Source organism: Kitasatospora sp. NPDC058046 (genome assembly GCF_042885595.1).
Lineage (GTDB): Bacteria > Actinomycetota > Actinomycetes > Streptomycetales > Streptomycetaceae > Kitasatospora.
Genome location: NZ_JBHVRS010000011.1, coordinates 113,881 through 171,551 on the forward strand (window position 1 = coordinate 113,881; position 57,671 = coordinate 171,551).

At 75.8% G+C, this 57,671-nt stretch carries 29 protein-coding genes, 3 pseudogenes and 1 riboswitch (2 of these 33 only partly in view); of the genes and pseudogenes, 12 read left to right on the forward strand and 20 right to left on the reverse strand.

Features of this window, described 5'->3' with window-relative positions; translation table 11 throughout:
- A protein-coding gene (locus ACFVU7_RS22895) for a polysaccharide deacetylase family protein (protein WP_388046777.1) crosses the window boundary here: on the forward strand, positions 1 to 151 show its 3' end. It extends 521 nt beyond the left edge of the window; only the last 151 of its 672 coding nucleotides appear in the window; its start codon lies beyond the left edge, outside the window; the stop codon is at positions 149 to 151.
- A 21-nt stretch (positions 152 to 172) separates the two neighbouring features.
- Here ACFVU7_RS22895 and ACFVU7_RS22900 read toward each other — a convergent pair whose 3' ends face one another.
- From ACFVU7_RS22900 to ACFVU7_RS22910, 3 genes are read right to left on the reverse strand one after another with little or no spacing between them, the layout of a single operon-like run.
- Positions 173 to 1,309, reverse strand: a complete 1,137-nt coding sequence (locus ACFVU7_RS22900) for a bifunctional 2-methylcitrate synthase/citrate synthase (protein ID WP_388046779.1) — start codon at positions 1,307 to 1,309, stop codon at positions 173 to 175.
- A gap of 19 nt (positions 1,310 to 1,328) precedes the next feature.
- Positions 1,329 to 2,234, reverse strand: coding sequence for a methylisocitrate lyase (gene prpB, locus ACFVU7_RS22905; RefSeq protein ID WP_388046781.1), 906 nt, complete (start codon positions 2,232 to 2,234; stop codon positions 1,329 to 1,331).
- A complete protein-coding gene (locus ACFVU7_RS22910; RefSeq protein ID WP_388046783.1) occupies positions 2,234 to 3,739 on the reverse strand; it encodes an MmgE/PrpD family protein in 1,506 nt (501 codons plus the stop codon). The genes prpB and ACFVU7_RS22910 overlap by 1 nt, the downstream gene beginning before the upstream one ends.
- A 296-nt stretch (positions 3,740 to 4,035) precedes the next feature.
- Between ACFVU7_RS22910 and ACFVU7_RS22915 the strand changes: the two are divergent.
- Positions 4,036 to 4,683 (forward strand): annotated as a pseudogene (locus ACFVU7_RS22915) (adenosylcobinamide amidohydrolase); the annotation flags it as partial.
- Positions 4,684 to 4,941: 258 nt separating this feature from the next.
- Here ACFVU7_RS22915 and ACFVU7_RS22920 read toward each other — a convergent pair.
- From ACFVU7_RS22920 to aceA, 3 genes are all read right to left on the reverse strand, one after another.
- Positions 4,942 to 5,808: a 3-hydroxybutyryl-CoA dehydrogenase gene (locus tag ACFVU7_RS22920; RefSeq protein ID WP_388046785.1), complete on the reverse strand. Its 867-nt coding sequence runs from the start codon at positions 5,806 to 5,808 to the stop codon at positions 4,942 to 4,944.
- 27 nt (positions 5,809 to 5,835) lie between these two features.
- Positions 5,836 to 7,446 (reverse strand): malate synthase A, encoded by a 1,611-nt coding sequence (gene aceB / locus ACFVU7_RS22925; RefSeq protein ID WP_388046786.1) that lies wholly within the window; start codon positions 7,444 to 7,446, stop codon positions 5,836 to 5,838.
- 167 nt (positions 7,447 to 7,613) lie between these two features.
- Positions 7,614 to 8,906 carry an isocitrate lyase gene (aceA, locus tag ACFVU7_RS22930; RefSeq protein ID WP_074003451.1) on the reverse strand — a complete coding sequence of 431 codons (1,293 nt, stop codon included), beginning with the start codon at positions 8,904 to 8,906 and terminating at the stop codon, positions 7,614 to 7,616.
- A gap of 347 nt (positions 8,907 to 9,253) precedes the next feature.
- Here aceA and ACFVU7_RS22935 point away from each other — a divergent pair, with 347 nt between their 5' ends.
- The gene (locus tag ACFVU7_RS22935) at positions 9,254 to 10,696 is read left to right on the forward strand and encodes a short-chain fatty acyl-CoA regulator family protein (protein WP_388046788.1); all 1,443 of its coding nucleotides are present in this window, start codon (positions 9,254 to 9,256) and stop codon (positions 10,694 to 10,696) included.
- Here the strand turns inward: ACFVU7_RS22935 and ACFVU7_RS22940 are convergent.
- The 11 genes from ACFVU7_RS22940 to ACFVU7_RS22990 form a co-directional block, all read right to left on the reverse strand.
- Positions 10,686 to 11,936: a cytochrome P450 gene (locus ACFVU7_RS22940; protein WP_388046789.1), complete on the reverse strand. Its 1,251-nt coding sequence runs from the start codon at positions 11,934 to 11,936 to the stop codon at positions 10,686 to 10,688. The genes ACFVU7_RS22935 and ACFVU7_RS22940 overlap by 11 nt on opposite strands.
- Positions 11,937 to 11,986: 50 nt before the next feature.
- A complete protein-coding gene (locus tag ACFVU7_RS22945; protein WP_388046791.1) occupies positions 11,987 to 13,354 on the reverse strand; it encodes an NAD(P)/FAD-dependent oxidoreductase in 1,368 nt (455 codons plus the stop codon).
- The gene (locus ACFVU7_RS22950; RefSeq protein ID WP_388046793.1) at positions 13,344 to 13,607 is read right to left on the reverse strand and encodes a ferredoxin; all 264 of its coding nucleotides are present in this window, start codon (positions 13,605 to 13,607) and stop codon (positions 13,344 to 13,346) included. Before ACFVU7_RS22950 ends, ACFVU7_RS22945 begins: the two co-directional genes overlap by 11 nt.
- Before the next feature lie 182 nt (positions 13,608 to 13,789).
- Positions 13,790 to 14,533, reverse strand: coding sequence for a ferredoxin (locus ACFVU7_RS22955; protein ID WP_388046795.1), 744 nt, complete (start codon positions 14,531 to 14,533; stop codon positions 13,790 to 13,792).
- Complete coding sequence (locus ACFVU7_RS22960) at positions 14,530 to 15,348, reverse strand: ABC transporter ATP-binding protein (protein ID WP_388046796.1); 819 nt, start codon at positions 15,346 to 15,348, stop codon at positions 14,530 to 14,532. Before ACFVU7_RS22960 ends, ACFVU7_RS22955 begins: the two co-directional genes overlap by 4 nt.
- Entirely contained in the window at positions 15,345 to 16,424 is a 1,080-nt protein-coding gene (locus ACFVU7_RS22965; RefSeq protein ID WP_388046798.1) for a FecCD family ABC transporter permease, read from the reverse strand. Before ACFVU7_RS22965 ends, ACFVU7_RS22960 begins: the two co-directional genes overlap by 4 nt.
- Complete coding sequence (locus ACFVU7_RS22970; protein ID WP_388046800.1) at positions 16,421 to 17,290, reverse strand: ABC transporter substrate-binding protein; 870 nt, start codon at positions 17,288 to 17,290, stop codon at positions 16,421 to 16,423. Before ACFVU7_RS22970 ends, ACFVU7_RS22965 begins: the two co-directional genes overlap by 4 nt.
- A gap of 256 nt (positions 17,291 to 17,546) precedes the next feature.
- Positions 17,547 to 17,753, reverse strand: a riboswitch (cobalamin riboswitch).
- Positions 17,754 to 17,865: 112 nt separating this feature from the next.
- Positions 17,866 to 18,744, reverse strand: a complete 879-nt coding sequence (locus ACFVU7_RS22975; RefSeq protein WP_388046802.1) for a shikimate dehydrogenase family protein — start codon at positions 18,742 to 18,744, stop codon at positions 17,866 to 17,868.
- A gap of 1 nt (position 18,745) precedes the next feature.
- Positions 18,746 to 19,810: a 3-dehydroquinate synthase gene (locus tag ACFVU7_RS22980; RefSeq protein ID WP_259316404.1), complete on the reverse strand. Its 1,065-nt coding sequence runs from the start codon at positions 19,808 to 19,810 to the stop codon at positions 18,746 to 18,748.
- A gap of 74 nt (positions 19,811 to 19,884) precedes the next feature.
- A complete protein-coding gene (locus ACFVU7_RS22985; RefSeq protein WP_388046804.1) occupies positions 19,885 to 20,835 on the reverse strand; it encodes an ROK family protein in 951 nt (316 codons plus the stop codon).
- Between the two features lie 116 nt (positions 20,836 to 20,951).
- Positions 20,952 to 21,392, reverse strand: a complete 441-nt coding sequence (locus ACFVU7_RS22990; RefSeq protein WP_074003444.1) for a type II 3-dehydroquinate dehydratase — start codon at positions 21,390 to 21,392, stop codon at positions 20,952 to 20,954.
- 162 nt (positions 21,393 to 21,554) lie between these two features.
- Between ACFVU7_RS22990 and ACFVU7_RS22995 the strand changes: the two genes are divergently transcribed.
- The 8 genes and pseudogenes from ACFVU7_RS22995 to ACFVU7_RS23030 all read left to right on the forward strand — a co-directional run bounded on the left by ACFVU7_RS22995 (position 21,555) and on the right by ACFVU7_RS23030 (position 50,006).
- Entirely contained in the window at positions 21,555 to 22,721 is a 1,167-nt protein-coding gene (locus ACFVU7_RS22995; RefSeq protein ID WP_117486384.1) for a DegT/DnrJ/EryC1/StrS family aminotransferase, read from the forward strand.
- Between the two features lie 8 nt (positions 22,722 to 22,729).
- The gene (locus ACFVU7_RS23000; protein WP_107418813.1) at positions 22,730 to 23,836 is read left to right on the forward strand and encodes a Gfo/Idh/MocA family protein; all 1,107 of its coding nucleotides are present in this window, start codon (positions 22,730 to 22,732) and stop codon (positions 23,834 to 23,836) included.
- A gap of 162 nt (positions 23,837 to 23,998) precedes the next feature.
- Entirely contained in the window at positions 23,999 to 24,715 is a 717-nt protein-coding gene (locus ACFVU7_RS23005; protein WP_079272307.1) for an HAD-IA family hydrolase, read from the forward strand.
- Between the two features lie 431 nt (positions 24,716 to 25,146).
- On the forward strand, positions 25,147 to 38,862 hold the full coding sequence (locus ACFVU7_RS23010) for an SDR family NAD(P)-dependent oxidoreductase (protein ID WP_388046806.1): 13,716 nt from the start codon (positions 25,147 to 25,149) through the stop codon (positions 38,860 to 38,862).
- A 35-nt stretch (positions 38,863 to 38,897) separates the two neighbouring features.
- A pseudogene (locus ACFVU7_RS23015) lies at positions 38,898 to 44,216 on the forward strand (type I polyketide synthase); the annotation flags it as partial.
- A gap of 269 nt (positions 44,217 to 44,485) precedes the next feature.
- A pseudogene (locus tag ACFVU7_RS23020) lies at positions 44,486 to 47,590 on the forward strand (type I polyketide synthase); the annotation flags it as partial.
- Positions 47,591 to 47,595: 5 nt separating this feature from the next.
- Positions 47,596 to 48,384 (forward strand): arylamine N-acetyltransferase, encoded by a 789-nt coding sequence (locus tag ACFVU7_RS23025; RefSeq protein WP_388046808.1) that lies wholly within the window; start codon positions 47,596 to 47,598, stop codon positions 48,382 to 48,384.
- Entirely contained in the window at positions 48,381 to 50,006 is a 1,626-nt protein-coding gene (locus ACFVU7_RS23030) for a bifunctional 3-(3-hydroxy-phenyl)propionate/3-hydroxycinnamic acid hydroxylase (protein WP_388046810.1), read from the forward strand. Before ACFVU7_RS23025 ends, ACFVU7_RS23030 begins: the two co-directional genes overlap by 4 nt.
- Positions 50,007 to 50,128: 122 nt before the next feature.
- Here the strand turns inward: ACFVU7_RS23030 and ACFVU7_RS23035 are convergent, their stop codons facing one another.
- The 3 genes from ACFVU7_RS23035 to ACFVU7_RS23045 all read right to left on the reverse strand — a co-directional run bounded on the left by ACFVU7_RS23035 (position 50,129) and on the right by ACFVU7_RS23045 (position 55,225).
- Entirely contained in the window at positions 50,129 to 51,370 is a 1,242-nt protein-coding gene (locus ACFVU7_RS23035; RefSeq protein ID WP_388046812.1) for a 3-deoxy-7-phosphoheptulonate synthase, read from the reverse strand.
- Positions 51,367 to 54,225, reverse strand: a complete 2,859-nt coding sequence (locus ACFVU7_RS23040) for an AAA family ATPase (RefSeq protein ID WP_388046814.1) — start codon at positions 54,223 to 54,225, stop codon at positions 51,367 to 51,369. Before ACFVU7_RS23040 ends, ACFVU7_RS23035 begins: the two co-directional genes overlap by 4 nt.
- Before the next feature lie 526 nt (positions 54,226 to 54,751).
- Positions 54,752 to 55,225: a hypothetical protein gene (locus tag ACFVU7_RS23045; protein WP_388046816.1), complete on the reverse strand. Its 474-nt coding sequence runs from the start codon at positions 55,223 to 55,225 to the stop codon at positions 54,752 to 54,754.
- Positions 55,226 to 55,237: 12 nt separating this feature from the next.
- On the opposite strand from ACFVU7_RS23045, the gene ACFVU7_RS23050 reads away from it, so the two are divergent.
- Positions 55,238 to 57,671, forward strand: partial view of a BTAD domain-containing putative transcriptional regulator gene (locus tag ACFVU7_RS23050; protein ID WP_388046818.1) — the 5' portion only. The gene runs 287 nt beyond the window's last position; the window shows 2,434 of its 2,721 coding nt (coding positions 1–2,434); its start codon is at positions 55,238 to 55,240; the stop codon falls past the right edge of the window.

Sequence of the window (57,671 nt, forward strand, 5' to 3'; positions counted from 1 at the left end):
CCTCGGTCGGCTCACGAAGGAGATGCGCCCGGGAGCGATCGTGCTCACCCATGACGGCGGGGGCGACCGTTCGCAGACGGTGGCCGCTCTCACGCGCTTCCTCCCCTCACTGATCGACTCCGGCTACCGCTTCACCACCCCGCGGGCCTGACCGGACGGCGGTGCCGGTCTCCTACGCGGAGGCCGGCACCGGCCGCTGTTCCGGGCCGTCGTAGGAGGCGAGCGGGCGGATCAGGGCGTTGTGGGCGAGCTGTTCGGTGATGTGGGCGGTCCAGCCGGTGACCCGGCTCATCACGAAGAGCGGGGTGAAGACCGGGGTGTCGAAGCCCATCAGGTGGTAGGCGAGGCCCGCGGGGTAGTCGAGGTTGGGGTGGATGCCCTTGCGGTCCAGCACCGCCTCGCGCAGCGCCGCGTGCAGGGCGGCCAGCCGGGTCGTCCCGGGGTCGGCCGCCAGGGCCACCAGGTCGTCGAGGGCGGCCTGCATGATCGGGACGCGGGAGTCGCCGTGCTGGTAGACCCGATGGCCGAAGCCCATGATCTTCCGCCGGGAGGCGAGGGCGTCGTCGAGCCAGTCGGCGGCGCGGGCCGGGTCGCCGATCTCCTCCAGCATGTGCATCACGGCCTCGTTGGCGCCGCCGTGCAGCGGGCCCTTGAGCGCGCCGATCGCGGCGGTGACGGCGCTGTAGAGGTCGGAGAGGGTGGAGGTGACGATGCGGGCGGTGAAGGTGGAGGCGTTGAAGCTGTGCTCGGCGTACAGCACCAGCGAGACCTCGAAGCAGCGGACCACCTCGGGGGCGGGCACGGCGCCGAAGCACATGTGGAAGAAGTTCTCCGCGTACCCGAGGTCCGGGTCCGGGGCGATCGGGGCGAGGCCCCGGCGACGGCGCTGGTCGGCGGCGACGACGGTGGGCAGTTTCGCCAGCAGGGTCAGGGACTTGGCGAGGTTGGACGCCGGGCGGCCGTCGTCCTCGGTCGGGTCCTCGGCGCCGAAGAAGCTGACGGCGGTGCGCAGCACGTCCATCGGGTGGCAGGTCTCGGGCAGTTTCGCGAGCAGCTCGGCGGTGGTGCGGTCGAGCGGGCGCAGGGCGCGTTCGCGGGCCCGGAACTCGCGCAGCTGGGCGCCGTCGGGCAGTTCGCCGTGCCAGAGCAGGTAGGCGACCTCCTCGAAGGAGCGGTGGGCGGCGAGGTCCTGGACGGGGTAGCCGCGGTAGGTGAGGGAGTTGGTCTCCGGGATGACGGTGGAGATCCCGGTGGTGTCGACGACGACACCGGCGAGGCCGCGGTGGATCCCGGGTGCGGTGGTGGGCATGGCTGGTCTCCGGTGCGGGTCAGGTGCCGGGCGGGAGGGTGAAGTCGAAGACGGCCGAGTCGAAGGCCGCGTAGTCGGCGTAGCCGAGGAGTTCGTACAGCCGGGAGCGGGTCTGCATGCGCGGCAGGAGGGACTGCTGGGTGCCCTCGGTGGCGATGGTGCGCAGCCCGTCCTCGATCGCGCCCATGGCGAGCCGCAGCAGGGTGACCGGGTAGAGGGCGATGTTGTAGCCGAGGCTCTCCAGGGCGCGGGTGTCCAGCAGCGGGGTCCTGCCGAACTCGGTGAGGTTCGCGAGCAGCGGCACGTCCACGGCCTTGCGGAACGCCTCGTACTCGGCCTCGTCGGCGAGGGCCTCGGGGAAGATCGCGTCGGCTCCGGCGTCGACGTAGGCCTTGGCCCGGTCGATCGCGGCGCCGAGTCCTTCGACGGAGCGGGCGTCGGTGCGGGCCATCAGCAGGAAGTCGGGGTCGCGGCGGGCGTCGACGGCGGCGCGCAGCCGGCGGACCATCTCCTCGCGGGGCGTGATGGTCTTGCCGTCGAGGTGGCCGCAGCGCTTGGGGTTGACCTGGTCCTCCAGGTGCAGCCCGGCCAGGCCCGCGTCCTCCAGGAGCTGGACGGTGCGGGCGGCGTTCATCGGTTCGCCGAAGCCGGTGTCGGCATCGATCAGCACCGGGAGGTCGGTGACCCGGGTGGTCTGCTGGGCGCGGGCGGCGACCTCGGTGGAGGTGGTCAGGCCGATGTCCGGCAGGCCGAGGTCGGCGGCGAGGACGGCGCCGGAGAGGTAGACGGCGTCGAAGCCGAGGTCCTGGATGAGGCGGGCGGAGAGCGGGTTGATCGCGCCGGGGACGCGCAGCAGCCGTCCGGAGGCGAGCTGTTCGCGCAGCGCCCGGCGGCGTTCGGCGGCGGTGGTGCGGGTGTGCAGCATCAGAACAGGCCCTTCGGCAGGGTGCGGTCGAACTCGCGGACGGCCTCGAAGTCGACGGCCGGGAACAGTTCGTCGAGGCCGGCGGTCGTCAGCTCGGCGAGACCGGCCGCGGCCGACAGGAAGCGGTCCTGGTCGGTGGGGGTGACGACGCCCTCGGTGAGGGTGCGGAACTTCCGCTGGTACGCGGGGCGGTCGAAGGGGCGGGCGCCGGCCGGGTGGGCGTCGGCGACGGCCAGCTCGTCCTCGACGACGGAACCGTCGTCCAGGGTGATCACGATCCGGCCGCCGAAGGCCCGGTGCTGCGGGTCGGGGTCGTGGTAGCGGCGGGTCCACTCCGGGTCCTCGACCGTGCTGACCTTCCGCCACAGGGCGACGGTCTCCGGGCGGTTGGCGCGCTCGGGGGCGTAGGAGCGCTCGTGGTGCCAGCCGCCGTCCTCCAGGGCCACGGCGAGGATGTACGGGATCGAGTGGTCGAGGGTCTCCCGGCTGGCGCCGGGGTCGTACTTCTGCGGGTCGTTGGCGCCGGAGCCGATGACGTGGTGGGTGTGGTGGCTGGTGTGCAGCACCACCGAGCGCACCCGCTCCAGCGGCCCGGTCTTCTCGCGCAGCCGCCGGGCCAGGTCGATGACCGCCTGGGCCTGGTACTCGGCGGAGTGCTCCTTGGTGTAGGTGTCCAGGATCGCCCGGCGCGGTTCGCCGGGCTCGGGCAGCGGCACGGTGTAGTCGGCGTCCGGGCCGTCGAGCATCCAGGCGAGGAAGCCGTCCTCGCCCTCGTAGACCGGGGAGGGCGAGGTCTCGCCGCGCATCGCCCGGTCCACCGCCTCGATCGCGGCCTTGCCGGCGAAGGCCGGGGCGAAGGCCTTCCAGCTGGAGATCTCGCCCTTGCGGGACTGCCGGGTCGCCGTCGTGGTGTGCACGGCCTGCTGCACCGCCTGGTACACCGTCTCCGTCGGCAGCCGCAGCAGCGCGCCGAGCCCGCAGGCGGTGGCCGCGCTCAGGTGCGCGACGTGGTCGATCCGGTGGGCGTGCAGACAGATGCCCTTGACCAGGGCGACGTGGACCTCGTAGGCGGCGACGATGCCGCGCAGCAGGTCGGCGCCGGTGCGCCCGGTGTGCTGGGCGACGGCCAGCAGCGGCGGGATGTTGTCCCCGGGGTGGGAGTAGTCGGCGGCGAGGTAGGTGTCGTGGAAGTCCAGCTCGCGCACGGCGGTGCCGTTGGCCCAGGCCGCCCACTCGGGGGAGACCCTGGCCAGGCTGCCGAACACCCGGGCGCCGGGCGCCCCGTGGTGCGCGAGCGCCTGGGACCGGGCCACCGCCACCGGCCGGCGCAGCAGCGACGCGACCGCCACCGAGGCGTTGTCGACGACCCGGTTGACGGCCATGCCCACGGCGGCCGGGTCCAGTTCCTCGGTGGCGGTCGCGACGGCGGCCAGTTTCCAGGCCAACTGCTCCTCTCGCGGCAGCCGGTCGGCGCTGGGATGGACGCGGACGTGGTGCTCGATCACGGGACTCCTCGGGAGTGTCGGGACCGCCCTGACGGGCTCGTACGCTCCAGGCTGCCGCGCCGGCGGGCGGGGATCCAGCAGGCCAATCCGCGGAATCCGGACAGCTCCGGGCTGCGAATCCGCGAATCCTGCGAATCCGCGGATCGTACGAACCTGCGGAGCCCGCGAACCCGCAGAGCCCGCGAATCCTGTGGACCGGTCTCGCGGGCTAGGATCCACAGGGCCTCCTCCGCCGGTGATCACCGCACCACGCCGCCGGACCGGGCCGGCCCCGACCGCCCCCTGCCTCTGAGGTGATCACAGCGAACAGCCTGGTGTCCGAGCTGCGGCGACCCGCCGTCCTCCGGTCCGCGCGGTCGGAGGACGGCTCGTGTCGTCACCTGCTGGTGTGGAAGGCCGGCCCGGGCTGGCGGATGGTCAGCAGCGCCGTGCTGGGCGGCGGGATCGGCGAGCGCGGCTGGGTGGTGAACGCCCAGGTCCGGCCCGGCTACAGCCGGATGGACCCGGAGCGGCACCTGGCGGAGCTGGCGGAGGCCGAGGGCCTGCGCGGGCCGGGTGTCGGGCTGATGACCGCCGCGGAGGTCGACGACTGCACCTGGGGTGAGGACGGCGGCGCCGTCGCCCTGGTGACGACCGGCATCGGCGTCCCGACCTGGGCCGCGGCAGCCGCGGCACCGCCCGGTCCGTACGTCCCGGGGACGATCAACATCCTCGCGGTCGTGCCCGCGCCGGTGGCCGACGCGGGGCTGGTGAACCTGCTGGCGACGGCCACCGAGGCGAAGGTGCAGGCCCTCCTGGACGCCGGCTACTCGTGCTCGGGCACCCCGTCCGACGCCGTCTGCGTGGCCGTCCGCACCCCGGTCGACGGCGAGGCGGCCGACCCCTTCGGCGGCCCGCGGTCGGTCTGGGGCTCCCGGCTGGCCCGCGCCGTCCACCGAGCCGTCCTCGACGGGGCGGAACGCGACCGGGCCCGGCGGCGGGAGGGGCCGGGTGTGCCGCACCAGGGGCCCCGACCGGACTGCCACCGGGCGGACGTCCTTTCAGCCGGAGCGTCCGGACCGGCTGGAGTGCCCCGAGCAACTGGAGCGCCCGGACCGGCTGGAGCGCCCGGAGCGCTCGGACGCGTCACCGTCTGAAACCACGCCGCCCCGCCGGTTCCCGGCCCTCCGCGACGGGAGCCGGGCACCGGCGGGGCGCGCTCGTCACGCCGAGGCGTGCGCGTGGAACCCCCGTCCGCTCTTGCGGCCGAGCAGTCCGGCCTCCACCATGCGGGAGAGCAGCGGCGGGGGCGCGTACAGCGGCTCCTTGTACTCCTCGTACATCGACCGGGCGATCGCCTCGACGGTGTCCAGCCCGATCAGGTCGGCGAGTTGGAGCGGCCCCATGGGGTGGGCGCAGCCGTGGACCATCCCGGCGTCGATGTCCTCGGGGCTGGCGTGGCCGGCCTCGGCCATCCGGATCGCGGCGAGCAGGTACGGCACCAGCAGGGCGTTGACGACGAAGCCGGCCCGGTCGCGGGAGTGGACGACGTGCTTGCCGAGGACGTTCCGGGCGAAGCCCTCCACCCGGTCGAGGACGGTCGGGGCGGTGTGCAGCGAGGCCACCAGCTCGACCAGCGGCATCACCGGGGCCGGGTTGAAGAAATGCAGGCCCAGGACGTGGGAGGCCCGGCCGGTGGCGATGCCGAGGCGGGTGACCGGGATGGCCGAGGTGTTGGTGGCCAGGACGGCGTCCTCGGCGACGAGCACCTTGTCCAGGGTGGTGAGCACCTCGGTCTTGACCCGTTCGTCCTCGACGACGGCCTCGACCACCAACTGGCGGTCGGCGAGCGCCTCCAGGTCGTCGGCGAACAGCAGGTGGGCCCAGGCGTCGGTGCGCTGCTCCTCGCTGATCCGGCCGCGGTCGGCGGCGCGGTGCAGCGAGCGGTCGATCCGGGCCCGGGCGGTCCGCAGGGCGTCCCGGCCGGCCTCGCAGACGACGGTGTCGAGCCCGGCGCGGGCGAAGACCTCGGCGATGCCGGCGCCCATCTGTCCGGCGCCGACGACCGCGACGCGGCGGATGTCGTTCATGGTGCACTGCCTCCGTGGTGGGGCGGCTCAGGCCGCGGTGCGGATCCGCACGAGGTGGCGGGCGTAGGCCTCGGTGGTGAGGAAGGCGGGCAGGTCGGCGCCGAGGGCGGTGTCCTCCAGGATCCGCACCGCGTCGTCCACCAGCGTCGGGTCGGCGCCCTCGGCGAGCAGCGTGGCGCGCTCCCGGTCGATCAGGCGCCGCACCATGTCCGGGGTGACGAGCGAGCCGCCGGTCAGCCGGGTGCAGTGGTGCTGCCACTGCCAGATCTGGCAGCGGGCGATCTCGGCGGTGGCGACGTCCTCCATCAGCCCGAAGACGGCGACGGCTCCGGAACCGCCGAGCCAGGCGGTGAGGTAGCGCAGGGCGACGGCGATGTTGGAGCGCAGCCCCTGGTCGGTCGGCAGGCCGGCGGACAGCCTGTGCACGCCGAGCAGGTCGGCGGCGGTGACCTCGACGTCCTCGCGGGTGCGGTCGAGCTGGTTCGGCCGGTCGCCGAGGACGTCGTCGAAGGCGGTGCGGCAGGTGGCGACCAGGCCGGGGTGGGCGACCCAGGAGCCGTCGAAGCCGTCTCCGGCCTCCCGCTCCTTGTCGGCGCGCACCTTGGTGAGGGCCACCGCGTTGGCCTCCGGGGCGCGCTGGGGGATGGCGGCGGCCATCCCGCCGATGGCGTGGGCGCCGCGCCGGTGGCAGGTGCGCACCAGCAGGTCGGTGTAGGCGCGCAGGAAGGGCTGGGTCATGGTGAGGGTGGCGCGGTCCGGCAGGACGTAGCGCGGGCCGTGCTGGGCGAAGTTCTTGATCAGGCTGAACAGGTAGTCCCAGCGCCCGGCGTTGAGCCCGGCGGCGTGCTCGCGCAGCTCGTAGAGGATCTCGTCCATCTCGAAGGCCGCGGTGATGGTCTCGATCAGCACGGTGGCCCGGATCGTGCCGTGCGGGATGCCCAACTCGGCCTGGGCGAAGGCGAAGACCTCGTTCCAGAGCCGGGCTTCGCGGTGGTCCTCCAGCTTGGGCAGGTAGAAGTACGGGCCGCTGCCGCGCTCGATCTGCCGTTTGCCGCAGTGGAAGAGGTAGAGGCCGAAGTCGACCAGGGCGCCGACGGCGGGGCGGCCGTCGACCAGCAGGTGCTGCTCGTCGAGGTGCCAGCCGCGCGGGCGGACGACGATGGTGGCGGGGGAGTCGCCGATGCGGTAGCGCTTGCCCTCCGGGGTGGTGTCGTCGATCCGGCGTTCGACCGCGTCGAGCAGGTTGAGCTGCCCGGAGACCAGGTTGTGCCAGGTGGGGGTGGTGGCGTCCTCGAAGTCGGCGAGCCACACCCTGGCACCGGAGTTGAGCGCGTTGACGGTCATCCGGCGCTCGGGCGGGCCGGTGATCTCCACCCGGCGGTCGGCCAGGCCCGGCCCGGCGCCGGCCACGCGCCAGGTCGGGTCCTCGCGGACGGCGCGGGTCCCGGGGAGGAAGTCGAGGCTGCCGCCGTCCGCCAACTCGGCGCGGCGCCGGTCGCGTTCGGCGAGCAGCGCGGTGCGACGGGCGGCGAACCGGTCGTGCAGACGGGCGAGGAAGGCGAGCGCCTCGGGGGTGAGGATCTCGTCGAAGCGGTCCTCGTGTTCTCCGAGGACCTCGATGCGGCTGGGCTGGCTCATCCGGTGCTCCAGGGGCGGGTGGAAGGCGCCCGGGGCCTCGTCCCTCAACGAGGCCCCGGGCGGCGGGGTGGGCGGCGGCCGCTCCCCAAAGCGGCCGCCGGGGTGGCTCGGTGGTGCTGTCCTTCCGGCTCGGCGGCCCGCTTCGGGCCCGGCGGCCTCCTTCGGGCTCAGTGGAACTGCTCGGCCTCGGTGGAGCCGGTCAGGGCGAGCGTCTCGGCGTTCGGGTTGAGCGCGGTGGAGACCAGGTCGAAGTACCCGGTGCCGACCTCGCGCTGGTGCTTCACGGCGGTGTAGCCGTCCGGCACGGCCGCGAACTCGGCCTCCTGGAGGTCGACGTAGGCCGTCATCCCGTGCTCGGCGTAGCCGCGGGCGAGCTGGAACATCGAGTGGTTGAGCGCGTGGAAGCCGGCCAGCGTGATGAACTGGAAGCGGTAGCCCATCGCCCCCAACTCCCGCTGGAACTTGGCGATCTGGTCGTCGTCCAGCGCGGCCTTCCAGTTGAAGGAGGGCGAGCAGTTGTAGGCGAGCATCGTGTCCGGGTGCTCGGCCTTGACCGCCTCGGCGAACTCCCGGGCCTGCTCCAGGTCCGGGGTGCCGGTCTCCACCCAGAGCAGGTCCGCGTACGGGGCGAAGGCCAGGCCGCGCGAGATCACCGGGGCCATGCCGGGCTCGACCCGGTAGAAGCCCTCGGCCGTCCGCTCGCCGGTGCAGAACCGGGCGTCGCGCTCGTCCACGTCGCTGGTCAGCAGGTTGGCGGCGAGCGCGTCGGTGCGGGCGACGATCAGGGTCGGCACGTCGGCGATGTCGGCCGCGAGGCGGGCGGCGTTCAGGGTGCGGATGTGCTGGGCGGTGGGGACGAGCACCTTGCCGCCGAGGTGGCCGCACTTCTTCTCGGAGGCCAGCTGGTCCTCGTAGTGGATGCCCGCCGCGCCGGCCGCGATCATGCCCTTGGTGAGCTCGAAGGCGTTCAGCGGGCCGCCGAAGCCGGCCTCCGCGTCGGCGACGATCGGCACCAGCCAGTCCGGGCCGCCGTTGCCCTCCGCCGCGTCGATCCCGTCCGCCCGCAGCAGCGCGTTGTTGATCCGACGCACCACCTGGGGAACGGAGTTGGCGGGGTAGAGGCTCTGGTCCGGGTACGTCTGCCCGGCCTGGTTGGCGTCGGCCGCGACCTGCCAGCCGGACAGGTAGATCGCCTGCAGCCCGGCCTTCACCATCTGCACGGCCTGGCCGCCGGTCAGCGCGCCGAGCGCGTGGACGTAGTCCTGCTCGTGCAGCTGCCGCCACAGCCGCTCGGCGCCGCGCCGGGCCAGGGTGTGCTCCTCGCGCACCGTCCCGGACAGCCGGACCACATCCGCCGCCGTGTACGTGCGCTCGATGCCCGCCCACCGCGGGTCGGAGGCCCACCGGGCGGCGAGCTCCGCCGCCTGCTGCTCCTGCTGCTGCCGGACTGACTGAGTCATGGGTCTGCTCCCCAGGGTGCTCGTTGCGAAGGATGTGACGCACCTCACCGCGAGGGCGAGTGGGCGGCCGGACGGTGCCGGGCTGCGGTGGCGCACCGCGGGACGTGGAGGCCCGGACAGCCCACCGGACCGCGAGCGACCTGGTGTTCTGCGGCTGTCCTGCGCACCTCCCGGCCGCAGCACCGACTCTGGCACCCCCGCCGAGCCGCCGTCACCGGTGGACCGCGGCCAACTTCTGCGAACGCTCCCCGGTGAATCAGCGAAGGTTGCGAAGGCCTGAACGGCTGCCCTGCGGCTAGGCTGCCCGCGCCGGGTCGACCGAAGCGCACAGCGGGGAGAGCGACACCATGGGAAAGGCCTTCGCCGGTGCCCGGCTGCGCCGCCTGCGCGAGGAGCGCGGCCTCAGCCAGGCCGCCCTCGCCCGGCTGCTCGACCTCTCGCCCAGCTACGTCAACCAGTTGGAGCACGACGCCCGGCCCCTCACCGTGCCCGTCCTGCTGCGCCTCACCGAGGCCTTCGGCGTCGAGGCCGGCTACTTCGCCCCGCCCGACAGCGCCCGGCTCACCGCCGAACTGCGCGACGCGCTCGGCGAGGAGTTCATGGCCGGCCGGATCACCGGCGGGGACCTCGACGAGCTCGCCGCCCGACTGCCCTCCGTGGCACGGCTGTTGAGCGACCTGGCCCGCGGCCGCCGGGACGCCGCCGAGCAGCTCGCCGTCCTCGCCGGGGACCGCGGCCTCGGAGTCGACACGCACACCCCGCACGAGCAGGTCCGCGAGTTCTTCTACCGCCGCCGGAACTACCTCCACGAACTCGACACGGCCGCCGAGGAGTTGGCGACATCCATCGGCCTGCGGCGCGGCGAGGTCCGGACGGTGCTGGCCGAACGGCTCGCCACCGGGCACCGGGTCCGGATCGCCACCGGAGGCGGACAACTCCACCAGTACGACGAGCCGACCCGGACCCTCCGACTGTCCGACCGGCTGCGCCCCGGCCAGCAGGCCTTCCGGATGGCCACGCAACTGGCCTACCTGGAACACGACTCCCTGCTGTCCGAACTCGCCTCCCAGGACAGCCCGGAGGGCTCCACCGCCTTCGCGCTCACCCGCATCGGCCTGGCCAACTACTTCGCCGCCGCCCTCGTCCTGCCCTACACCGCCTTCCACGCCCAGGCGGAGGCGGCCCGCTACGACATCGAGCACCTCGCCGACCACTTCGGCGTCGGCTACGAGACGGTCTGCCACCGGCTCAGCACCCTCCAGCGCCCCGGCCTGCGCGGCGTGCCGTTCTCCTTCGTACGCGTCGACCGGGCCGGGAACGTCTCGAAGCGCCAGTCCGCCACGCCCTTCCACTTCTCCCGCACCGGCGGCACCTGCCCGCTGTGGAACGTCTACGACGCCTTCGCCGCCCCCGGGCGCGTCCACGTCCAGGTCGCCGCCATGCCGGACGGCCGCCGCTACCTCTGGACCGCCCGCGCCGTCACCCGCTCGCCCGGCGGCTGGGGCCGCCCCGGCAAGACCTTCGCCATCGGCCTCGGCTGCGAGATCCGGCACGCCGGCCGACTGGTCTACTCCGCCGGCCTGGACCTCGGCGACGAGGCGGCCGCCACCCCGATCGGCCTCGGCTGCAAGGTCTGCGAACGCCCGGCCTGCCCGCAGCGCTCCGCCCCGGCCATCGGTCGACCGCTGGCCGTCGACGAGCACACCAGCACCTTCGTGCCGTACGCCGCGCTGCCCGGCCCCCGGGACCGAGGGCGCCCGGACGGCTGGGGCGGCACGCTCAGTCCGTGATGCCGGAGACCGCCAGCGGCAGGTGGCGGGGCCCGCGCAGGATCGGGCTGCGGCGGTACACGGGTGGGTCCTGGAGCAGGCGGGGGTCGTCGAGGCGGCGGACGAGCGCGGTGAGGGCGATCTGCCCCTCGACCCTGGCGAGCGGCGCGCCGAAGCAGCTGTGCACGCCGCTGCCGAAGCCGAGGTGCTGGTTGTCCTGCCGGGTCGGGTCGAAGCGGTCCGGGTCGCGGAACCGCCGTGGGTCCCGGTTGCCGGCGGCGAGCACCAGGACCAGCGGCGCGCCCTTGGGGATGGTGACGCCGTCGACCTCGACGTCGGTCAGGGCGGTGCGCTGCGGCAGCAGTTGGACCGGGGGCTCGTAGCGCAGCACCTCCTCCACCATGCCCGGCATCAACTCGGGCCGTTCACGCACCAGTCGGAGGGCCTCGGGGTGGCGCAGCAGGGTGAGCACGCTGTTGGTGACCAGGTTGACGGTCGTCTCGTGCCCGGCGATGAGCAGCAGGACGGCGGTGGCCATCAGCTCCGGCCGGGTGAAGCCGCCGTCCGGGCCGGGGTCGTTGACGAAGGCGGAGAGCATGTCGTCGGAGGGCCTGCCGCGGCGGCTCTCGGCGAGTTCGCCGAGGTACAGCCCCATCTCCGTCCGGGCCTGGAGGGCCACCCGCTGCCGCTCGGCCGGGTCGGTGCCGGGGGTGGGGTCGAAGCCCTCGATCAGGGTCTCGGTCCAGGCGTGGAACCGGGGTTCGTCCTTGCGCGGCACCCCGAGCAGCCGGCAGATCACGGTGACGGGGAGCGGGTAGGCGAAGTCCTCGACGAGGTCGATCCGGTCGCGGCCGCGCAGCCCGTCGATCAACTCCCCGGCGATCGCGGTGATCTCGTCGTGCATGGCGTCGACCCGGCCGGGCGCGTGGGGCGGGCCGAAGGGCCGCATGGCCAGGTTGCGCAGCCGTTCGTGCTCGGGGTCGTCCCGGCCGATGAAGGCGACCGGGACGACCGGCACCTCGTCCGGGTCGGTGCGGTTGCGGCGGTCGGAGCTGATCCGCGGGTCGTGGAGCAGCGCGGCGACCTCGTCGTAGGTGCCGACCAGGTAGCCGCCGTCGTCCTGGCGGGCCACGCCGTGCTCGCGCAGTTCGGCGTAGAGGGGGTAGGGGTCGGCGCGGTTGGCGTAGTCGGTGATCCGGCGGTACAGGGTGCCGGCGGAACCGGTGCCGGTGCTGGTGCCGGGGGTGTCGGTGGTGGCCATGGCGGGCTCCTCGGGGGTGGCGGCGGCGGTCCGCGGCGCCGGGACGGTGCTCAGCCGTCCCAGCGCCGAAAGGTCAGCCGCCGGTCGGGCAGGTGACCGGTGAGCGCGACGGTGGGACCGTGCGAGAGCACCTTCGGATCGGGCACGTCGGACGGGACGGGGGCGCGGGAGGGCGGTGGCTCCACGCCGACCCAGTCGGGCGGGAACGGGGCGGCGGTCTCGATCAGCCCCTGGTAGTGCTCCAGCCACTTGGCCCGGTTCACGCTCACGGCGGCCGTGATCCGGCCCCGGTACCCGTAGACCGCGACGAACCGCCGCTCCTCCGGCGAGCCCTGGGCGACCACCACGTGGTCGGAGAAGGTCGGCACGCCGACGGACTTGATGTTGAGGCCGAACTGGCTGGACCAGAAGGCGGGCACGCTCAGGTGCGGCAGCCGGCGCGGCCCCGGGTTGACCATGTTGTGGGCCGCCACCGCGGCCTGGGCAACCGCGTTGCCCCAGTGTTCGAGGGAGAGCAGCTGGTACTCGAAGAGCGGGTGCGGGAAGCGGGCGACATCACCCGCGACGAAGACGTCGTCGGTGACGATCCCGTACATGTCGAAGGCACGGCAGCCGGCGTCGCAGGCGATGCCACGCCGACCGGCGGCGAGCCCGGAGTCGGCCAGCCACTCGGTGTTGCGGACGGCCCCCAGGGCGACCACGGCGACGTCCGCCTCGATCCGGCTGCCGTCGGAAAGCTCGGCGCCGGTGAGCCGACCGTCCCGGCCGTGGAGCGCGGTGACGGTCACCCCGCAGCGCAGGTCGACCCCGTGGGCGCGCTGGACCCTGGCCGCGAAGGCGCCGAAGGCCCCGCCGAGGGCGCCGACCAGCGGGGCGGGGCCGCGCTCCGCGACCGTCACCGCCACGCCGCGCTCCCGGCAGGCGGAGGCGATCTCGGAGCCGGTGAACCCGGCACCGATCACCAGCACCCGCCGCGGGCCGACCGCCAGCCGCTCGGCCAGCCCGGCCGCGTCGTCGGCGGTGCGCAGGGTGAACACCCCGTCGAGGGCGGCCTGCGCGGGGTCCGGCCAGGGCCTGGCCCGGGTGCCCGTCGCGATCAGCAGCCGGTCGTACGGCAGCCGTTCGCCGGTCGCGAGCAGCACCTGCCTGGCCGCCCCGTCCACGCCGGTCGCGCGGACGCCGAGCCGCCACTCCGCGTCCACCTCGCGGCGGCGCGGCAGCCCGGTCTCCTCGGCACGCACCCGCCCGAGCAGCACCTGCTTGGACAGCGGCGGACGGTCGTACGGGGGGCGGCGCTCCTCGCCGACCACGGTCAGCCGCCCGGCGAAGCCCTCGTCGCGCAGCGTCTCCGCGGCGCGCAGCCCGGCCAGCGAGGCACCGACGACGACGATCCGGCCGCTCCGGAGGTCACCGCACACCGGACCGGCACTCCCCGCCCGGGCTGTCTGGACCGGCGGCTTCGGCCCCGGCCCCGGCTTCGGCGCGGTCCTCGACCAGGATGGCCTGCACCGGACACGCCGCCGCGGCCCGCAGGACGCGCTCCCGCTGCCCGTCGGGGGGCTGCGGGGTGTACATCAGGGCCTCCTCGCCGTGCAGCTCGAACACCCGGGGCGCGAGGAACGCGCACTGCGCGTAGCCCTGGCAGCGGTTGAGGTCGACGACGATCTTCACGGACACTCCTCCCGGCCGGTCCGTATCCGTCCTACCGCCGCCGCCCCGGCCGCGCGCCCGGGGGTGCTCCGCGGGAGGGGTCGCGGAGCGTGGCCGCCTACGCGGTGCGGTGGGCGGCGACGACGGGAGCGGCGGTCCGTACCGCGCGGTACGGACCGCCGCTCCCGGGCCGGTGGCCGCGGTCAGTCGTCGTGGCGGTCCGGCTGCTGCTTCCGGTGGCGGGGGAGGCGGTGGGACGCGAGCGGTCGTCCGCCGGCGAGGTGCTCGGTGACGATGAGGGCGGCGGTGGCCGGGTCGACGTTGCCGTACCAGACGTCGTCCGGCTGGACGCTGATGACGGGGGCCTGGTTGCAGGGGAACTGGCAGCCGGTCTGGGTGACGAGCACGTCGTCGTCGCCGAGGCCCTGCTCGGTCAGTCCCTGGACCAGGGCGCGCAGTCGCTCCTCCACGCCCTTGGCCGCGCAGCGCGGGCCGCGGCACACCATGACCTGGTGCCGGTGGCCGGGCACGTCCTCCCAGGCCGCGGAGGTGAGGCCGGGCTCCGTGCCGGTGACGGCCTTCGTCGCCGCGGCCACCGTGGGGACCGCGTCCGGCGAGTCGGCGAGGCGGGTGGCGACGAGGAGTTCGGGACGGTGGCCCGCGCGCTCGCGCCACCAGTACGCGGCGATCCGCCGGAGCCAGGACTGGCCCGGGCCGGAAGCCGTGAGGCGGACGCCGACCAGGACCACGGTCTCGGTGCCCGCGTCGGCCAGCCTGGTCAGCTCGGCCGACAGGGACGGGTCCGCCAGCTGCAGGAACGCGATCGAGGCCCGGTGCGAGGCCGCCGCCCGGAGGAGTTCGTCACGACGGACGGCCTCCCCGGCCGACATGCCGACCAGGACCACGGCACTGCGGCGGGCGGGGGCGTCCGGAGCGGGGGAGGTCATGGCGTCGTCCTTTCGTGGAGCAGTCCGTTCCACCGGATGTGCGGTCTGTCGTGCCGGGGGTGGCGTTCCACGGTGACGTCGACGCCGTAGACCTCCGCGATCGTGCGCGAGGTGAGCACCTCGGAGCCGGGCCCGTGGGCGACCAGTCGGCCGTCGAGCAGGACGGCGACCTCGTCGCAGTAGGCGGCGGCGAGTTCGAGGTCGTGCAGCGCGGCGACCGTGGTGATGCCCAGCCCGCGGACGGTTTCGAGGAAGCCGAGTTGGTGGCGCAGGTCGAGGTGGTTGGTGGGCTCGTCGAGCAGCAGCACGTCGGGTTCCTGTGCCAGCGCCCGGGCGAGCTGGACCCGCTGCCGCTCGCCGCCCGAGAGTGTCGGCCAGGAGCGGTCGAGCAGGTGGCCGACGTCGGCCGCGGCGACGGCGCCGGCGACCACGGACCGCTCGTGGGCGTCGGCGGCGGAGTCCGTCGGCACGGGCCAGCGGCCGCGGTGCGGCGTGCGTCCGAGCTCGATGACCTGACGGACCGTCAGTGACAGCCGGGTGTCCGCCTGCTGCTCCATGAAGGCCACCCGTCGTGCCCGCCGGCGGGCCGTGAGCGCGTGGAGGTCCTCGCCGTCCAGCAGGACCTGGCCCGCGCTCGGCCGGGTCAGTCCGGCGACCGCGCGCAGCAGGGTGGTCTTCCCGGCGCCGTTGGGTCCGAGCAGGCCCGTGATCCGGCCGGGGCGGAAGGCGATCGAGACCGCGTCCAGCAGGGTGGCTCCGCCGACGCGGACACCGAGTCCCTCCGCGCGCAGCCCGACGGGGGGCGTCGTCGTCACTGCGCCCTCCCGTCGGCCCGCCCCTGGCGCCACAGCAGCCAGGCGAAGAACGGCGCTCCGAGCCCGGCCGTGACGACGCCGACGGGGATCTCCCGGTCGGGGAGGACCGAGCGCGCCACGACGTCGCTGCCCACCAGGAGGGACGCGCCCACCAGCGCCGACACGGGCAGCAGGAGGGCGTGGCGCGGGCCGCAGACGAGGCGGACCACGTGCGGGACGACCAGGCCGAGGAACCCGATGACGCCGGTGTTGGCGACCAGGCACGCGGTCACCAGCGCGGCGGTGGCGACGAGGACCCAGCGGGTGCGCTCGACGTGGACGCCGAGGGAGCGGGCGGCGGTCTCGCCGAAGGCGAAGGCGTCCAGGTCGCGGGCCGAGGAGGCCAGGACCGTGACACCCACCAGCGCGACCGCCATCAGGAAGACCGCGGTGGGCCACCGCACGCCGGCGACCGAGCCCAGCGTCCACTCCATGACACCGCGCGCCGCGTCGCGGTCCCCGAGGACCATCACCACGAACGAGGTGTAGGCCCCGCACATCTGGCCGACCGCGATGCCGGCGAGCACGGTCCGGGTGGTGGGCAGCGACCGGGTTCGGGCGCCGGCCAGGGCCAGGACGACGACGGCGGCGAGCAGGGCGCCGGCGAAGGCCGCCGTCGCCACCGCGCCGGTGCCCACGGCGCCGGACACGCCGACGCCGAGGACGATCACGGTGACCGCGCCGGCGGCGGCTCCGTCCGAGATCCCGAGCAGGAAGGGATCGGCCAGGTCGTTCCCGGTCAGCGTCTGCAGCACCGCGCCGCAGACCGCGAGGCCGGCGCCGGTGGCGGCCGCTCCCAGCACCCGGGGCAGCCGCAGCTGCCAGACGATCTGGTCGTCCAGCAGCGTCACGTGCGGGTCGCCCAGCCCGAGACGGCGCGCCACGACCTCGATCACCGTCCGGACCGACTCGTGCTGCGAGCCCACGGCCAGGCCGAGGAGCAGGGTGCTCAGGAGCAGGGCCGCGGCGACGGCCAGGGCCGCCGTCGCGCGGCCCGGACCAGCGGGCCGCACGACGGGGTGGGGCGCGGCGGTCATGAAGCCGGGTGCAGTCGGCCCAGCCCGTCGGACACTCGGGCGGCACCGTCGGCGAGCAGCACGCCGGGCGTCGACTCGGAGAACGGCACCGTCACGAAGGCCTTGCGCTGCACGGCGGTGAGCTTGCTCAGGACCGGGTCGTTCTCCAGGTAGTCGATCTTGGACTGGGCGGTGTCCCAGTCGGCGTCCGCGACCACGATGGCGTCCGGGTCCGCCGCGACGACCTTCTCCCAGCTCACGTTCTGCCAACTGCCGGGCAGGTCCCCGAAGACGTTGCGGGCGCCCACGGCGTCGAGCACGAGTTGGGGCCCGCCCTGGCCGGCGCCGACGAACGGCGTCTTGGTGTCCGAGTCGAACCACAGGACCTTCAGGCCCTTGCCCGCGGCCGTCGCCGTGAACTGCGCCAGCTGCTGCTCCTGCTGCCGCTGGATCGCGGCGGCCCGTTCCGGGACGCCGAAGACCTTGGCGACGTCGTTCAGCTCGCCCCACGCCGCCTGCCAGGTCGTCGGCGGCACCTGGCTCTTGTCCGAGCAGCCGAACGGGGACAGGTACGACGGGACGCCCTGGCCGCGCAGCTCCTCCCGGGTGCCCGCGACCTTGTCGGTGAACGCGCTGGAGTAGGAGGCGTACAGGAAGTCGGGACGGGCCGCGAGGAGGTTCTCCTTCGTCGGGTACTTCTTGGAGAGCACCGGGACGGAGTCGTAGGCGGCCTTCCACTTCTCCGGGACGGAGTCGTCGAGGTAGGCGGTACCGGCCATGCGGGACTCCAGCCCGAGGGCCAGGGCCACCTCGGTGGCACCCTGGTTGAGCGTCACCAGCCGCTCGGGCGGCGCGCCGACCGTCACGGTGGTCCCGCAGTTGTCCACGCTGACCGGCGCGGCACTTCCGGTCGCCCCGCCGGACGCGACGGGCGCGGGGGCGCCCGCGCACCCTCCGAGCACGCCGACGAACAGCAGGGCCGTGACGGCCCGGCCGACACGTGTCGGACCTGTGGGACGTACGGGACGTACGGGACGTACGGGACGTACGGGACGCATGGAGCGCGCGGAGCGCATGGAACGTATGGATCGGACCGGATGCGGGTACGGCTGACCGCTGGGCACGTGTTCTCCAAAACCCTCGTGGAACATGTCGCGCCGTGGCCGGTCTCCTGGCTTCCGCATCAACACGCCGCGACCGACCTTCCCGAGCGGCTCTCCCAGCCCGCCCAGTGGCCCTGACCGCTGGCGAAAGCCGGTCAGCGAGGGCCGCGGAACTCCGCGGCAACAGTGGCGAGGGCCGCACCGGACTCAGACCGGTTTCCCGAACACCACGGCGATGGCACGGTATCAGGCGTGGTCAGGTCGGTGGCGACCGGCCGGTGGGATGATCGTTTGGATCGTTCCCGGGGACGGGGGAGGGAGCGGCCACGGGGGTCGGCCGGCTCCGGAGGGACGGGGGATCACCCCGGAAGGCGGAAGAAGGAGCGGTAGAGCGGCAGCTGCTCGGCGAGCATGTGGATGCCGGGGTGGGTGGCGAGGCCGAGGGCGGCGGCGGTGCGCAGCAGCGGGGTCTCGGCGGGCGTCATGATGATGTCGGCGACCAGCGCGCCGGGCGCCAGCGGTGCCGGGTCGAAGGGGAGCGGGTCGGCCGGGTCCAGGCCCAGCGGGGTGGCGTTGACCGCGAGGTCGACGTCGGCGGGCGGGTGCGGGGCGGCGGCCACGCGGCCGGGCCAGCGGGTGCCGAGCCGCTCCAGCAGGGCGTCCACCCGGCCCCGGTCGGGATCGGTCACGGTGAGTGCGGCGGCCCCTTCGGCGAGCAGGGCGGCGGCGATGGCGAGCCCCGCGCCTCCGGCGCCGGCCAGTGCCACCCGCAGCCCGGCCGGGTGGTACCCGGCGGCGGCCAGGCCCCGGACGAACCCGGCGCCGTCGAAGTTGTCGCCGTACCAGCGGCCGTCCGGCTCGCGGCGCAGCGCGTTGGTGCTGCCCAACAGGGCGGCGGCGTCGCTGAGTTCGTCGGCGTGCCCGCACATCGCCAGCTTGTGCGGGACGGTGACCAGCAGCCCGTCCAGGTTGGCGACGGCCTTCAGCCCGCGGACGACCTCGTCCAGCCGGTCCGCCGGGGCGTGCACGGGGACGAGCACGGCGTCCACGCCGCTCGCCGCGAACAGCGGGTTGAGCAGGGCGGGCGCCTTGGCCTGTGCGACCGGGTCGCCGAGCACCGCGAACAGCCGGGTGCGGCCGGAGATCGGCGGACGGGCGGCCGGCGCGTCGGGTGCGTCGGGGGCCGGTGCGTCGGGGGTCGGCAGGTCAGGGGTCGGCAGGTCGGGGTGAAGGGACATCTCAGGCCTCCCCGGCGGCGGCGCGCGGCATGGCGTCCAGCGTGCGGGCGACTAGCGACTCGGGGACGTCGCTGACGAGTTCGGCGCCGCGCGGGCCGTCCAGGACGAAGGAGAGCCCGTCGACGGCCTTCTTGTCCAGCCGCATGAGGGCGATCAGCGCCCCGGTGCCGACCTCCGGCGGCAGCGCGGTCGGCAGCCCGTAGTGGGCGACCACCTCGTGGTGCTCGGCGACCCGCTCGGGGCCGATCCGGCCGAGCGCGCCCGCCAGCCGGCCGGCGAAGACCGTGCCGACGCCGACCGCCTCGCCGTGGCGCAGCCGGAAGTCGGTGGCGCGTTCCAGCGCGTGGCCCAGGGTGTGGCCGTAGTTGAGGATGTGCCGCAGCCCGGTGTCGCGCTCGTCGGCGGCCACCACGGCGGCCTTGCGGGCGACGCTCGCGGCGATCTGTTCGGGCAGCGGCAGGTGGCGGAGGTCCCCGGCGCCGATGAAGTGGCAGCGGGCGATCTCCCCGTAGCCGTTGACGCGTTCGCGCGGCGGGAGGGTGTCGAGGTAGTCGGTGTCGCAGAGCACGGCGGACGGCTGCCAGTACGCGCCCACCAGGTTCTTGCCCTCCGGGAGGTTCACCGCCGTCTTGCCGCCGACGCTCGCGTCGACCTGGGCCAGCAGCGAGGTGGGCAGGTGCACCACGGGCACGCCCCGGTGGTACAGCGCGGCGGCGAGCCCGACCGCGTCGGTGGTGGTGCCGCCGCCGCAGGAGACCACGGCGTCGGCCCGGCCCAGGCCGAACGCGGTGAAGCGGCTGCACAGTTCGGCCACCCAGGCGAGGGACTTGCCCTCCTCTCCGTCCTTCGCCTCCACCACCAGGGTGTCGAGGCCGGTGTCGGGCAGCCACTCGGCGGGCCGGGCGCTGACCACCGCGACCCGCCGGGCGCCGATCCCCGCGAGCACCCCGGCCAGCCGGTGGCGGGCGCCGGGGCCGATCAGCACCGGGTAGCCGCGCTCACCCAGCTCCACGTCGATGCGCCGCAGCCCTCCGTCCGTACGGACGAGGGTTTCTGTCGTGGTCAACTCGGCTCCCAGGGCTGGTCGGTGAGGTGGTGTGCGGTGCGGTGTCGCTCGATGGGGGTGTGGCCGGGTGCGCTTCAGGCCGCGGGCTGCAGCCGCGCCAGCGCGAGGGCGCCGTGCAGCGAGGACAGCCCGCCGAGCACGGCCGGCCGGATCGCGGGGGTCGGGCCGCCGGGGCGGGCCAGCGCGGCGGCGTGCGCCTCCACCCGCGCCGTGAAGCCGGGCAGCCCGTCGGCGAACCCGCCGCCCAGCACGGTCAGTTCGGGGTGGAACAGCTCGCCGAGCGAGACGGCCGCGGCCGCCAGCGCGGCGCAGGTCTCCTCGACGGCCTCCACCGCCCACGGCGCGCCCTCGGCCAGCCCGGACCGCAGCTCCGGGTACTCGACCGGCGCGCCGCGCAGCAGTTCCGCGCGCCGCAGGGTCGCGGGACCGGAGGCGGTGGCCTGGAGGCAGCCGCGCCGCCCGCAGTCGCAGACCGGGCCCCGGCGGTCGACGATCAGGTGGCCCGCCTCGCAGGAGCCGCGCCCCTGGCCCGGCAGCGGCGCGCCCCCGTGCACGACGCCGCCGCCGACGCCCGTCCCGACACCCAGGTAGACCACGTGCCCGGACCCGGCGTGCACCGCCTCGGCGAGCGCGGCGAGGTCACCGTCGTCCGCCCAGGCCAGGGCGGCGGCGGGGAAGAGCCGCCGCAGCGCCGGGACGAGGTCGAAGCCGCGCCAGTCGGGGCGGCCGGGCCAGGCGAGCACCCGGCCGTCCGGGCCGAGGGTCGCGGGCACGGCCACCCCGACCGCCGCGAAGTCGCCCTCCCAGCGCTCGCGCAGGTCGGCGACCGTGCCGGCCAGCGCCGTCCAGTCGGCGTAGGCGCCGGCCACCCGGGCGCCGGGCCAGCGCAGCACGGCCTCCTCGGTGCGGACCGGCCCGCTGGGCGGACCGTCCTCGGCGCGCAGCGCGACCTTGGTGCCGCCGATGTCGATGCCGAGCACGCCCCGGGCGGCCGTCGGGGCCTGAGCCGTCGGGGCCTGCGGCATTGGGCCCTGAGCCGCGGGGCCCTGAGCCGTCGGAGCCTGAACCGCGGGGCCCGGCGCCGCCGCGGCCTGCGTCGTCGTCGTGGTGCCCCCAGCCGGGGCGCCCGTCGCGAAGCCCATCAGGACGCCGGGACCTTCGCCAGCAGCGCCTGCGCGGCGAGCCGGTAGCCGAGCGCGCCGAGCCCGACGATCACGCCCGAGGCGATCGGCGCCAGTACCGACTCGTGCCGGAAGGACTCGCGCGCCCAGACGTTGGACAGGTGCACCTCGACGAACGGCCGCGGGTAGGCGGCGAGCGCGTCGCGCAGGCCCCAGCCGGCGATCATCAGCGCGCCCGGGTTCACGATCGCCCCGACGGAGCCGTCCCAGGCGTCCTGCACCGCCTCGATCAGCTGGCCCTCGGACTCGCGCTGGACGGAGACCACCTTCCAGCCCCGGCCGGCCACCTCGGCGGCGACCGCGGCCTCGATGTCGGCCAGGGTGTCGGTGCCGTAGACCTCCGGCTCGCGGCGGCCGAGAATCCCGAGATTGGGGCCGTTCAGCAATAGCAGTTCGCTCATATTCCGGTTATAGCAGCGAATTCCCCGGACGAAACCGGAGCGGGTTGCCGAACTGCAGGACAAGGGCTTTGTAGGGGGGTGCGTAGGGGAGGTGACGGGCCGGATTTCCTGGGTTAGCGTCCCGTTCCACGGTCCCCCCGACAGGAAAGGCTGCGCGGAATCATGAGTGCCCAAGGACGTCCGGCCCCGGAGTTCCCGGTCTGGCCCCAGTACGACGATGCCGAGCGCGAAGGACTGCTCAGGGCCCTGGAGCAGGGCCAGTGGTGGCGGATGGGCGGCAAGGAGGTCGACACCTTCGAGCAGGAGTTCGCCGACTACCACGGCGCCGCCAAGGCGCTCGCCGTCACCAACGGCACCCACGCGCTGGAGATCGCCCTCCAGCTGCTCGGTGTCGGCCCGGGCACCGAGGTCATCGTGCCCGCGTTCACGTTCATCTCCTCCTCCCAGGCCGCCCAGCGGCTCGGCGCCACCGCGGTGCCGGTCGACATCGACCTCGACACCTACAACCTGAGCCCCGAGGCGGCCGCCGCCGCCATCACCCCGCGGACCCGGGCGATCATGCCCGTCCACATCGCCGGCCAGATCGCCGACCTGGACGCCCTCGACAAGCTCGCCGCCGACTCGGGCGTCTCGATCGTGCAGGACGCCGCGCACGCCCACGGCGCCCGCTGGCGCGGCCGCCGGGTCGGCGAGCTGGGCTCGATCGCCGCGTTCAGCTTCCAGAACGGCAAGCTGATGACGGCCGGCGAGGGCGGCGCCGTCACCTTCCCGGAGACCGCCCAGTACGACGAGGCGTTCCTGCGGCACAGCTGCGGCCGCCCGCCGACGGACCGGAAGTACTACCACCAGACCTCCGGCTCCAACTTCCGGCTCAACGAGTTCTCCGCGAGCGTGCTGCGCGCCCAACTCGCCCGCCTGGACGGCCAGATCAGCGTCCGAGAGGAGCGCGCCAAGCTGCTCAAGAGCCTGCTGACGGAGATCCCCGGCGTGGTGCCGCAGGGCCACGACGAGCGGGCCGACCGCGTGCCGCACTACATGGCGATGTTCCGGGTGCCCGGCCTCGGCGAGGACCGGCGCAACGCCCTGGTCGACGACCTGATCGCGCGCGGCCTGCCCGCCTTCGTGGTCTTCCGCGCCATCTACCGCTCGGACGGCTTCTGGGAGTCGGCCGCGCCCGACACCACCGTCGACGCGCTGGCCAAGGCCTGCCCCAACAGCGAGGCGCTCACCGCCGACGGCATCTGGCTGCACCACCGCACCCTCCTCGCGAGCGAGCGGGCGATCGAGGACACCGCGCAGATCATCGCCGACGCCCTGGCCGCGGTGTGAACGCGCGGGTGAGCACCGCCGGACGGGGGCCGGACGCCCCGGTGCGGGTGGCCGTCGTCGGCCTAGGGTGGGCGGGCCGCACCATCTGGCTGCCCCGCCTGACGGCCCACCCGGCCTACCGGGTCACCGCCGTCGTCGAGCCCGGCCCCGGCGGCGCGGAGCACGTGCCGGCCGGCGCCGCACTCCTCGCCGACGCCGACCTGCTCGGCCCCGACGTCGACCTCGCGGTCGTCGCGGTGCCCAACCACCTGCACACCCCCGTGGCCGAACGCCTGCTCGCCCGCGGCATCCCGGTGTTCCTGGAGAAGCCGGTCTGCCTCAGCTCCGCCGAGGCGGACCGGCTGGCCGCCGCCGAACGCGCCGGCGGGACCGTCCTGCTGGCGGGCAGCGCCGCCCGCTACCGGCCGGACGTCGCCGCCCTCACCGAACTGGCGGCGGACCTCGGCCCGATCCGCCACGTCGACCTCGCCTGGGTCCGCGCCAGCGGTGTCCCCGACGCCGGCGGGTGGTTCACCAGCCGGCGGCTCTCCGGCGGCGGCGCCCTGGTCGACCTCGGCTGGCACCTGCTGGACACGGCCCAGGCCGTGCTCGGCGGCGACGTCCGGTTCCCGTCGGTGCTCGGCTCGCTCTCCGCCGACTTCGTCAACGACGGCAGGCGCGGCGCCGGCTGGCGCGGCACCGAGGGGCCGGACGGCGCGGGAGACGTCGAGGACACCGCCCGCGGCTTCCTGCTCACCGACACCGGCGTCTCGGTGGCGGTGCGGGCGAGCTGGGCCTCCCACGAGTCCGTCGACACCACCCGGATCACCGTGGAGGGCGCCACCGGTTCCGCGACCCTGGAGTGCACCTTCGGCTTCAGCCCGAACCGCCGGGTCCCGCGCCTCACCCGGACCCGCGACGGCGTCACCACCGAGGTCCCGCTGCCCGGGGAGAACGTCGGCACCGAGTACGTGCGCCAGCTCGACGAGCTGCCCGCCGTTCTCGCCGACCCGGCCTCGCGCGGCGCGGCCGTGAAGCGCGCCCACCACACCATCTCGGTCATCGAGCGGCTCTACGCGGCGGCCCGCGCCCCGCGGCCGCGGCTCGCCGACGAGGCCGCGGCGCTCGCCGTCTGACCGTCGTCGGGGTCCGACTGCCGTCCCCGCCGTTCCCCGCCGAGCCGCGGCTCCACCCGAGCAGCCCCGTGCCCCGGCCCCGGAGGCCGTGCCCATCCCGTCGGCCCCGGGGCGCCAGGCCCGGTCACCCGTCCGGGCAGCCCCTCGTCCCATGGAGATCCCATGCCGATCGACCAGCTCGCAGCCACCGCCCCGACCACCGGGCCCGACGGCCACGCGCTCGCCGCCCGCTCCCCGCTGCGCGCCGTGGTCTTCGACCTCGACGGCGTCATCGTCGACAGCTTCGACGTGATGCGCCGGGCGTTCCTCACCGCCTACGAGGAGGTGGTCGGCGACGGCAACCCGCCGTTCGAGGAGTACTGCCGCCACCTCGGCCGCTACTTCCCGGACATCATGCGGATCATGGGGCTGCCGCTCGCCCTGGAGGAGCCCTTCGTCCGGGAGAGCTACCGGCTCGCCCCCCAGGTCACCGTGCACGCCGGGGTGCGGGAGCTGCTCGTCGACCTCAACCGGCGCGGCATCCGGCTGGCCGTGGCCACCGGCAAGAGCGGCCCCCGGGCCCGCTCGCTGCTCGACCAGCTCGGCCTGCTGCACCACTTCGACCACGTGCTCGGCTCCGACGAGGTCCCCCGGGCCAAGCCCGCGCCCGACATCGTGCTGCGCGCCCTGGAACTGCTCGACGTGCCGGCCGAACGGACCGTCATGGTCGGCGACGCCGTCACCGACCTGGCGAGCGCCCGGGGCGCCGGGGTCGGCGCGATCGCCGTGCTGTGGGGCGAGAGCGACGAGGCGGCGCTGCTCGCCGAACGGCCCGACGCGGTGCTGCGCCGGCCCGACGACCTGCTCGCCCTGCTGCCCGAACCCGTCCCGGCCCACTGACCGGCCGCGAGCCCGCCCCACCCGGCCGCCCCACCGGCCGGTCCGGGCCGGTCCGCCCTCCCCGCCCCGCCGCGCCCACGCCCGGCGGGGCGGCGCCGTTCCCACCCACCGCTCAGCCGCCGGCCGCGCCCGCTACCCCTGCCCCGTCCACCGTGATTAGGGCCCGTATAGGGGGTCGGATAGGGGCGGCCCGGAGCCCCCGCCGCACGAGACTGTGACCGGCGGGAATTCGCGTACGGCCGCCCCGGAAAGGCCGCCCGGCAATTGCGCCGGCCCCGTACCGCGACATTCCGGCCCGGAAATGCAAGCCCCATTCCGCCGCCGCCCACCCCCGGTGCCGGGCGGAAATCGAATGCCCCGCCCGAGGCCCGAACCGGGCCGACCGGAACAGACCCCGAACAGACCCTGAACCGACCCAAGGAAGTGACGGCATGTTGCGCACCGAGCTGATCCGGCCGCTGCCCGAACTGCTGGCCGAGCACGCCCGCGACAGCTCGGACAAGACCGCGTTCCGCGACGCCGTCCGCGGCGTGACCTACGGCGAGCTCCACGCCCGCACCGGCCGGATCGCCGGCCACCTCGCCGACCTGCGCCTCCAGCCCGGCGACCGGGCCGCGATCCTGCTCGGCAACAGCGTCGAGGTGGTGGAGGCCTACTTCGGCATCCTGCGCGCCGGCGCCATCGGCGTGCCGCTCAACCCGCACGCCACCGAGGCCGAGCTCACCCACCTGCTGGACGACAGCGGCGCCCGCGTCGTCATCACCGACGCCGCCCGCGCCGCCGGCCTGGACGCCCTCGCCCGCGGCCGGGCCGACCTGCGGGTGATCGTCACCGGCGAGGGCCCCGTCCCGGCCGGCACCCTCTCCTTCGAGACCCTGGCCGGCACCGACCCCGCCACCCCCGCGCGCGACGACCTCGGCCTCGACGACCCCGCCTGGATGCTCTACACCTCCGGCACCACCGGCCGGCCCAAGGGCGTGCTGTCCACCCAGCGCAACTGCCTCTGGTCGGTCGCCGCCTGCTACGTGCCGGTGCCCGGCCTGAGCGCCGAGGACCGGGTGGTCTGGCCGCTGCCGCTGTTCCACAGCCTCTCCCACATCGCCTGCGTGCTGAGCGTCACCGCCGTCGGCGCCACCGCCCGCATCCTCGACGGCTTCGCCGCGCGGGACGTCCTGGAGGCCGTCCGCGAGGAGTCCGCGACCTTCCTGGCCGGCGTGCCCACCATGTACCAGCAGCTGGTGCGCGCCGCCCGGGAGGACGGCTTCACCGCGCCGGCCCTGCGGATGTGCCTGGTCGGCGGCGCCATGACCACCGCCGCGCTGCGGCGCTCCTTCGAGGAGGCGTTCGGCGCGCCGCTCATCGACGCCTACGGCTCCACTGAGACCTGCGGCTCGATCACCGTCAACTGGCCCACCGGCGCCCGCGTCGAGGGCTCCTGCGGCCTGCCCGTCCCCGGCCTGGGCGTGCGCCTGGTCGACGTGGAGACCGGCCTGGACGCCGCCGACGGCGAGGAGGGCGAGGTCTGGGTGCGCGGCCCGAGCGTGATGCTCGGCTACCACAACCAGCCCGAGGCCACCGAGCAGGCGCTGCGCGGCGGTTGGTACCACACCGGCGACCTCGCCCGGCGGGACGGCTCCGGCTACTTCACCATCACCGGCCGGATCAAGGAACTCATCATCCGCGGCGGCGAGAACATCCACCCGGCCGAGGTCGAGGAGGTGCTGCGCGGCGTGCCCGGCGTCGCGGACGTCGCCGTCGTCGGCAAGCCCCACGAGGTGCTCGGCGAGGTGCCGGTGGCCTTCCTGGTGCCCGGCCCCGGCGGCCTCGACCCGGAGGCCCTGCTGGCCGCCTGCCGGGAACGGCTCTCCTACTTCAAGGTCCCCGAGGAGCTGTACGAGACGGAGCGCATCCCGCGCACCGCCTCCGGCAAGATCACCCGGCACGTGCTGCTGGACGCGCCCGCCCGGCTGCGGGCCGCCGGCGGCAGCCACTACGAGCACCTGTTCCGCGTCGACTGGCTGCCGCTCTCCTCCGTCCCCGGCGCCCGCTCCGCCGCCGGCACCTGGGCGGTGCTCGGCGCGGACGCCTTCGGCCTCGCCGACGCCCTCGGCGTAGCCGCCCACCCCGACCCGGCCGCGCTGGCCGCGGCCGGCCCGCTGCCCGATGCCGCCGTGCTCGGCGTCGGCGCCGGCCTGCGCACCCCCGGGCCGCTCGCCGCCGACGTCGAGGAGGCCGTGCGCGCCCTCGACGGGCAGCTCACCGCCTGGCTCGCCGAGGAACGGCTCGCCGACACCGCGCTGGTCGTCGTCACCCGGGGCGCCGCCGGCCCCGGCGGCGCCACCGACCTCGTCCAGGCCGCGCTGCGCGGCGTGGTCCGCGCCGCCCGGGTGGCGAACCCCGGCCGGTTCCTGCTGGTCGACCTCGACGCGGAGGAGAACGCCGCCGACGCCCTGGCCACCGCCGTCGCCTCCGGCGAACCCGAACTCGTCGTCCGCTCCGGCGTGGCGCTGCGCCCGCGCGCCGCCCGGGTGTCCGCCGCGCTCGCCCACGGCGAGCCCGGCGCCCGCTTCGACCCGTGCCGCACCGTCCTGGTCACCGGCGCCGACGGGCCGGCCGCCGCCGCCGTCGCCCACCACCTGGTGGCCGGCCGCGGCGTGCGCCGGATCCTGCTCACCAGCCCCCACGGCCCCGCCGACCGGGCCGCCGCCGAACTCGCCGGGCGGCTCACCGCCGCCGGCGCCGAGACCACCCTCAGCGCCCTCGACCTCGCCGACCGCGACGCCCTCGCCGACTGGCTGGCCGGCCCGGGCACGCGCCTCAACGCCGTCGTCCACACCCCCGGCGCGGCCTTCCCCGGCCTCGGCGCCGCCCTCGCCGCCGCCGTCAACCTGCACGAACTGACCGCCGGCACCGAGCTGTCCGCCTTCGTCGTGCACACCCCCACCGTCGGACCGCTCGGCACCCCCGGCGCCCCCGGGGAGGCCGCCGCCGCGGCGTTCCTCGACGCCCTCGCCCACCACCGCAGCCGCCACGGCCTGCCCGGCCTCGCCCTCATCGCCGGCCCCGCCGACGGGGACGGACGCCCCGTGCCGCCCGGCCTCGGCCGGCTCACCGCCCAGGAGAGCGCCGCCGCCTTCGACGCCGCCCACCTGGCCGACCACACCTCCCTGCTGCTGCTCCGGCTCGACCCCGAAGGGCTGGACGCCCTCGCCCCGCAGGACGTCCCGGCCCTGCTGCGCGACCTCATCGACACCCCGGCCGGCCCGAGCGCCCCGGACACCGCGACCGCCGCCGCGCTGCGCCGCCGCCTGGCCGGCCGCCCGGCCGCCGACCGGCAGCGCGAGCTGCTCGACCTCGTCCTCGCGGAGACCGCCGGGCTGGCCGGCGACGGCCCCGACCCGATCCGCCCCGACGGCCCGTTCAAGGACCTCGGCTTCACCTCCGCCACCGCCGTCGAGCTGCGCGGCCGCCTCACCGCCGCCACCGGCCTGCGGCTGCCCGCCACCCTCGCCTTCGACCACCCCAACCCGACCGCCGTCGCGGCCTTCCTGGTGAACGCGCTGACCGGCCGTCCGGCCACCGCCGCCCGGCCCGCGCCCGTACCGCGCACCGTGCCGCCCGCCGAGGACCCCGTCGTCATCGTCGGCGCCGCCTGCCGCCTGCCCGGCGGCGTCGCCTCCCCGGCCGACCTGTGGCGGCTGGTCGCCGAGGGCACCGACGCGATCACCCCCTTCCCCGCCGACCGCGGCTGGGACCTCGACGCCCTCTACGACCCGGACCCGGCCGTCCCCGGCACCTCCTACGCCCGCCACGGCGGATTCCTGCACGACGCGGGCGAGTTCGACGCCGCCTTCTTCGGGATCTCCCCGCGCGAGGCGCTCGCGACGGACCCGCAGCAGCGGCTGCTGCTGGAGACCTCCTGGGAACTGCTGGAGCGCGCGGGCATCGACCCGACCTCGCTCAAGGGGCAGCCGGTCGGCGTCTACGCGGGCCTGATGTACCACGACTACGCCACCGACCTCGCCGAGGTCCCGGACGGCCTGGAGGGCTACCTGGGCACCGGCAACGCCGGCTCGGTCGCCTCCGGCCGCATCTCCTACACCCTCGGTCTCGAAGGCCCGTCGGTGACGGTGGACACCGCCTGCTCCTCCTCCCTGGTGGCCCTGCACCTGGCCGCCCAGGCGCTGCGCGACGGCGAGTGCACGCTCGCCCTGGCCGGCGGCGCCGCGATCATGGCCCGGCCCACCTCCTTCGTCGAGTTCTCCCGCCAGCGCGCGCTCTCCGCCGACGGCCGGGCCCGGGCCTACGCGGCCGGCGCCGACGGCACCGCCTGGGCCGAGGGCGTGGGCCTGGTGCTGCTGGAGCGGCTGTCGGACGCCCGGCGGTTGGGGCACGAGGTGCTGGCGGTCGTCCGGGGTTCGGCCGTCAACCAGGACGGCGCGTCCAACGGTCTGACCGCCCCGAACGGCCCCTCGCAGGAGCGGGTGATCCTCGCCGCCCTCGCCAACGCCGGGCTGACGCCCGCGGACGTCGACGCCGTCGAGGGGCACGGGACGGGGACCTCGCTGGGCGACCCGATCGAGGCGCAGGCGGTGCTGGCCACCTACGGGCAGGGCCGTCCGGCCGAACAGCCGCTCTGGCTGGGGTCGTTGAAGTCCAACATCGGCCACGCCCAGGCCGCCGCCGGTGTCGCCGGCGTGATCAAGATGGTGGAGGCGCTGCGCCACGGCGTGCTGCCGAAGAGCCTGCACATCGACGAGCCCAGCACCAAGGTGGACTGGGAGTCCGGCGCGGTCGCCCTGCTCACCGAGGAACGGGCCTGGCCCGAGGTCGACCGGCCGCGCCGGGCCGCCGTCTCCTCCTTCGGCGTCAGCGGCACCAACGCCCACGTCGTCCTGGAGCAGGCCCCCGCCCAGGAGCCGGCGCACCGGGCGGTGCCCGCCGGACTCGACGGCGAACCCGACGCCGGCTCCGGCACCCCGGTGCCCTGGCTGCTCTCCGCCCGTTCCCCCGAGGCCCTGCGCGAACAGGCCGAACGGATCGCCGGGTTCACCGAGGCCAGGCCCCTCGCCGAGGCGCCGGCCGTGGCCCGCGCGCTCGCCGGCTCCCGGGCCGCGCTGGAACGGCGGGCCGTCGTGGTCGCCGCCGACCGGGCGCGGGCGCTGAGCGGGCTGCGGGCCCTGGCCGAGGGGGAGGCCACGGCCGGGCTGGTGTCCGGTCGGGCGGAGGTGAGCGGTCGGTCGGTGTTCGTCTTCCCGGGCCAGGGTTCCCAGTGGGCCGGGATGGGTCGTCGGCTGCTCGCCGAGTCGGCGGTGTTCGCGCGGGCTCTGGAGGAGGCCGCAGAGGCGCTGAAGCCCCATGTCGACTGGTCGTTGCTGGATGTGGTGAACCAGGTGCCGGGTGCCGCTTCGCTGGAGCGGGTGGACGTGGTGCAGCCGGTGTCGTTCGCGGTGAACGTCGCGCTGGCCCGTCTCTGGGCGTCGCTGGGTGTGGTGCCGGACGCGGTGGTCGGTCACTCCCAGGGGGAGATCGCGGCGGCGCATGTCGCGGGCATCCTCTCGCTGGACGACGCGGCGGCTGTGGTGGCGTTGCGGTCGCAGGCCATCGCGCGGGGTCTGGCCGGACGCGGCGGGATGGTGTCGGTCGGGCTGCCGCTCGCCGAGGTGACCGACCGGCTCCCCGCCGGGGTCGAGGTCGCGGCGGTGAACGGTCCGTCCTCGGTGGTCGTCGCCGGTGACCCGGCGGGTCTGGACACGCTCGTCGTCTCGTACGAGGAGCAGGGCGTGCGGGTGCGCCGGATTCCGGTGGACTACGCCTCGCACACCTCGCATGTGGAGTCGATCGAGGTCGAACTCGCCGAGCTGCTGGGTTCGGTGAAGCCGCAGGCGGCCGTCGTCCCGTTCCTGTCGACGGTCGAGGGCCGCTGGCTGGAGGGCCCGGAGCTGAACGCCGGGTACTGGTACCGCAACCTGCGGCAGACCGTCCGCTTCGCCGACGCCGTCGACACCCTGGCCGGCGACGGCTTCCGGGCGTTCGTCGAGGTCAGCGCCCACCCCGTACTCGCCCACGCTGTCGTCGAGGCCCTGGAGGAGGCCGTCCAGGCGCCGACCGTCGTCACCGGGACCCTGCGCCGCGAGGACGGCGGCTGGGACCGCGTCCTGCTCGCCGCCGCCGAACTCCATGTCCGCGGCCTGCCCGTGGACTGGTCCACGACCCACGCCGAGGCCGACACCGTCCGCCCGTCCGAACTGCCCACCTACCCCTTCCAGCACCAGCGCTACTGGCTCCGGCCGGGCCGCTCCGCCGGCGACCTCGCCGCCGTCGGCCTGGACAAGGCTGGCCACCCACTGCTGGAGACCGAACTGCTGCTCGGCACCGAGGAAGGCGCCGTCTTCACCGGCCGGATCACCGAACGCACCCTGCCCTGGCTGGCCGACCACCGGGTCGGCGGCGCGACGCTGCTGCCCGGCACCGCGCTGCTCGACGCCCTCGCCCACGTCGGCCACCGGCTCGGCGCGCCCACGGTCGAGGAACTGACCGTCTCCGCCCCGCTCGTCGTCCCGGACGGCGGCGGCCTCGACCTCCAGGTCCACGTCGGCGAGGCCGAGGACGGCCGCCGCGCCGTCCGGCTGCTCACCCGCACCGGCCCCGGCCTGCCGTGGCACGCCAACGCCACCGGAACGCTCGCCCCCGAGGGCCCGGAGCCCGCCACCGCCGACGACCTGACGGTCTGGCCGCCCGCCGGAGCCCGCCCGCTCGACACCGACGGCCTCTACGACCGGCTCACCGTCGCCTACGGCCCCGCGTTCCACGCCGTCGAGGCCGCCTGGCTCGCCGACGGCCGCCTCTACGCCCAGCTCCGCCTCCCCGACACCACCACCGACGCCGCCGCCTACGGCCTGCACCCCGCCCTGCTGGACGCCGCCCTCCACCCGCTCGGCGAGGCCGGCCTCCTCCCCGGCGCCGACGTGCCCAGGCTCGCCTTCTCCTGGGCCGGCGTGCGCCTGCACGCCACCGGCGCCGAGGCACTGCGCGTGGTCGTCACCCCCGCCGGCCCCGACACCCTCACCATCCGGGCCGCCGACGACACCGGCGCCCCCGTCGTGGACGTCGAGGCCCTCACCGTGCGGCCGGTGGACCCGAGCGGCCTCACCGCCGGTCCGGCGGACGACGCGGCCCTGTTCGAGGTCGACTGGGTCCCCGCACCCGAGGCCGCCGACGCGCCCGCCGACGGGCCCGCGGACTGGACCCTCCACAGTGACCTGCCCGAGGACGGCGCCCTGCCGCCCCTCGTGGTCCTGCCCGCCGGTGTGGGCGCGCCCTCCGACACCGTGCCCGAGCGCGCCCACGCCGTCGGCCACGACGTCCTGCGGGCGCTCCAGGCCTGGCTGGCCGACGACCGGACGGCCGACTCCCGGCTCGTCGTCGTCACCCGGCGCGGCGAACTCGTCCAGGAACCCGTCCGGGGCCTGGTGCGCACCGCCCAGTCGGAGAACCCCGGCCGCTTCGTCCTCGTCGAGGCCGACGACCCGGCCGACGCCGCCCGGGCGGTGGCCGCCGCACCGGACGACGAACCGCAGCTGGCGCTGCGCGACGGGCGACGGCTGGTCGCCCGCCTGCGCCGCCCGGCCGCCCCGCCCGCCCCCGCGCCGGACGCGCCGTCCCCGCTGGCCGGCGGCACCGTCCTGGTCACCGGCGCCAACGGCGGCCTGGGCCGCCTGGTGGCCCGTCACCTCGCGGCGGTCCACCGCGTCGCGGAACTCGTGCTCCTCTCCCGCTCCGCCGTACCCGCCGACCTGCTCGAAGAACTCGCCGCGCACGGCACCCTGGTCCGCGCCGAGGCCGTCGACACCGCCGACCGCACCGCGCTGGCCGCCGTCGTCGACACCCTCGCCGACCGGCTGACCGGCGTCGTCCACGTCGCCGGGATCGTCGACGACGGCGTCATCGAAGCGCTGGACGCCGCCAAGTGGCACAGCGTGCTGCGCCCGAAGGTCGACGCCGCCTGGCACCTGCACGAGCTCACCGCCGGCCTCGACCTGGCCGCCTTCGCGCTCTACTCCTCCGCCTCCGGCGTCCTCGGCGGCTCCGGCCAGGGCAACTACGCGGCCGGCAACGCCTTCCTCGACGGCCTGGCCGCCCACCGGCGCTCGCTCGGACTGCCCGCCGTGTCGCTCGCCTGGGGCCTGTGGGCCGAGGCCGCCGGCATGGGCGGCCGGCTCAGCGACACCGACCTCGCCCGGATGGCCCGGGTCGGCACCCGCCCCCTCTCCGCCGACCAGGGCCTCGCCCTCCTGGACGCCGCGCTCACCGGCGAGCCCGCGGCCGTGGTGCCGATCAGGCTCGACGTCACCGGCGTCCGCACCGAGGACCTCCCGCCACTGCTGCGCGACCTGGCACCCGCCGCCCGCGCACCCCGCGCCCTGCGCCGGGCCGGCGCCCGCACCGCCGCGGACGGCGCCGGCACCCTCGCCCGGCGGCTCGCCGGACTCTCCGCCGCCGACCGCGACGGACTGCTGACCGCCCTCGTCCGCGACACCGCCGCCGCCGTCCTCGGCCACGGCTCGGCCACGGCACTGGACGTCGACAAGGCGTTCAAGGAACTCGGCATTGACTCGCTCACCGCCGTCGAACTCCGCAACGCCCTCGGCACCGCCACCGGCCTGCGCCTGCCCGCCACCCTGGTGTTCAACTACCCGACGCCCAAGGCCCTCGCCGCCCACCTCGCGACCGAACTCGTCGGCGAGGAGCCGGCCCCCGCCGCCCCCGCCACCCCCGCGGCACAGGCCGCCGGGACCGAGGACGACCCGATCGCGATCGTCGCCGTCGGCTGCCGCTTCCCCGGCGGCCTCGACTCCGGCGAGGACCTCTGGCGCTTCGTCGCCGCCGGCGGCGACGCCGTCACCGGCCTGCCCGCCGACCGGGGCTGGGACCTCGACGGCAGCTACGACCCCGACCCCGACGCCCCCGGCCGCACCTACGTGCGCGGCGGCGGATTCCTGCCCGGCATCGCCGACTTCGACGCCGCCTTCTTCGGCATCAACCCGCGCGAGGCCCTGGCGATGGACCCGCAGCAGCGCCTGCTGCTCGAAGTCGCCTGGGAGACCCTGGAGCGCGCCGGACTCGACCCCACCGCCCTGCGCGCCACCCCGACCGGCGTCTTCATCGGCACCCACGGCCAGGACTACGGCACCCAGGGCACCGGCGGCGCCGCCGACGAGGGCTACCTGGTCACCGGCAACGCGGGCAGCGTGCTCTCCGGCCGCCTCTCCTACGCCCTCGGCCTGGAGGGACCCGCGATCACCGTCGACACCGCCTGCTCCTCCTCGCTGGTCGCCCTGCACCTCGCCGCCCAGGCGCTCCGCGCCGGGGAGTGCACGCTGGCCCTGGCCGGCGGCGCCTCGGTGATGTCCACGCTCGAAGGCCTGGTCGGCTTCTCCCGGCAGCGCGGCCTCGCCGCCGACGGCCGGAGCAAGGCCTTCGCCGACGCCGCCGACGGGTTCGGGATGTCCGAGGGCGTGGGCCTGCTGCTGCTCGAACGGCTCTCCGACGCCCGGCGGTTGGGGCACGAGGTGCTGGCCGTGGTCCGGGGTTCGGCCGTCAACCAGGACGGTGCGTCCAATGGCCTCACCGCCCCGAACGGTCCCTCGCAGGAGCGGGTCATCCGGGCAGCCCTCGCCAACGCCAGGCTGACGGCCGCCGACGTCGACGCCGTCGAGGCGCACGGCACCGGCACCCCGCTCGGCGACCCGATCGAGGCACACGCCCTGCTCGCCACCTACGGCAAGGACCGCCCGGCCGAACAGCCGCTCTGGCTCGGGTCGGTGAAGTCCAACATCGGCCACACCCAGGCCGCCGCCGGTGCGGCGGGCGTGATCAAGATGGTCGAGGCGCTGCGCCACGGCGTACTGCCGCAGACCCTCCACATCGACGCGCCCTCCTCGCACATCGACTGGTCCTCGGGCGGCATCGCCCTGCTCACCGAGCAGCGGGCCTGGCCGGCGGCCGACCGCCCGCGCCGGGCCGGCGTCTCGGCGTTCGGTGTGAGCGGGACGAACGCGCACGTGATCCTGGAGCAGGCGGAGCCGGCCGGTGCCGCCGAGCCCATCGACGGAGCCGCAACGCCCGCTGACGCCGGGGAGAACGTGGTTCCCTGGGTGGTCTCGGCCGCCTCGGAGGCGGCGCTGCGTCAGCAGGCCGCGCGGCTGGCGGCCTTCGCGGAGGGACAGCCGGCGCCGGACCTCGCCGCCACCGCCCGGGCTCTCGTCACCGCGCGCACCCGGTTCACCGAGCGTGCCGTGGCCGTCGGCGCCGACCGGGCCGCGCTCGTCGCCGCCCTGAAGGCCCTGGCCGAGGGGGAGGCCGCGGCCGGGCTGGTGTCCGGTCGGGCGGAGGTGAGTGGTCGGTCGGTGTTCGTCTTCCCGGGGCAGGGTTCCCAGTGGGTGGGGATGGGTCGTCGGCTGCTCGCCGAGTCCGCGGTGTTCGCGGAGGCGCTCGGTGAGGTCGACAGGGCCTTGAAGCCTTATGTCGACTGGTCGTTGCTGGATGTGGTGAACCAGGTGCCGGGTGCCGCTTCGTTGGAGCGGGTGGACGTGGTGCAGCCGGTGTCGTTCGCGGTGAACGTCGGCCTGGCGCGCCTCTGGGCGTCGCTGGGTGTGGTGCCGGACGCGGTGGTGGGTCACTCGCAGGGGGAGATCGCGGCGGCGCATGTCGCGGGCATTCTCTCGCTGGAGGACGCGGCGGCCGTGGTGGCGTTGCGGTCGCAGGCCATCGCCCGGGGTCTGGCCGGACGCGGCGGCATGGTGTCGGTCGGGATGCCGCTCGCCGAGGTGGCCGACCGGCTCCCCGCCGGGGTCGAGGTCGCGGCCGTCAATGGCCCCTCCTCGGTGGTCGTCGCCGGTGACCCGGCCGGCCTGGACACGCTCGTCGTCGCGTACGAGGAGCAGGGCGTGCGCGTGCGGCGGATCGCCGTCGACTACGCCTCGCACACCTCGCACGTGGAGTCGATCGAGGCCGAACTCGCCGAGCTGCTGGGCTCCGTGAAGCCCCAGACCGCTACGATCCCCTTCCTCTCCACCGTCGAGGGCCGCTGGCTGGAGGGCCCGGAGCTGGATGCCGGGTACTGGTACCGCAACCTGCGGCAGACCGTCCGCTTCGCCGACGCCGTCGACACCCTGGCCGGTGACGGTTTCCGGGCCTTCGTCGAGGTCAGCGCGCACCCCGTGCTCGCCCACGGCATCGTCGAGGCCCTGGAGGAGGCCGTCCAGGCGCCGACCGTCGTCACCGGGACCCTGCGCCGCGAGGACGGCGGCTGGGACCGCGTCCTGCTCGCCGCCGCCGAACTCCACGTCCGCGGCCTGCCCGTGGACTGGTCCACGGCCCACGCCGGAGCCGGCACCGTCCGTCCCTCCGAACTGCCCACCTACGCCTTCCAGCACCAGCGCTTCTGGCTGGAGCCCGTGGCCGCCACCGGTGACGTGACCGCGTTCGGGGTCGCCGCCGCCGAGCACCCGCTGCTCGGCACCCTGGTCGAACTGCCCGACGGGGGCGAGGTGTTCACCGGACGGCTGTCGATCCGATCGCACCCGTGGCTGGCCGGCCACGCCGTCTCCGGGACGGTCCTGCTGCCCGGCGCGGCCTTCCTCGAACTCGCCCTACGGGCGGGGGAACGGACCGGTCTCGGCCGACTCGACGAACTGGTCGTCGAGGCGCCCGGGATCCTGCCCGAGCGCGGTGGCCTCCAGGTCCGTGTCACGGTCGACCCGGCCACCGCCGACGACGACCGCCGGGCCGTCCACGTGCACTCGCGGCCCGAGGACGCGGAGGGCGGCGTGTGGACCCGGCACGCCACCGGCTTCCTGGCGGCCGAGACCGCACCGGAGTTCGGCTACGAGGCGTGGCCGCCGGCCGGCGCGGAGCCGGTCGCCCTGGACGGATTCTACGAGCGGCTGGCCGAGGCGGGCTACGAGTACGGCGACGCGTTCCGGGGCCTGCGGGCCGCCTGGCGGTCGGGCGAGGAGGTGTTCGCCGAGGTCGCGCTGCCGGAGGAACTGACGGACTCCGCCGGGCGGTTCGGACTGCACCCGGCCCTGCTGGACGCGGCCCTGCAGTCCGCCAACCTGGGCGCGGCGCCGGTGGCCGGACCGGGGGAGGTACTGCTGCCGTTCGCCTGGAACGACGTGGCCCTGTACGCGTCCGGGGCCACCGCGCTGCGGGTGCACTCCCGCCGGGAGGGCCCGGACAGCGTCTCCTTCGCGCTGACCGACCCGGTCGGCCGGCCCGTCGGTGCCGTCGGGGCGCTGGTCCTGCGGCCGGTGGCGCCCGAGCGGCTGTCCGCCGCCCGGGACACCGCCGCCGAGCACCTGTACCGCGTCGACTGGGCGCCCGCCGACCTGCCGCGGGCGGCGGACCGCCCGTCCGGGGACGATGTGCTCGACCTGACCCGCGTCCCCGAGGGGCTGTCGGTGCCGCAGGCGGCCCGGGCGCTCGTCGGCGCCGCGCTCGGCGGGATCCAGGAGCACCTGGCCGGTGACTCCGCCGGCCCGCTCGCGGTCCTGACCGCGAACGGCGCCGGGGACCCGGCGGCAGCCGCCGTCCGGGGCCTGGTCCGCACCGCGCAGCTCGAACACCCGGGCCGGATCGTCCTGGTGGACACCGACGGCTCGGCGGTGCCCGCCTCACTCGTGGCCGACGCGCTCGCGTCCGGCGAACCCCACGTCGCCTGGCACGACGGGACCGCGGTCGTGCCGCGCCTGGCGCGTGCCGAGGCGCCCACCGGCACCGGCCCGGTCCTGGATCCGGCGGGGACGGTGCTGGTGACGGGTGGTACGGGGACGTTGGGCGGGTTGGTGGCCCGGCATCTGGTGGAGTCGCACGGGGTGCGGCGGCTGCTGTTGGTGAGTCGTCGCGGCGTGGCGGCGCCGGGTGCGGCGGAGTTGGTGGCCGGACTCGAGGCGCTGGGTGCCGAGGTGGAGGTGGTGGCCGCCGATGTGTCGGACCGTTCGGTGGTCGACGACCTGGTCCGTCGGGTCCCGGCGGAGCGTCCGCTGACGGCGGTGGTGCACACCGCCGGCGCGCTGGCCGACGGCGTCTTCGAGACGCGGTCGGCGGAGGAGTTGGGGGAGGTGTTCGCCCCGAAGGCGGACGCGGCCTGGCACCTGCACGAGGCGACCGAGGGCCTGGGTCTCGCGGCCTTCGTCCTCTTCTCCTCCGGCGCGGGCGTGTTCGGCAGCGCCGGGCAGAGCCTGTACGGGTCGGCGAACGGCTTCCTGGACGGCCTGGCCGGGTGGCGCCGTGAGCGGGGCCTGCCGGCGGTCTCGCTGGCCTGGGGCCTGTGGGCTCAGGCCAGCGGCCTGACCGGGCACCTGGACGAGGCGGACCGGGCCCGGCTGGCCCGGGGCGGCCTGGCGGCCATGGCGACGGAGGAGGCGCTGGCGCTGTTCGATGCCGCGCTGCGGTCCCCGGAGGCGCTGCTGGTCCCGACCCGGCTGGACCGCGACGCGCTGCGCGGGCAGGCGGCGGGCGGCGAACTGAACCCGCTGCTGCGCGGCCTGGTCCGCACCCCCCGCCGCACCGCCGCCACCGCCGGGGCACCGGCCGGCGACGGCCGTGAGGTCCTGTTCCGCAGGCTCTCCGCGGTGGGCGAGACCGAACAGCTCCGGCTGCTCCTGGACCTGGTCCGGGCCAGCGCGGCCAAGGTGCTCGGCCAGAGCATCGACGAGACGGTGAAGCCCGCTCAGGCGTTCAAGGACGTCGGCTTCGACTCGCTGACCTCGCTGCGGATCCGCACCAGCCTCACCGAGGCCACCGGTGTCCGGCTCCCGGCGACCCTGGTCTTCGACCACCCGACCCCGGCCGCCGTCGCCGAGCACCTGCGGGACCGGCTAGGTCTGGCGGGCTCGGTGGCCGTGCCGCCCGTCCTGCTCGAACTCGACCGGCTGGAGCAGGCGTTGGCGGCCACGGCGGGGACGGCCGGCGCGTCCGGGGCGCCCGACGGGCTGCGCGCCCAGGTGGCCGCCCGGCTGGAGGCCCTCACCGCCCGCTGGGCGGAGTCGGGCGAGGAGCCCGAGGCCGAGGGCGTCGACCTGGGCGCCGCCTCGGACGACGAGCTCTTCGACCTGATCGACAACGAACTCGGCCTTTCCTGATGACGGATACGAGGAAGAACCCCATGTCGAACGACGACAAGCTGCGCGACTACCTCAAGCGCGTCACGGCCGACCTCCAGCAGACCAGGCGCCGCCTGCGCGACGTCGAGGCCCGGCGCACCGAGCCGATCGCCATCGTCGGGATGGCCTGCCGGCTGCCCGGCGGCGTCGCCTCCCCGGCCGACCTGTGGCGCCTGGTCCACGACGGTACCGACGCCATGGCCCCGTTCCCCCGCGACCGGGGGTGGGACGTGGACGGCCTGTACGACCCCGACCCGGACGCCGCCGGGAAGACCTACGCCGAGCAGGGCGGCTTCCTCGCCGACCCGGGCGGCTTCGACGCCGCGCTCTTCGGGATCTCCCCGCGCGAGGCGCTGGCGACGGACCCGCAGCAGCGGCTGCTGCTGGAGGCCTCCTGGGAGGCCCTGGAGCGGGCCGGCATCGACCCGGCCTCGCTCAAGGGGCAGCCGGTCGGCGTCTACGCGGGGCTGATGTACCACGACTACGCGCACCACGTGCTCAACCTCCCGGAGGGCCTGGAGGGGTACTTCGGGATCGGCAACTCGGGCTCCGTCGCCTCCGGCCGGGTCTCCTACACCCTCGGCCTCGAAGGCCCGTCGGTGACGGTGGACACCGCCTGCTCCTCCTCGCTGGTCGCCGTCCACCTGGCCGCGCAGGCGCTGCGCGACGGCGAGTGCACGCTGGCCCTGGCCGGCGGGGTCGCCGTGATGGCCACGCCGGAGGTGTTCGTCGACTTCGCCACCCAGCGCGGCCTGGCGCGCGACAGCCGCTGCAAGGCGTACGCGGACGGCGCCGACGGGACCGGGCTCGCCGAGGGCGTCGCCGTCCTCCTGCTGGAGCGGCTGTCGGACGCCCGGCGGCTGGGGCACGAGGTGCTGGCCGTGGTCCGGGGTTCGGCCGTCAACCAGGACGGCGCGTCCAACGGCCTCACCGCCCCGAACGGCCCCTCGCAGGAGCGGGTGATCCGGGCGGCCCTGGCCAACGCCCGGCTGACGGCGGCGGACGTCGACGCCGTCGAGGGGCACGGGACGGGGACCTCGTTGGGCGACCCGATCGAGGCGCAGGCGGTGCTGGCCACGTACGGGCAGGGCCGTCCGGCCGAACAGCCGCTCTGGCTCGGGTCGTTGAAGTCCAACATCGGCCACACCCAGGCGGCGGCCGGTGCGGCCGGGGTCATCAAGATGGTGGAGGCGCTGCGGCACGGCGTGCTGCCGAAGAGTCTGCACATCGACACACCCACCTCGAAGGTCGACTGGGACTCGGGCGCGGTCGCGCTCCTCACCGAACGCCGCGACTGGCCGGAGGTCGACCGGCCGCGCCGGGCCGCCGTCTCCTCCTTCGGCGTCAGCGGCACCAACGCCCACGTGATCCTGGAGCAGGCCCCGGCCGGGGACGCCCCGCAGCCGGACGCCGAACCAACCGGCGCCGCACTGCCGTTGGTGCTGTCGGCCGCCTCCGAGAACGCCCTGCGGGCCCAGGCCGGCGCCTGGGGCCGGCTCCTGGCCGAGCAGCCGGACACCGGCCTGGCCCGTACCGCCCGCACCCTCGTCACCGCGCGGGCCGCGCTGGAGCAGCGCGCCGTGGTGGTGGCCGCCGACCGCGCGGACACGGTGGCGGCGCTGGACGCGGTGGCACGGGGGGAGGAGGCGGCGGGTGTCGTCTCCGGCCGGGCGGAGGTGAGCGGCCGGTCGGTGTTCGTCTTCCCGGGTCAGGGTTCCCAGTGGGCGGGGATGGGGCGTCGGCTGCTCGCGGAGTCGGCGGTGTTCGCGGAGGCGCTCGGTGAGGTCGACAAGGCTCTGAGGGCTTATGTCGACTGGTCGTTGCTGGATGTGGTGAACCAGGTGCCGGGTGCCGCTTCGTTGGAGCGGGTGGATGTGGTGCAGCCGGTGTCGTTCGCGGTGAACGTCGCGCTGGCGCGGCTGTGGTCCTCGCTGGGTGTGGTGCCGGACGCGGTGGTCGGTCACTCCCAGGGGGAGATCGCGGCGGCGCACGTCGCGGGCATTCTCTCGCTGGAGGACGCGGCGGCGGTGGTGGCGCTGCGGTCGCAGGCCATCGCGCGGGGCCTGGCCGGACGCGGCGGCATGGTGTCGGTCGGGCTGCCGCTCGCCGAGGTGGCCGACCGGCTCCCCGCCGGGGTCGAGGTCGCCGCCGTCAACGGCCCCTCCTCGGTGGTCGTCGCCGGTGACCCGGCCGGCCTCGACACCGTGGTGGCCGCCTTCGAGGAGCTCGGCGCCCGGGTGCGCCGGATCCCCGTCGACTACGCCTCCCACACCGCCCACGTCGAGTCCATCGAGGCCGAACTCGCCGAGCTGCTCGGCGCGGTGAAGCCTCAGCCGGCCGTCGTCCCGTTCCTGTCGACGGTCGAGGGCCGCTGGCTGGAGGGCCCCGAGCTGGACGCCGGGTACTGGTACCGCAACCTGCGGCAGACCGTCCGCTTCGCCGAGGCCGTCGAGACCCTGGCCGGTGACGGTTTCCGGGCGTTCGTCGAGGTCAGCGCGCACCCCGTGCTCGCCCACGCCGTCGTCGAGGCCCTGGAGGAGGCCGTCCAGGCGCCGACCGTCGTCACCGGCACGCTGCGCCGTGAGGACGGCGGCTGGGACCGCGTCCTGCTCGCCGCCGCCGAACTCCATGTGCACGGCCTGCCCGTGGACTGGTCCACGGCCTTCCCGGACGCCGCCCTCCTCCCCGCCTCCGAACTGCCCACCTACCCCTTCCAGCACCAGCGCTTCTGGCTGGAGACCCGCCCCGCCACCGACGTGGGCGCCGCCGGGCTGGCGCCCGTCGGGCACCCGCTGCTGGGCGCGGCGGTGCAGCTGCCCGAGGGCGGGGCGCTCCTCACCGGGCGGCTCGACCCGAAGGACCACCCGTGGCTCGCGGACCACGCCGTCGCCGGCACCGTCCTCGCCCCGGGGGCCGCGCTGCTGGAGCTGGCCTCGCGGGCCGGCGACGAGGCGGGCACGCCCACCGTCGAGGAGCTGGTGATCGAGGCCCCGCTGCTCGTCCCCGGGCGCGGCGCCCGGCAGCTGCACCTGCGGGTGGACGCGCCGGAGGACGACGCCCCCGGCGGCCGGCGGCCGTTCGCCCTGTACTCGCGGCCCGAGGACGGCGAGGGCGGTGCCTGGACCAGGCACGCCACCGGTTTCCTGGGCGGCGAGCAGGCGCCGGACACCGTCGCCCCCGGCGCGTGGCCGCCGGCCGGCGCGGAGCCGGTCGCCCTGGACGGCTTCTACGAGCGGCTGGTGGACCGCGGCTTCGGCTACGGACCGGCGTTCCAGGGGCTGCGGGCCGTCTGGCGGCTCGACGGTGAGGTGCACGCCGAGGTGTCCCTGCCCGCCGGCCGGGCCGCCGAGGACTTCGGCATCCACCCGGTGCTGCTGGACGCCGCCCTGCAGGCCACCAACTTCCTGGGCATCGCCGAGCCGGAGCCGGGCCACGTCCTGCTGCCGTTCGCCTGGAACGACGTGGCCCTGTTCGCCACGCGTCCCACTGCTCTGCGGGTGCACGCCCGGCAGACCGGCCCGCACGCGTTCTCGCTCGTCCTCACCGACCCGACCGGCGGACCGGTGGCCTCGGTCGGCTCCCTGTCGCTGCGGCAGGTGCCGGTCGACCGGCTGGCCGGCCTCGGCGGGGCCGGTACCGACCACCTCTACCAGGTGGGCTGGACGCCTCTCGTCCTGCCCGCCGGCGCGGCTGGTGTCTCCGCCCCGGCGGTGCTGGACCTGACCACCGGGACGGCCGAGGGGCCCGAGGGCGCCCGGGCGCTGGTCGGCCGGGTCTCGGAGTTCCTGCACCAGGGGCTCACCGATCCCGCCCGGAGAGGGGCGCCGCTGGCGGTCGTGACCGGGCCCCCGGACGCGGACCCGGCGGTCAACGCGGTGTGGGGGCTGGTCCGTTCGGTCCAGCAGGAGCAGCCCGGCCGGATCGTGCTCCTCGGCGGCGAGGGGACGGGCTTCCCCGCCGCGGCGGTGGACCCGTCGGTGGTGGGCGGCCTGCTGGCGTCCGGCGAGACCCAGGCGCTCTGGCGCGACGGCGGTGTGGTGGTGCCGCGTCTGGCGCGTGCCTCCGCTCCGGCCTCCGCCGACGGGCACGGCGTCCTGGATCCGGCGGGGACGGTGCTGGTGACCGGTGGTACGGGGACGTTGGGCGGGTTGGTGGCCCGGCATCTGGTGGAGTCGCACGGGGTGCGGCGGCTGGTGCTGGTGAGTCGCCGCGGTGCGGCGGCGCCGGGTGCGGCGGAGTTGGTGGCCGGGCTTGAGGCGCTCGGTGCCGAGGTGGAGGTGGTGGCCGCGGACGTGTCGGACCGTTCGGTGGTCGACGACCTGGTCCGTCGGGTCCCGGAGGGGCGTCCGCTGACGGCGGTGGTGCACACGGCCGGTGCACTGGCCGACGGTGTGTTCGAGGGCCAGCCCGCAGGGCGGCTGGGGGAGGTGTTCGCGCCGAAGGCGGACGCGGCCTGGCACCTGCACGAGGCGACCGAGGGCCTGGGTCTGGCGGCCTTCGTGCTCTTCTCCTCCGGCGCCAGTGTGTTCGGGAACGCCGGGCAGAGCCTGTACGGGTCGGCGAACGGGTTCCTGGACGGTCTGGCCGGGTGGCGTCGTGAGCGCGGTCTGCCGGCGGTGTCGCTGGCCTGGGGCCTGTGGGCTCAGGCCAGTGGGCTGACCGGGCACCTGGACGAGGCGGACCGGGCCCGGCTGGCCCGGGGTGGTCTCAAGGCCCTGGCGACGGAGGAGGCGCTGGCGCTGTTCGATGCCGCGCTGCGTTCTCCGGAGGCGCTGCTGGTCCCGACCCGGCTGGACCGCGACGCGCTGCGCGGGCAGGCGGCGGGCGGCGAGCTGAACCCGCTGCTGCGCGGTCTGGTCCGCACCCCCCGGCGCACCGCCGCCACCGGAGCGCCCGCCGACGACGCGGCGGACTTCGCCGCCCGGCTGGCCGCGCTGCCGGAGCGCGAGCAGCACCGCGAGGTCCTCGACCTGGTGCGCTCCGCCGCCGCCGCCGTCCTCGGGCACCCGTCCAAGAACGCCGTCGCCGCCGCCCAGGCCTTCAAGGAGGCCGGGTTCGACTCGCTCGGCGCGGTGCAGCTGCGTAACCGGCTGGCCCGGGCGACGGGCGTCCGGCTCCCGGCGACCCTGGTCTTCGACCACCCGACCCCGCTCGCGCTCGCCCGCCACCTGCGGTCCGAGCTGCTGCCGGAGCCGGTGGCGGGCCCGGCGGCCGTGACCCCCGAGCCGCGCGCGGCGGGCCCGGACGCGGGACCGGTGCCCGTGGACGGGCCCGCCATCGCGGACCTGGACATCGACGGCCTGGTCGCCCGCGCCCTGCGCGGCCGCGGCTGAACCTCCCACCTACCGCGCCCACCCGACCGCGCGGACCCGACCGCGCGGACCCACCGCGCAGACCCACCGAGCAGACCCACCGAGCCGACGCACCGCGCTCACCGACCCGCGCCCGTTCGTCCGCGCTCGGCGCCCGGCGCACCATCCGAAAGGCTGACATGACCACCACCACCAACGACGGCGCGGCCGCCCTCGACCAGACGGCGAGGCTGGTCGAGGCACTGCGGGCCGCGCTCCAGGATAACGAACAACTCGCCTCCGAGAAGGCCGCGTTGGAGGCGGCGGCCGGTGAGCCGATCGCCATCGTCGGGATGGCCTGCCGGCTGCCGGGCGACGTCGCCTCCCCGGCCGACCTGTGGCAGCTGGTCGCCGACGGACGCGACGGAGTGGCCGAGTTCCCCGAGGACCGCGGCTGGGACCTCGACGGACTCTTCGACCCCGACCCGGACCGGGCCGGCCGCTCCTACGTCCGCGAGGGCGGATTCCTGCACGGCGCCGCCGACTTCGACGCCGCCTTCTTCGGGATCTCGCCGCGCGAGGCGCTCGCCATGGACCCGCAGCAGCGGCTGCTGCTGGAGACCTCCTGGGAGGCCCTGGAGCGGGCCGGCCTGGACCCGGCGGGCCTGCGCGGCACGGCCGTCGGCGTGTTCTCCGGCGTCATGTACCACGACTACGCCACCGGACTGCGAAGCGTGCCCGCCGGGCTCGAAGGCTTCCTCGCCACCGGCACCTCCGGCTCCGTGGCCTCGGGCCGGGTCGCCTACACGCTCGGCCTGGAGGGGCCCGCGATCACCGTCGACACCGCCTGCTCCTCCTCGCTGGTCGCCGTCCACCTGGCCGCCCAGTCGCTGCGCAGCGGCGAGTCGACGCTGGCGCTGGCCGGCGGTGTCGCGGTGATGTCCCAGCCCTCGCCGTTCGTGGAGTTCTCCCGGCAGCGCGGCCTGGCGACCGACGGGCGCTGCAAGGCCTTCGCGGACGCCGCCGACGGCACCGGCTGGGCGGAGGGCGTGGCGGTCCTCGTCCTGGAGCGGCTGTCGGACGCCCGGCGCCTGGGGCACGAGGTGCTGGCCGTGGTCCGGGGTTCGGCCGTCAACCAGGACGGCGCGTCCAACGGCCTCACCGCGCCCAACGGGCCCGCTCAGCAGCGGGTGATCCGGGCGGCCCTCGCCAACGCCCGGCTGACGGCCGCCGACGTCGACGCTGTCGAGGGCCACGGCACCGGCACCCCGCTGGGCGACCCGATCGAGGCGCAGGCGGTGCTGGCCACCTACGGGCAGGGCCGACCGGCCGAACAGCCGCTCTGGCTGGGGTCGTTGAAGTCCAACATCGGCCACACCCAGGCCGCCGCCGGCGTCGCCGGCGTGATCAAGATGGTCGAGGCGCTGCGCCACGGCGTGCTGCCGCGGACCCTCCACGTGGACGCGCCGACGACCCAGGTCGACTGGTCGGTCGGGGAGGTGCGGCTGCTGACGGAGGCCCGGCCGTGGCCGGCGGCCGACCGCCCGCGCCGGGCCGCCGTGTCGGCCTTCGGGGTGAGCGGCACCAACGCCCACGTCATCCTGGAGGAGGCGCCCACCGCAAAGCCCGCCGCCGAGCCCACCGCCCCCGAGGCCGCCGCCGTCCCCTGGCTGCTGTCCGCCGCTTCCGCCGGCGCCCTGCGTGCCCAGGCGGAGCGGCTGCTCGACTACACCGAGGCACGCGGCCCGGCACCCGCCGACGCGGCCCGGACGCTGGCCGAGGCCCGGACCCTGCTGGCGCACCGCGCCGTCGTGGTGGCCGACGCGCTCGACGGCCACCGCACCGGCCTGGCCGCGCTCGCGGGCGACGCCGCCTCGCCCGCCCTGGTCACCGGCACGGCGGACGTCGCCGGGCAGACCGTCTTCGTCTTCCCGGGCCAGGGTTCCCAGTGGGCGGGGATGGGTCGTCGGCTGCTCGCCGAGTCCGCGGTCTTCGCGGAGGCGCTCGGTGAGGTCGACAAGGCCCTGACGTCCTATGTCGACTGGTCGTTGCTCGATGTGGTGAACCAGGTGCCGGGTGCCGCTTCGTTGGAGCGGGTGGACGTGGTGCAGCCGGTGTCGTTCGCGGTGAACGTCGGCCTGGCGCGCCTCTGGGCGTCGCTGGGCGTGGTGCCGGACGCGGTGGTCGGCCACTCCCAGGGCGAGATCGCGGCGGCGCACGTCGCCGGCATCCTCTCCCTGGACGACGCGGCGGCCGTGGTGGCGCTGCGGTCGCAGGCCATCGCCCGGGGTCTGGCGGGCCGGGGCGGCATGGTCTCGGTCGGCCTTCCCCGGGAGCGGGTGGCGGGCGCGCTGCCGGACGGCGTCGAGCTCGCGGCCGTGAACGGTCCGTCCTCGGTGGTCGTCGCCGGTGACCCGGCCGCGCTCGACACCCTGGTGACCGCGTACGAGGAGCAGGGTGTGCGGGTGCGGCGGATCCCGGTGGACTACGCCTCGCACACCTCGCACGTGGAGTCCATCGAGGCCGAACTCGCCGAGCTGCTGGGCTCCGTGAAGCCCCAGCCCGCCGCGATCCCCTTCCTCTCCACCGTCGAGAGCCGCTGGCTGGAGGGCCCGGAGCTGGACGCGGAGTACTGGTACCGCAACCTGCGGCAGACCGTCCGCTTCGCCGAGGCCGTCGAGACCCTCGCCGCCGCCGAGTACCGGGCGTTCGTCGAGGTCAGCGCCCACCCCGTACTCGCGCACGGCATCGTCGAGGCCCTGGAGGCGGCCTCCGTGCGCGACGCGGCCGTCACCGGGACCCTGCGGCGCGACGAGGGCGGCTGGGACCGCGTCCTGCTCTCGGCCGCCGCGCTGCACGTCCGCGGCGTCGAGGTCGACTGGTCGGCCTCCTACGCGGGCGCCGGCACCCTCCCCGCCTCCGAGCTTCCGACCTACCCCTTCCAACACCGGCACTACTGGCTGGAGTCGGTGCCCGTGACGACCACCCCCGCAGGAGATTCCCCGATGGCCACCGAGACCGAGCCCGACACCACCACCGAGGAGGCGCCCGGCGCCGTCCTCGCCCGCCGGCTGGCGGACGCCGACCCGGGGGAGCGCCTGGCCGTGCTGGTCGACGTGGTCCGCACGGAGGTCGCGGCCGTCCTCGGCCACGAGGGCACCGACGAGATCGGGGCGGACGCCGTCTTCTTCGACATCGGCTTCGTCTCGCTGACCGCCGTCGAGCTGCGCAACCGCCTCCAGAACGTCACCGGGCTCGAACTGCCCGCCCTGCTCGCCTTCGACCAGCCGACCCCGGAGCGGATCGCCGGCCACCTCCTCTCCCTGCTCGACGAGACCGGCTCCGGCGAGACCGCGCCCGACGAGACCGAAGCCGCCGAGACCGTGCCCGCCGAGCAGCGGACCGAAGGGAAGTGACCGCCGTGTTCGACACCACCGCCTACCTCAAGGCCCTCGACTACGACGGCCCGCTCGACCCCACCGCCGACACCCTGCGCGAGCTGCACCGGCGCCACCTGATCGCCATCCCGTACGACTCCTCGCTCAACACCGCCCGCGGCGAGGCCCTGTGGGCGGGCGTCGACATCGACGTCGACGCCGTGTTCGACGCCGTCGTGCTCGGCGGCCGGGGCGGCGTCTGCTACGAACTGAACGGGCTCTTCCTCGCGCTGCTGCGCGAACTCGGCTACGAGACCGGGCTGTTCTCGGCCGGGATCCGCCAGGTGGACGACAGCTTCGGGCCGGACCTGGAGCACGTCCTCGGCTTCGTCCGGCTGGACGGCGACCTCTGGCTGGTCGACGTCGGCTTCGTCGGCCCGTCCTACCTGGAGCCGCTGCGGGTGGTGCCCGACGAGGTGCAGCCGCAGTTCGGCACCGACTTCCGCGTCGTGCGCGCGGACACCGGCCACCACGTGGTGCAGCGCCGGGGCCGGGTCGGCGACTGGCGCGCCGTCTACCGGTTCCACGCGCGGCCGCGCGCCTTCGCGGACTGGCTGGTCCCCTCGCCGGAGCTGGACCGGTTCGCCCGGGCCCTGGCCGGCTCCGGCATCGTGGTGCGCGGCCGGGCCTTCGAGGGCGGCCAGCGGATCCTGATCGGCACCCGCCTGGTCGTCGTCGAGGACGGCACCGAGCGGCTGCGCGGCCTCGCCGACCCGGAGGAGCACGCCCGGGTGCTCGCCGAGATCCTGCGGAAGGACGCGGCCACCGCATGAGCACCCCCGTCCACACCGAGACCGCCGCCGCTGTGGGAGACGGCGACGGCTTCGACACCGACGTCGCGATCGTCGGCTACGGGCCGGTCGGCCAGACCGCCGCCCTGCTGCTGGCCGCCCGCGGCCACCGGGTCACCGTCCTGGAGCGCTTCCCCCGGCCGTACCCGATGCCGCGGGCGGTCTCCTTCGACGGTGAGTCCGCCCGCATCCTCGCCGCCACCGGCGTGGGCGCGGCCCTGGACGAGCACGTCGAGTCCTCCCGGGACTACGTCTGGCACAACGCCGACGGGCAGACCCTCTTCCGGGTGGACGTCGAGGACGCCGGCCGCTCCGGCTGGCCCGACTCCAGCGCCGTCTACCAGCCGGGCCTGGAGGCCGCGTTGGCCGCCCACGGCGAGCGGTACCCCACGCTGCGCGTCCTGCGCGGCCACCGGGTGACGGCGCTCGCCGACCGCGGCGACGCGGTCACGCTCACGGTCGAAGGACCGCGGACCGGCCCGTCGGGCGGCCCGCTCACCGCCCGCTGGGTGATCGGCTGCGACGGCGCCAACAGCGTGGTGCGCGAGGAGGCCGGGCTGACCGCCACCGACTTCGCGTTCTTCAACGACTGGCTGACCTGCGACGTCGTCCCGCACGACGGCCGGGAGTTCGTCCCCAACAACCTCCAGGTCTGCGACCCGGCCCGGCCGCGCACCGCCGTCTCCGCCGGGCCGGGCCACCGGCGCTGGGAGTTCATGCGGCTCGACCACGAGTCGCCCGAGGAGTTCGGCGGCGAGGCCAACGTCTGGAAGCTGCTCTCGCTGTTCGACATCGACCCCGGCAACGCCACCCTGCTGCGGCACGCCGTCTACACCTTCCAGGCGCGCTACGCGGACCAGTGGCGGCGCGGCCGGGTGCTGATCGCCGGGGACGCCGCCCACCTGATGCCGCCGTTCGCCGGGCAGGGCATGTGCTCGGGCCTCCGGGACGCCGCCAACCTCGCCTGGAAGCTGGACCTGGTGCTCACCGGCCGGGCCGGCGAAGGGCTGCTCGACAGCTACACCGCCGAGCGGCGCGAGCACGTGCGGCACGCGCTCACCATGTCGATGGACCTGGGCCGGGTCATCTGCCAGACCGACCCGGCCGCGGCCCGCGACCGCGACACCGTCATGCTGGCCGCCCAGGAGCGCGCCCGGCGCGGCGCGGAGGTCGGCGCGGCCCGGCCGCGCACCCCGGTCCAGCCGCTCACGGCGGGCCTGCGGCACGGTGGCGGGCCGGCCGGCGACCTGGTCGTCCAGGGACGGGTGACGGCGGCCGGCCGGCCCGCCGGGCTCTTCGACGACGTGGTGGGGCGCGGCTTCGTGCTGCTCACCACCGAGCCGCCGGAGAGCCTGCTCACCGCCGGGGACCGCGCCTGGCTGGCCGACCTCGGCGGCCACGCGGTGAGGGTGCTCGCGGCCGCCGACAAGGAGCCCCCGGCGGGCGCGGTGGGCGACACCGACGGGGTGTACCTGCCGTACCTGGCCGAGGCCGGGGCGGTCGCGGTGCTGGTCCGGCCGGACTTCTACGTCTACGGCGCGGCGGCGGACCGGACGGAGCTGGCCGCGCTCCTCGAAGCGCTCCGCACCGACCTCGCCGCCTGACGGCCCGCCCGTCTGAACCCGCCTGAACCCGTGGGGAGTTGCTCGCCCCCTCCCGCGCACGTGCTGACGGCCCGCTCCCCCTCCGCGTGGAGGAGCGGGCCGTCGGTCCGGGTGGGCGGTCCTCAGACCGCCACGGGCGCCCGCCGGGCGGAGTGCTCCAGCAGGATCTCCGCCACCACGCGCGCCAGGTCGAGGGTCTGGCGCCCGTTCAGCCGCGGGTCGCAGCCGGTCAGGTAGCGCTCGGGGAGCTGCTCCTCGCGCAGGTCCTCGCGACCGCCGAGGCACTCGGTCACGTCGTCGCCGGTCAGCTCCAGGTGCAGGCCGCCGGGGTGGCTGCCTATCGCCCGGTGCACGGCGAAGTAGCCGCTCACCTCGGCGGCGATCCGGTCGAAGCGGCGGGTCTTCAGCCCGCCGGCCGCCGTCTCGGTGTTGCCGTGCATCGGGTCGCAGAGCCAGACCACCGGGTGCCCGGCGTCCGACACCGCCTCCACCAGCGGCGGCAGCACGTCGGACACCCGGTCCGCGCCCATCCTGCTGATCAGCGTCAGCCGGCCGGGGACGCGGTCCGGGTCCAGCGCCTCGGCGTAGGCGACGGCCTGCTCCGGGGTGGTGGACGGGCCCAGCTTGAGGCCCAGCGGGTTGGCGATCCGGCGGGCCAGGGCGACGTGCGCGCCGTCGAGCTCGCGGGTCCGCTCGCCGATCCACAGGAAGTGGCCGGACAGCGCGTACCCGTCGCGCACCAGCGGCACCTCGTAGTCGAGCAGCAGGGCCTCGTGACCGGCGAACAGTTCGGTGCGGGTCGCGTCGGCCACCGAGTCCAGCACGTCGAGCGCCGCGCCGGCGCCGTCGTACGCGGTGAGCATCCGCCGCGGGTCCGGTGTGCGGGCCTCGGCCGTCGCCGCGAGGCCGTTGACGATGTCGCCCCGGTAGGAGGGCAGCCCGTCCGGGCCCGTCGGGCTGGAGCGCGGCTTGGCGTACTGCCCGGCGACGCGTCCGACCGGCACCACCGGCAGGCCGGAGGCGACCTCGAACAGGGTCGCGCAGTGCAGCAGGGCGTGCAGGTTGGCGCGCACGTGCTCGGGGGTGTTGCCGGCGAAGGTCTCGGCGCAGTCCCCGCCCTGGACGACCAGGGCCCGGCCGAGCGCGGCCTCGGCCAGGCGCTCCCGGAGCCGGTCCACGGCGGCGGGCTCCACCAGGGGCGGCAGGGCGCCGAGCGCGGCGCGCACCTCGCGCACCCGTTCCTGATCGGGCCACCGCGGTTGCTGGCCGGCGGTCAGGCCCGCCAGGGCCCGGGCGAGGTCGGGCCCGGTGCCGTCGTGCACCGTCAGGCTGGTGGCGGTCGGCGTGGTCATCGGCGTCGTCATCCCGTCTTCCTCAGGTTGGCCCACAGATCGGCGGGCAGGTCCTTGCGTCGGCGTACCCCGAGCTTGCGGTAGACCCGGGTGAGGTGCTGTTCCACGGTGCTCGCCGTGACGTACAGGCGTCCGGCGATCTCGCGGTTGGTGTAGCCGAGTACGGCGAGCGAGGCGACCCGCCGCTCGGACTCGGTGAGCGCGTCGACCCCGCCCGGCTCCCGTGCGTCGGCGGCGGGGCCGCTCTCGCCGAGGTCCGCCGAGACCGACAGCAGCTCCTGGACGAGCGGTTGCAGGGCGCACATGTTCGCCACGTGCAGGGCCTGGCGCAGCAGCAGCCGGGCCCGGCGCCTGTTGCCGGAGCCCTGGTGCACCCGGCTCAGGTCGGTGAGCACCCGCACCTGCTCGTAGCGGTCGCCGGAAGCCTCGGTGAGGTCGACGGCCTCGGTGAGCAGGGGGCCGCGCCGCCCGGCCGGCCCGGCCGCGGCGAGCAGCCGCAGCGCCGGGCCGCGGTTGTGCGGCAGGTCGGCGTCGGCCCGGCTGAGCTGTTCGTGGATCAGCCGCCAGGCGCGGTCCCGGTTGTCCAGCCGCAGCCAGGCGTCGGCGGCCTGGGTGCGCCAGGGCACCACCCCGGCGCCGTCCAGGCCCCAGGTGCGCAGCAGTTCGCCGCAGGACAGGAAGTCGGCGAGTGCCGCGTGGCCGTGCCGGGTCGCCTGGTAGTGCTCGCCGCGGGCGAACAGGTAGTGCAGCCCGTACAGGCTCTGGAACATCGCCTCACCGACGGCGTGGGTGAGGTGCTTGGCGGCCGAGCGGTGCTCGCCGGTGCGGCTCTCGGCGATGACCAGCGTGCCCAGCGGCAGGCCCACCGCGATGCCCCAGGAGGTGGGGCTGAGGTGGGTCAGCGCGGCCCGGCTGTGCTCGGCCGCCGTGGTCGGCTCGCCGAGCCGCAGGGCCGCCTCGGCGTGCGCCGCCGAGTACAGGGCCGTCGCGGTCGGGGCCTCGCGGCGCGCGGCGGTGCCGAGCAGCCGTTGGCTCCAGACCGCCGCGGTGTCGGCGCGCCCGGCCTGGAGCAGCACCCGCAGCGCGAGCAGCGCGGCCTCCTCGGCCCACGCGGTGCGGCCGTGCAGGTGGGCGTCGTGCAGCACCTGCTGGGCGTGGTCGACGGTCTCCGTGGCCCGTCCCCGGGTGAGCGCCCCGGCGAGCGCGGCGGCGGCCCGCAGCTGCGGGTCGACGTCCGGGGCGACCGTGTGCCGCAGGTCGGCGGGCAGCACCGGGACGCGGCGGCCCCGGGCCAGGCCCGGGTGGGTGTAGGCGAGCCAGGTCTCGATGTCGCGCAGCGCGCCCGTCTCGGCGGGGGAGGCCGGTCCGGCCGGTCCGGTCCGGGCGCGCAGCAGGTCCAGGACGGCCAGCGCCTCCTCGCCGCGGCCGTGCCACAGCAGGTACCGGACGAGGACGAGCGCCTCGGCGAGCCCGAGGTGCCCGGCCCGGACCGCGGCGGTGAGCGGCACCAGGTGCCGGGCCGCCGCCGAGGGGTTGAGCTGCCACTCGGCCTGCGCCAGCCGGTGCCGGAGCACCGCCCGGTCGTTCTCCTCGGCGGCCTCCTTGTGGGCCAGGCTCAGGCAGGCGACGGCGGTGCGGTGACGGTGGTCGAGCAGGGCGTGCTCGGCCGCCTCGGTCAGCGCGGCGACCGCCCACGGCGCGGGCGCCCGCCCGGCCTCGACCAGGTGCCGGGCCACCTCGGCGGCGGGGCTGCCCGTCTCGTGGGCCAACTGGGCGGCCCGCAGGCGCAGTTCGGTGCGCTCGTGCGGCGCGAGGTCCTCCAGGACGGCGGCGCGGGCGGCCGCGGTGCGCAGCCGTCCCTCGCCGTCCAGCAGTCCGGCGGCGGTGAGCGTGGCGCGGGTCCGGGCGACCGCGTCGGCGCTCTCCCGCTCGCCGAGCAGCCGGGCCACGTCCTCGGCCGGGGCCTCCTCGCCGAGCACGGCCTGGGCCTGGACGACCCGCAGCACGCCGGGGCCGGCCCGGTGGAGGCAGCTCAGCAGGGCCGGGCCGTAGCGCGGTTCGGGCTCGTCGGCGCGGTCGAGGTGCTCCTCGACGAGGGCGTGCAGCAGCAGCGGGTTGCCGCCGGCCACGTCCACCAGGCCGGGGCCGCGGTGCCGGGCGTCCTCCTCGCCCAGGCCCTCGGTGACCAGGCGCAGCGCGCCGGCCCGGGACAGCGGGGCCAGTGCGAGGCGGTGCGCGTGCGGGTGGCGCAGCAGTTCGGCGTGCAGCCGGCGCCGCGCGGGCCACGGGGTGCTGCCGTCGGTGAGGACCAGCAGCACCCGGCTCTGCGGCAGGTGGCGGACGAGGTGGCGCAGGAAGTGCAGGGACGCCTCGTCGGCGTGGCCGATGTCCTCGACGCAGAGCAGCACCGGGGTGTCGGCGGCGGCCGCGAGCAGGGCGGTGGTCAGGTCGCGGCAGGCGCGCAGCAGCGCCGGCGACGGCGGGCCGGCCGGGTCGCCGGCCGCGCCGCTGCCGTTGAGGGTGCTGCCGTTGAGGGCGCTGCCGCCAGCACTCCCGGCCGGGTCGGCGAGGACGGCCGGGTCGGCCAGCGCGGCCAGCCGCTCGGCGTGCCCGGCGGGCCAGCCGGGGGAGTGGGCGATCCGGTCGGCGATCCCGAAGGGCAGGTCCCGCTCCTGGGCGGAACAGCCCGCGCCCACGACCAGGACTCCGCGCTCGGCGGCCCGGGCGGTGAACACCCGCAGCAGCTCGCTCTTGCCGCTGCCGAGGGGTCCGTCGACCAGTGCCACCCGGCCCGCGCGGCCGAGACATTCGGCGAGCAGGTGGTCGAGTCTGTCGATGTGCGCGTCACGTTCCAGCAGGGAAGGCACCGGGTACCCCCGACCTCGTCTCTTGTAGGCGTCCGGCCGCCGGTCCCCGGCGGCTCTCCCGGGGCGGTGGCGACGGCCGCCCGCTCCCGGTCGAACCCATCATGGGGACACCCCGCCCATCGCCCGGGAACTGATCGCTCATGGGCGGGCCACTGCCGCCGGGGCGGCCGGGTGGGCAGGGCTGGTCCAGGGTCCTGACGATCTTTCATCGTCCCTGCTCAGGGGCGTGGAGGAGGCCGAGTGGGTGGCTGGAGGCATGGCGGAGGCCGGCCTCGATGCCGGTGCGGCGGTGGTCGCGGAGGGCGTTGATCGCGAGGTCGCGCGGGGTCGCCGTGTTCCCGGGCCCGTGGCCGGTGCTGATCTCGGGGGCGTCCTCGCGGAAGGCGGTGTCGCGGACGGAGCGGAGCCGGGGTCTCGACCACGGGGATCCACCGGTGACGCCGTTGCGACGCCCCCTCGGCCTGCACGCCTGCCCGATCACCGCGATGTCGAATCAGCCCGGCCGGTCGGCGGCGGCGAATTTGCCTCAGGGAATACCGGCAGGGGGGTCGCCATCGATAGCGTAGATCGAAGTCGACGTGCGGTCAACGGAAGGCCCCGGATCGATCTGATGTACCATCGGGCACATTCTCCGGAATGGCTTTCTCCGGAATCGCAGGGAATCAAGGGGGTAGGGGTGCGATTCAACGTTCTGGGGCCGCTTGAAGTGCTCTCCGACGGCACCGACGTGCCCATTCGCGGCCTGCAGCAGAGGGCCCTGCTCGGTGTTCTGCTGCTCCGCGCGAATAGCGTGGTGGGTATCAACGAGATAGTCGCCGCACTCTGGGGCGATGACCGTCCGTCCACGGCGCGGAAAATGGTGCAGAACTCGGTGGCCGGGCTGCGCCGCGCATTCCAGGCGGTCGGGGAGCCGGCGGACGGGAAACCCGCGCTGAATACCACTGTGCCCGGATACGTGCTCAGAATCGAGCCTGAACAGCTCGATCTCACGGAATTTCATGAGCTTGTCACATTGGGCCGGGCCCGACTGGCGGCCGGCGACTGGACGCGGGCCTCGGAACTGCTGCGCCGCGCCCTCGGCCTGTGGCGCGGTCCGGTGCTCGCCGACGTGAGCGACGCCGGGCTCACCTGGCCCGAGCTGGCCGCCCTCCAGGGCACCCGGCTCGCCGTCCACGAGGACTGCATCCAGGCCGAGTTGGCGATGGGGCGGGACCGCGAGCTGATCGGCGAACTGGAGTCCATGCTGGAGGCCGAGCCGACCCGGGAACGCCTGGTCGCCCAGCTGATGGTCGTCCTCTACAACTGCGGGCGCCAGTCCGAGGCGCTGGACCGCTACCGGCGCACCCGGGACCTGCTCGCCGACCGCTTCGGCCTGGAGCCCGGCCGCGACCTGCGACGCCTCCAGCGCGCGATCCTCAGCCACGACCCGGCCCTGGCGCTGCGGCTCACCACCGCCCCGGGCGGCGCGGCGGACTTCCCGCCCCCTGCCGGACCCCGGCCCGCGGCCGCCGCCCCGCAGCCGCCGCGCCCCCGGCCGGCCCCCGCCCCGCCCGCGCGCGCCGACGACCGCGCCGACGACAGCCGCGCCGACGACAGCCGCGCCGACGACAGTGGCGCCGGCCGCGCCGGGACCGCCGCCGCCCCGGCCGCCGAGCACGCCTTCCGCGCGTCCTGGGAACGGGTCGAGCGGCGCGCGGCCAGCGTCGTCATGATCCGCGCCCAGTGGACGGCCGACGGCGGCGCCCTCGCCCCCGAGCGCGTCGACCACGCCGTCAAGGAGCTGACCGCCGACATCCGGCGCGAGATGGCGCCCTTCGGCGGACACGTGCGCCGCGCCTTCGGCTCGGTGTGGCTGGTCGTCTTCGGCGTCCCCCGGGCCCACGAGGACGACGCCGAGCGGGCCCTGCGCGCCGCCCTCGCCCTGCACCGCCACTTCGAGGCGCCCGGACCGGCCGCCCCCGGGGCCACCGCGGCCGGACCGGTGCCCGGCAGCGGGGCCGCCGCCACCCGGCCGGTCACCCACCTCGTGGTCGGCACCGGCGAGGTGGTGGTCACCTACGACGACAGCGCGCCCGAGCCCGTGGAGGTCACCGGAGAGGTCCTGGACGCCTGCCACCACCTGCTGCTGCAGGTCCCCCGCGGGGAACTGTGGGCCGCCGACGCCACCGTCGAGGCCGGCGGCGCCGGCCTCGGCTTCGCCCCGGTCCCCGGCGTCCCCGGCGTCCACCGCCCCGCGCCCGCCCGCCCCGAGGGCCGCGGGCCGTCCGGGCACCCCGCCGAACCGCCGTTCCTGGAGCGCACCCACGAGCTGAACCTGCTGCGCGGCGCCTACCAGGACAGCGTCCGCCGCCAACTGCCGTACCTGGTCACGGTGCTGGGCGAGCCCGGCATCGGCAAGACCCGGCTGATCGGGGAGTTCGCCGCCGCGCTGCGCGACGGCGCCGGACCGCCGGCGCCCCGGGTGCTCCACGCGGGCACCCCGGCCTTCGACGCCCACACCCCCTACGAGCCGCTGGCCGGCCTGGTCCGCGCCTACACGGGCATCCGCGCCGGCGCGCCGGCGGCCGTCGTCCTGCCCGCACTGACCAACGTCGTGCGCGGGCTCCTCCCGCACGCCGACACCGGACCGATCGTCACCGCGCTCGCCGCCTGCCTCGGCCTGCCCGCCCCGGCCGCCTCCGCCGAGGGGCCGGACGGCGGCGCCGTCCCACGGGAGGAAGTCCTCGGCGCGCTGCGGCAGTTCCTGGAGGAGGCGGCCGCCGAGCGCCCGCTGGTGGTCGTCCTGGACGACCTCCACCGCGCCGCCGACTTCGTCCGCTCCTTCGTCGAGGACCTCACCGTCCGGCTCGGCCCGGTCGCCCTGCTGCTGATCGTCGGCGCCCGTTCCGAACTGCTCCACACCAGGCCCTCCTGGGGGTGCGCCAAGCGCCGCTCGGTCCTGCTGCACGTGGCACCGCTGTCCACCGCGGCCACCGCCACCGTGATCGGTGCCGCCTCCGGCCGCCGCCACCCGACGCCCGCCGACGACCGCCGCGCGGCCCTCGCCGACGGCAACCCGCTGTTCGCCCAGGCCTACGCGCGGGCGGCGGACGCCGGCGCCGACCACCCGCCGGCCGTCCTCGCCGTCGCCGCCGCCCAGCTCGACGGCCTCGACCGCACCACCCGCTCGGTGCTGCGCGACGCCGCCGTCGTCGGCGGCACGCTGTGGCGCGGCGCGGTCGAGGCCGTCAGCCAGCGCGACCCCGAGGAGGTCGGCCGCAGCCTGGAGCTCCTGGAGTCGCGCGAACTGCTGCGCCGGGTGCGCCGCAGCGGCGTCCCCGGAGACGTCGAGTACGCCTTCCGGTACGCCGTCAGCCGCGATGTCGCGCTCGCCCAGCTGCCCGGCCGCGTCCTGGTCGAACGCCACCTGCGGGCGGCCGACTGGGCCGCCCTGCTGGACGTGCCCC

Excerpts from the sequence above, each read along its gene's own strand:
- ACFVU7_RS22900 (WP_388046779.1), bottom strand. The coding sequence starts at position 1,309 with ATGCCCACCACCGCACCCGGGATCCACCGCGGCCTCGCCGGTGTCGTC.
- prpB (WP_388046781.1), bottom strand. The coding sequence starts at position 2,234 with ATGCTGCACACCCGCACCACCGCCGCCGAACGCCGCCGGGCGCTGCGC.
- ACFVU7_RS22920 (WP_388046785.1), bottom strand. The coding sequence starts at position 5,808 with ATGAACGACATCCGCCGCGTCGCGGTCGTCGGCGCCGGACAGATGGGC.
- aceB (WP_388046786.1), bottom strand. The coding sequence starts at position 7,446 with ATGAGCCAGCCCAGCCGCATCGAGGTCCTCGGAGAACACGAGGACCGC.
- aceA (WP_074003451.1), bottom strand. The coding sequence starts at position 8,906 with ATGACTCAGTCAGTCCGGCAGCAGCAGGAGCAGCAGGCGGCGGAGCTC.
- ACFVU7_RS22935 (WP_388046788.1), top strand. The coding sequence starts at position 9,254 with ATGGGAAAGGCCTTCGCCGGTGCCCGGCTGCGCCGCCTGCGCGAGGAG.
- ACFVU7_RS22940 (WP_388046789.1), bottom strand. The coding sequence starts at position 11,936 with ATGGCCACCACCGACACCCCCGGCACCAGCACCGGCACCGGTTCCGCC.
- ACFVU7_RS22955 (WP_388046795.1), bottom strand. The coding sequence starts at position 14,533 with ATGACCTCCCCCGCTCCGGACGCCCCCGCCCGCCGCAGTGCCGTGGTC.
- ACFVU7_RS22965 (WP_388046798.1), bottom strand. The coding sequence starts at position 16,424 with ATGACCGCCGCGCCCCACCCCGTCGTGCGGCCCGCTGGTCCGGGCCGC.
- ACFVU7_RS22975 (WP_388046802.1), bottom strand. The coding sequence starts at position 18,744 with ATGTCCCTTCACCCCGACCTGCCGACCCCTGACCTGCCGACCCCCGAC.
- ACFVU7_RS22985 (WP_388046804.1), bottom strand. The coding sequence starts at position 20,835 with ATGCCGCAGGCCCCGACGGCTCAGGCCCCGACGGCCGCCCGGGGCGTG.
- ACFVU7_RS22990 (WP_074003444.1), bottom strand. The coding sequence starts at position 21,392 with ATGAGCGAACTGCTATTGCTGAACGGCCCCAATCTCGGGATTCTCGGC.
- ACFVU7_RS22995 (WP_117486384.1), top strand. The coding sequence starts at position 21,555 with ATGAGTGCCCAAGGACGTCCGGCCCCGGAGTTCCCGGTCTGGCCCCAG.
- ACFVU7_RS23005 (WP_079272307.1), top strand. The coding sequence starts at position 23,999 with ATGCCGATCGACCAGCTCGCAGCCACCGCCCCGACCACCGGGCCCGAC.
- ACFVU7_RS23010 (WP_388046806.1), top strand. The coding sequence starts at position 25,147 with ATGTTGCGCACCGAGCTGATCCGGCCGCTGCCCGAACTGCTGGCCGAG.
- ACFVU7_RS23030 (WP_388046810.1), top strand. The coding sequence starts at position 48,381 with ATGAGCACCCCCGTCCACACCGAGACCGCCGCCGCTGTGGGAGACGGC.
- ACFVU7_RS23035 (WP_388046812.1), bottom strand. The coding sequence starts at position 51,370 with ATGACGACGCCGATGACCACGCCGACCGCCACCAGCCTGACGGTGCAC.
- ACFVU7_RS23045 (WP_388046816.1), bottom strand. The coding sequence starts at position 55,225 with ATGAAATTCCGTGAGATCGAGCTGTTCAGGCTCGATTCTGAGCACGTA.